54 protein-coding genes and 1 tRNA gene (1 of these 55 cut by a window edge) are annotated in these 57,205 nt (G+C 58.2%); 29 read left to right on the top strand and 26 right to left on the bottom strand.

Translation table 11 applies throughout. The features are described 5' to 3' along the window. The 5 genes from ACRZ95_RS04080 to ACRZ95_RS04060 all read right to left on the bottom strand — a co-directional run. Positions 1-698, bottom strand: partial view of a GcvT family protein gene (locus ACRZ95_RS04080; RefSeq protein ID WP_480554559.1) — the beginning only. It extends 1,720 nt beyond the left edge of the window; the window shows 698 of its 2,418 coding nt (coding positions 1-698); its start codon is at positions 696-698; its stop codon lies beyond the left edge, outside the window. A gap of 92 nt (positions 699-790) precedes the next feature. After that, positions 791-2,098, bottom strand: coding sequence for an HlyC/CorC family transporter (locus ACRZ95_RS04075; protein WP_170376728.1), 1,308 nt, complete (start codon positions 2,096-2,098; stop codon positions 791-793). Positions 2,099-2,161: 63 nt separating this feature from the next. Further along, positions 2,162-3,115 (bottom strand): tyrosine recombinase, encoded by a 954-nt coding sequence (locus ACRZ95_RS04070; protein WP_170677764.1) that lies wholly within the window; start codon positions 3,113-3,115, stop codon positions 2,162-2,164. Further along, complete coding sequence (locus ACRZ95_RS04065) at positions 3,115-4,638, bottom strand: hypothetical protein (protein WP_170677766.1); 1,524 nt, start codon at positions 4,636-4,638, stop codon at positions 3,115-3,117. Before ACRZ95_RS04065 ends, ACRZ95_RS04070 begins: the two co-directional genes overlap by 1 nt. Beyond that, positions 4,628-4,777 carry a hypothetical protein gene (locus ACRZ95_RS04060; protein ID WP_170677768.1) on the bottom strand — a complete coding sequence of 50 codons (150 nt, stop codon included), beginning with the start codon at positions 4,775-4,777 and terminating at the stop codon, positions 4,628-4,630. The genes ACRZ95_RS04065 and ACRZ95_RS04060 overlap by 11 nt, the downstream gene beginning before the upstream one ends. Before the next feature lie 79 nt (positions 4,778-4,856). Between ACRZ95_RS04060 and ACRZ95_RS04055 the strand changes: the two genes are divergently transcribed. Together ACRZ95_RS04055 and aroB are read left to right on the top strand one after the other, a co-directional pair. Next, positions 4,857-5,444: a shikimate kinase gene (locus ACRZ95_RS04055; RefSeq protein WP_170677770.1), complete on the top strand. Its 588-nt coding sequence runs from the start codon at positions 4,857-4,859 to the stop codon at positions 5,442-5,444. Next, the gene (aroB, locus tag ACRZ95_RS04050) at positions 5,445-6,557 is read left to right on the top strand and encodes a 3-dehydroquinate synthase (RefSeq protein WP_170677773.1); all 1,113 of its coding nucleotides are present in this window, start codon (positions 5,445-5,447) and stop codon (positions 6,555-6,557) included. Positions 6,558-6,566: 9 nt separating this feature from the next. Here the strand turns inward: aroB and ACRZ95_RS04045 are convergent, their stop codons facing one another. Then, on the bottom strand, positions 6,567-7,637 hold the full coding sequence (locus ACRZ95_RS04045; RefSeq protein WP_170677775.1) for a site-2 protease family protein: 1,071 nt from the start codon (positions 7,635-7,637) through the stop codon (positions 6,567-6,569). Positions 7,638-7,655: 18 nt separating this feature from the next. Beyond that, on the bottom strand, positions 7,656-8,159 hold the full coding sequence (ssb, locus tag ACRZ95_RS04040) for a single-stranded DNA-binding protein (RefSeq protein ID WP_170677777.1): 504 nt from the start codon (positions 8,157-8,159) through the stop codon (positions 7,656-7,658). A gap of 203 nt (positions 8,160-8,362) precedes the next feature. On the opposite strand from ssb, the gene ACRZ95_RS04035 reads away from it, so the two are divergent. Next, entirely contained in the window at positions 8,363-8,941 is a 579-nt protein-coding gene (locus ACRZ95_RS04035) for a lytic transglycosylase domain-containing protein (protein ID WP_170376744.1), read from the top strand. An 81-nt stretch (positions 8,942-9,022) separates the two neighbouring features. Here the strand turns inward: ACRZ95_RS04035 and ACRZ95_RS04030 are convergent, their stop codons facing one another. The 5 genes from ACRZ95_RS04030 to miaA all read right to left on the bottom strand — a co-directional run bounded on the left by ACRZ95_RS04030 (position 9,023) and on the right by miaA (position 16,765). Further along, a complete protein-coding gene (locus ACRZ95_RS04030) occupies positions 9,023-11,110 on the bottom strand; it encodes a dipeptide ABC transporter ATP-binding protein (protein ID WP_170551194.1) in 2,088 nt (695 codons plus the stop codon). Positions 11,111-11,202: 92 nt separating this feature from the next. Then, positions 11,203-12,666 carry an ABC transporter permease gene (locus ACRZ95_RS04025; protein ID WP_170469726.1) on the bottom strand — a complete coding sequence of 488 codons (1,464 nt, stop codon included), beginning with the start codon at positions 12,664-12,666 and terminating at the stop codon, positions 11,203-11,205. A gap of 14 nt (positions 12,667-12,680) precedes the next feature. Then, positions 12,681-13,727 (bottom strand): ABC transporter permease, encoded by a 1,047-nt coding sequence (locus ACRZ95_RS04020; RefSeq protein WP_170376750.1) that lies wholly within the window; start codon positions 13,725-13,727, stop codon positions 12,681-12,683. Between the two features lie 122 nt (positions 13,728-13,849). Then, positions 13,850-15,520, bottom strand: coding sequence for an ABC transporter substrate-binding protein (locus tag ACRZ95_RS04015; RefSeq protein WP_170677778.1), 1,671 nt, complete (start codon positions 15,518-15,520; stop codon positions 13,850-13,852). A gap of 351 nt (positions 15,521-15,871) precedes the next feature. After that, positions 15,872-16,765: a tRNA (adenosine(37)-N6)-dimethylallyltransferase MiaA gene (gene miaA, locus ACRZ95_RS04010; protein ID WP_170677779.1), complete on the bottom strand. Its 894-nt coding sequence runs from the start codon at positions 16,763-16,765 to the stop codon at positions 15,872-15,874. An 85-nt stretch (positions 16,766-16,850) separates the two neighbouring features. Between miaA and pyrH the strand changes: the two genes are divergently transcribed. The 14 genes from pyrH (at position 16,851) to ACRZ95_RS03940 (ending at position 31,045) form a co-directional block, all read left to right on the top strand. Continuing rightward, positions 16,851-17,594 carry a UMP kinase gene (pyrH, locus tag ACRZ95_RS04005; RefSeq protein ID WP_170469717.1) on the top strand — a complete coding sequence of 248 codons (744 nt, stop codon included), beginning with the start codon at positions 16,851-16,853 and terminating at the stop codon, positions 17,592-17,594. Positions 17,595-17,644: 50 nt separating this feature from the next. Then, positions 17,645-18,871, top strand: a complete 1,227-nt coding sequence (locus ACRZ95_RS04000) for an aminotransferase class V-fold PLP-dependent enzyme (RefSeq protein ID WP_170677780.1) — start codon at positions 17,645-17,647, stop codon at positions 18,869-18,871. A gap of 48 nt (positions 18,872-18,919) precedes the next feature. Then, the gene (locus ACRZ95_RS03995; RefSeq protein WP_170677781.1) at positions 18,920-20,344 is read left to right on the top strand and encodes a cryptochrome/photolyase family protein; all 1,425 of its coding nucleotides are present in this window, start codon (positions 18,920-18,922) and stop codon (positions 20,342-20,344) included. A 69-nt stretch (positions 20,345-20,413) separates the two neighbouring features. Next, positions 20,414-21,622 carry an SAM-dependent methyltransferase gene (locus ACRZ95_RS03990; protein WP_170677782.1) on the top strand — a complete coding sequence of 403 codons (1,209 nt, stop codon included), beginning with the start codon at positions 20,414-20,416 and terminating at the stop codon, positions 21,620-21,622. Positions 21,623-21,638: 16 nt separating this feature from the next. Next, positions 21,639-22,079 carry a TrgA family protein gene (locus ACRZ95_RS03985; RefSeq protein WP_170469704.1) on the top strand — a complete coding sequence of 147 codons (441 nt, stop codon included), beginning with the start codon at positions 21,639-21,641 and terminating at the stop codon, positions 22,077-22,079. Positions 22,080-22,110: 31 nt separating this feature from the next. Beyond that, a complete protein-coding gene (locus ACRZ95_RS03980) occupies positions 22,111-23,226 on the top strand; it encodes an NUDIX domain-containing protein (protein WP_170677783.1) in 1,116 nt (371 codons plus the stop codon). Positions 23,227-23,294: 68 nt separating this feature from the next. Continuing rightward, positions 23,295-24,329, top strand: a complete 1,035-nt coding sequence (locus ACRZ95_RS03975; RefSeq protein ID WP_170677785.1) for a cysteine synthase A — start codon at positions 23,295-23,297, stop codon at positions 24,327-24,329. Beyond that, complete coding sequence (locus ACRZ95_RS03970; RefSeq protein WP_170677787.1) at positions 24,329-26,743, top strand: DUF3772 domain-containing protein; 2,415 nt, start codon at positions 24,329-24,331, stop codon at positions 26,741-26,743. Before ACRZ95_RS03975 ends, ACRZ95_RS03970 begins: the two co-directional genes overlap by 1 nt. 108 nt (positions 26,744-26,851) lie before the next feature. Beyond that, positions 26,852-26,941: transfer RNA gene (locus tag ACRZ95_RS03965), tRNA-Ser, on the top strand. 137 nt (positions 26,942-27,078) lie between these two features. Then, entirely contained in the window at positions 27,079-27,669 is a 591-nt protein-coding gene (locus ACRZ95_RS03960) for a YrbL family protein (RefSeq protein WP_170677789.1), read from the top strand. Between the two features lie 102 nt (positions 27,670-27,771). Beyond that, complete coding sequence (locus ACRZ95_RS03955; RefSeq protein ID WP_170677791.1) at positions 27,772-28,635, top strand: DUF1989 domain-containing protein; 864 nt, start codon at positions 27,772-27,774, stop codon at positions 28,633-28,635. A 21-nt stretch (positions 28,636-28,656) separates the two neighbouring features. After that, positions 28,657-29,496: a glycosyltransferase family 25 protein gene (locus tag ACRZ95_RS03950; RefSeq protein WP_170677793.1), complete on the top strand. Its 840-nt coding sequence runs from the start codon at positions 28,657-28,659 to the stop codon at positions 29,494-29,496. Between the two features lie 125 nt (positions 29,497-29,621). Further along, positions 29,622-29,990: a group I truncated hemoglobin gene (locus tag ACRZ95_RS03945; RefSeq protein ID WP_170677795.1), complete on the top strand. Its 369-nt coding sequence runs from the start codon at positions 29,622-29,624 to the stop codon at positions 29,988-29,990. Next, a complete protein-coding gene (locus ACRZ95_RS03940) occupies positions 29,987-31,045 on the top strand; it encodes an adenylate/guanylate cyclase domain-containing protein (protein ID WP_170677797.1) in 1,059 nt (352 codons plus the stop codon). Before ACRZ95_RS03945 ends, ACRZ95_RS03940 begins: the two co-directional genes overlap by 4 nt. 3 nt (positions 31,046-31,048) lie before the next feature. Here the strand turns inward: ACRZ95_RS03940 and ACRZ95_RS03935 are convergent, their stop codons facing one another. The 9 genes from ACRZ95_RS03935 to guaA form a co-directional block, all read right to left on the bottom strand. After that, positions 31,049-31,666 carry a TetR/AcrR family transcriptional regulator gene (locus tag ACRZ95_RS03935; protein ID WP_170487400.1) on the bottom strand — a complete coding sequence of 206 codons (618 nt, stop codon included), beginning with the start codon at positions 31,664-31,666 and terminating at the stop codon, positions 31,049-31,051. Positions 31,667-31,776: 110 nt separating this feature from the next. Beyond that, positions 31,777-32,646, bottom strand: a complete 870-nt coding sequence (gene ppk2, locus ACRZ95_RS03930) for a polyphosphate kinase 2 (protein ID WP_170638853.1) — start codon at positions 32,644-32,646, stop codon at positions 31,777-31,779. A gap of 49 nt (positions 32,647-32,695) precedes the next feature. After that, positions 32,696-33,649 (bottom strand): alpha/beta fold hydrolase, encoded by a 954-nt coding sequence (locus tag ACRZ95_RS03925; RefSeq protein ID WP_170677799.1) that lies wholly within the window; start codon positions 33,647-33,649, stop codon positions 32,696-32,698. Beyond that, on the bottom strand, positions 33,639-34,556 hold the full coding sequence (gene metA, locus ACRZ95_RS03920) for a homoserine O-acetyltransferase MetA (RefSeq protein WP_170677801.1): 918 nt from the start codon (positions 34,554-34,556) through the stop codon (positions 33,639-33,641). The genes ACRZ95_RS03925 and metA overlap by 11 nt, the downstream gene beginning before the upstream one ends. Before the next feature lie 35 nt (positions 34,557-34,591). Beyond that, a complete protein-coding gene (locus ACRZ95_RS03915) occupies positions 34,592-35,464 on the bottom strand; it encodes an ATPase (RefSeq protein WP_170677803.1) in 873 nt (290 codons plus the stop codon). A gap of 50 nt (positions 35,465-35,514) precedes the next feature. After that, positions 35,515-36,411 carry a DMT family transporter gene (locus ACRZ95_RS03910; protein ID WP_170677805.1) on the bottom strand — a complete coding sequence of 299 codons (897 nt, stop codon included), beginning with the start codon at positions 36,409-36,411 and terminating at the stop codon, positions 35,515-35,517. 106 nt (positions 36,412-36,517) lie between these two features. Continuing rightward, complete coding sequence (locus ACRZ95_RS03905) at positions 36,518-37,591, bottom strand: OmpP1/FadL family transporter (protein WP_480554550.1); 1,074 nt, start codon at positions 37,589-37,591, stop codon at positions 36,518-36,520. A 220-nt stretch (positions 37,592-37,811) separates the two neighbouring features. Beyond that, positions 37,812-38,717 (bottom strand): DMT family transporter, encoded by a 906-nt coding sequence (locus ACRZ95_RS03900; RefSeq protein ID WP_480554548.1) that lies wholly within the window; start codon positions 38,715-38,717, stop codon positions 37,812-37,814. 97 nt (positions 38,718-38,814) lie between these two features. Then, complete coding sequence (gene guaA, locus ACRZ95_RS03895; RefSeq protein ID WP_170638849.1) at positions 38,815-40,374, bottom strand: glutamine-hydrolyzing GMP synthase; 1,560 nt, start codon at positions 40,372-40,374, stop codon at positions 38,815-38,817. Between the two features lie 170 nt (positions 40,375-40,544). Between guaA and ACRZ95_RS03890 the strand changes: the two genes are divergently transcribed. Together ACRZ95_RS03890 and ACRZ95_RS03885 are read left to right on the top strand one after the other, a co-directional pair. After that, on the top strand, positions 40,545-41,243 hold the full coding sequence (locus ACRZ95_RS03890; protein ID WP_170470543.1) for an MgtC/SapB family protein: 699 nt from the start codon (positions 40,545-40,547) through the stop codon (positions 41,241-41,243). Between the two features lie 135 nt (positions 41,244-41,378). Beyond that, entirely contained in the window at positions 41,379-42,923 is a 1,545-nt protein-coding gene (locus ACRZ95_RS03885; protein ID WP_170677807.1) for a trimethylamine methyltransferase family protein, read from the top strand. Here the strand turns inward: ACRZ95_RS03885 and ACRZ95_RS03880 are convergent, their stop codons facing one another. Then, positions 42,924-43,223 carry a DUF6477 family protein gene (locus tag ACRZ95_RS03880; protein ID WP_170677809.1) on the bottom strand — a complete coding sequence of 100 codons (300 nt, stop codon included), beginning with the start codon at positions 43,221-43,223 and terminating at the stop codon, positions 42,924-42,926. A 241-nt stretch (positions 43,224-43,464) separates the two neighbouring features. Between ACRZ95_RS03880 and ACRZ95_RS03875 the strand changes: the two genes are divergently transcribed. Next, positions 43,465-44,547 carry a DUF6456 domain-containing protein gene (locus ACRZ95_RS03875; RefSeq protein ID WP_480554660.1) on the top strand — a complete coding sequence of 361 codons (1,083 nt, stop codon included), beginning with the start codon at positions 43,465-43,467 and terminating at the stop codon, positions 44,545-44,547. Between the two features lie 47 nt (positions 44,548-44,594). Further along, on the top strand, positions 44,595-45,518 hold the full coding sequence (locus ACRZ95_RS03870; RefSeq protein WP_170526544.1) for a LysR substrate-binding domain-containing protein: 924 nt from the start codon (positions 44,595-44,597) through the stop codon (positions 45,516-45,518). Positions 45,519-45,565: 47 nt separating this feature from the next. On the opposite strand, the gene ACRZ95_RS03865 is transcribed toward ACRZ95_RS03870, so the two are convergent. Further along, a complete protein-coding gene (locus ACRZ95_RS03865; RefSeq protein WP_170660320.1) occupies positions 45,566-46,114 on the bottom strand; it encodes a peroxiredoxin in 549 nt (182 codons plus the stop codon). 262 nt (positions 46,115-46,376) lie between these two features. On the opposite strand from ACRZ95_RS03865, the gene lipA reads away from it, so the two are divergent. Together lipA and ACRZ95_RS03855 are read left to right on the top strand one after the other, a co-directional pair. Continuing rightward, a complete protein-coding gene (gene lipA / locus ACRZ95_RS03860; protein WP_170551141.1) occupies positions 46,377-47,327 on the top strand; it encodes a lipoyl synthase in 951 nt (316 codons plus the stop codon). Then, positions 47,324-48,466 (top strand): amidohydrolase, encoded by a 1,143-nt coding sequence (locus tag ACRZ95_RS03855; protein ID WP_170677811.1) that lies wholly within the window; start codon positions 47,324-47,326, stop codon positions 48,464-48,466. The genes lipA and ACRZ95_RS03855 overlap by 4 nt, the downstream gene beginning before the upstream one ends. An 8-nt stretch (positions 48,467-48,474) precedes the next feature. Here ACRZ95_RS03855 and hpt read toward each other — a convergent pair whose 3' ends face one another. Next, the gene (gene hpt, locus ACRZ95_RS03850; protein ID WP_170376813.1) at positions 48,475-49,011 is read right to left on the bottom strand and encodes a hypoxanthine phosphoribosyltransferase; all 537 of its coding nucleotides are present in this window, start codon (positions 49,009-49,011) and stop codon (positions 48,475-48,477) included. A gap of 73 nt (positions 49,012-49,084) precedes the next feature. Here hpt and ACRZ95_RS03845 point away from each other — a divergent pair, with 73 nt between their 5' ends. Both ACRZ95_RS03845 and ACRZ95_RS03840 read left to right on the top strand, forming a co-directional pair. Then, positions 49,085-49,531, top strand: coding sequence for a type II toxin-antitoxin system RatA family toxin (locus ACRZ95_RS03845; protein ID WP_170376815.1), 447 nt, complete (start codon positions 49,085-49,087; stop codon positions 49,529-49,531). 38 nt (positions 49,532-49,569) lie between these two features. Beyond that, on the top strand, positions 49,570-50,865 hold the full coding sequence (locus ACRZ95_RS03840; RefSeq protein WP_170677813.1) for an MmgE/PrpD family protein: 1,296 nt from the start codon (positions 49,570-49,572) through the stop codon (positions 50,863-50,865). Here the strand turns inward: ACRZ95_RS03840 and pyrC are convergent. Next, complete coding sequence (pyrC, locus tag ACRZ95_RS03835) at positions 50,862-51,899, bottom strand: dihydroorotase (protein ID WP_170677815.1); 1,038 nt, start codon at positions 51,897-51,899, stop codon at positions 50,862-50,864. The two genes, ACRZ95_RS03840 and pyrC, sit on opposite strands and share 4 nt — an antisense overlap. A 135-nt stretch (positions 51,900-52,034) precedes the next feature. Here pyrC and ACRZ95_RS03830 point away from each other — a divergent pair, with 135 nt between their 5' ends. Both ACRZ95_RS03830 and ACRZ95_RS03825 read left to right on the top strand, forming a co-directional pair. Further along, complete coding sequence (locus ACRZ95_RS03830) at positions 52,035-52,943, top strand: AAA family ATPase (RefSeq protein ID WP_170677817.1); 909 nt, start codon at positions 52,035-52,037, stop codon at positions 52,941-52,943. Between the two features lie 58 nt (positions 52,944-53,001). After that, on the top strand, positions 53,002-54,261 hold the full coding sequence (locus ACRZ95_RS03825) for a vWA domain-containing protein (RefSeq protein WP_170677819.1): 1,260 nt from the start codon (positions 53,002-53,004) through the stop codon (positions 54,259-54,261). Between the two features lie 3 nt (positions 54,262-54,264). Here the strand turns inward: ACRZ95_RS03825 and ACRZ95_RS03820 are convergent, their stop codons facing one another. Further along, the gene (locus tag ACRZ95_RS03820; protein ID WP_480554543.1) at positions 54,265-54,765 is read right to left on the bottom strand and encodes a hypothetical protein; all 501 of its coding nucleotides are present in this window, start codon (positions 54,763-54,765) and stop codon (positions 54,265-54,267) included. 225 nt (positions 54,766-54,990) lie between these two features. Here ACRZ95_RS03820 and ACRZ95_RS03815 point away from each other — a divergent pair, with 225 nt between their 5' ends. Further along, positions 54,991-55,959 (top strand): XdhC family protein, encoded by a 969-nt coding sequence (locus ACRZ95_RS03815; protein WP_170677821.1) that lies wholly within the window; start codon positions 54,991-54,993, stop codon positions 55,957-55,959. Next, entirely contained in the window at positions 55,956-56,957 is a 1,002-nt protein-coding gene (locus ACRZ95_RS03810) for a molybdopterin-binding protein (RefSeq protein WP_170677823.1), read from the top strand. Before ACRZ95_RS03815 ends, ACRZ95_RS03810 begins: the two co-directional genes overlap by 4 nt. Positions 56,958-57,205: the final 248 nt, after the last annotated feature.

Genomic DNA, 57,205 nt, shown 5'->3' with positions numbered 1-57,205 from the left:
ATCGAGTCGGTGACCAGATATTGATGCTCCATCGGGTGCAGAGGGAAATAGATGCCCGCCATTGCACCGACCTCACGCGCCCAGAGGCCGCCTGCATTGACGATATGTTCGGCGTGGATCGTGCCCTTGTCGGTTACCACATCCCAGGTGCCATCCGCCCGCTGGTTGGTTTCGCGCACCATACAATGCGTCTCGATCGTGGCCCCACCCATCCGAGCGGCCTTGGCATAGGCATGGGTCGTGCCCGATGGGTCCAGATGCCCATCCAGCGGGTCGTAAAGCGCACCGATGATGCCGTCGGTATTGGTGATCGGTGCGATCTTCGTGATCTCATCCGGGCCGACGATTTCTGTTTCAAGCCCCATGAAGCGATGCTTGGCGCGCTCGGCCAGCAACATGTCGAACCGATCCTGATTGTCGGCCAGCGTCACCCCGCCAACATGGTGCAAGCCGCAGGACATTCCGGTGATCTCTTCCAGCTCTTTATACAGACGGATCGTATAGCCCTGCAGCGCCGCCATGTTGGTGTCACCGTTCAGCGTGTGAAACCCGCCCGCAGCGTGCCAGGTCGAGCCCGAGGTCAGCTCGGACCGTTCCAGAAGCATGACGTCGGACCACCCCAGTTTGGTCAGGTGATACAGAACCGAGCAGCCAACAACGCCGCCCCCAATGACCGCCACGCGGGTTTGCAGTTTCATGAAAGACTCCCAGATTTTCTGGAAGTCTGACCGGAGGCTCCGGGGGCGCAAGTATAAAAACGACAAAAAATGTCGTGTACGTCGCCCCGCGCTTAGAGAGGTCTGATCTTCAGCTCTGTCACCCGGTTGCCCTCGCGCGCGGTAACCTCAAACCGGAACCCGTGGAAGGAAAACACCTGACCAACCACGGGGATCATCTGCGCCTCATGTATCACAAGGCCAGCGACGGTGTTCGCCTCTTCATCCGGCAGGGACCAGTCTAAGGCACGGTTGACGTCGCGGATGGTCATGGCCCCTTCGACCAGGAACTGCCCGTCCTCGGTTCGGGTGACTGGAACCTCTTCCTCGATGTCGAACTCGTCGGCGATTTCACCAACGATTTCTTCGAGAATATCCTCGAGCGTAATCAGGCCGCGCAGCGATCCGTATTCGTCGACCACAAGGGCAAAGTGGCTGCGAATGCGCAAGAACTCTCGCATCTGGTCGTCCAGAGTGGTGGTTTCCGGCACGAAATAAGGATCGTTGGCGACTTTGGTGATGTCGAACCCGGCCAAACGGTCCGAGTTACTCTCGGATCCGCCGACCTGCGCATACATCGCGCGGAACAGATCTTTGGCGTGAACCACGCCAATGATGTTCTCGGGCTCGTCACGGAAGACGGGCAGGCGGGTGTGGCGGCTTTGCAGGCATTGCTCCAGAATGGCATCTGGCTCTGCATCGGCATCGATCATCTCGATGTTCGAGCGGTGGAGCATGATCTCTTCAACCGCACGGTCGCCCAGATCAAGCGCGCCTAGAATTCGGTCGCGGTCTTCTTTCTCGACCACGCCTTCGGAATGGCCCAGCTGCAACGCGCCGGCGATTTCCTCGCGCACGGCGAGGATGTTGCTATCGGGGTCGATCTGGACACCGAAAATGCGCAAGACGCCGCGGACCAACAGGCGTACCGCAGCCACGATGGGCGAGAACACGGTGACGACGACGCTGATGATCGGGGCCACGGCAGAGGCGGCTTTTTCCGAATTGGTGATGGCATAGGTCTTGGGCAGAACTTCGGCAAAGATCAGAACCAGTAGGGTCATGACCAGCGTCGCCAACGCCACGCCGCTTTCGCCGAACAGTCGGGTGAACAGGGCCGTCGCCAACGAGGCCGCGAGGATGTTAACCAGGTTGTTGCCTAGCAGGACCGAGCCGATCAGCCTCTCATTGTCATCGGTGATATCGAGCGCCTTTTGCGCCCCGCGAGAGCCTTTGTCGGCCTGTGCCCTCAGCTTTCCTCGGGACGATGCGGTCAGCGCTGTTTCTGAGCCTGAGAAAAAGCCCGAAAGGACAAGCAAAAGCAGGATAGCGCCAGTGGTAAACCAGAATGCGCCGTCGATCAGAGAGGATGTGGGTTCCATCGGTCCTTGGTTGTTCGTGTTTCTGCACCCGTTATGGGGATGCGGACCCTTGCAATCAAGGGGTTAGCCCTTGCTACCCTTGTCTTTCGCCAGCGGGTGATGTTCCAGCACCAGTTCTGACAGCCGTTCATCCAGCACGTGGGTGTAGATCTCGGTCGTCGCGATGTCTGCGTGACCCAATAAGGTCTGGATAGAGCGCAGGTCGGCCCCGTTTGCCAACAGATGGGTGGCGAAGGCATGGCGCAACGTATGCGGTGTGACCTTTTCGGGCGAGACACCGCCCTGAACCGCCAGTTCCTTGACCAGCAGAAAGAACCTGTGCCGGGTCAGGTGTCCGGACTTGCCACGCGACGGGAACAGGAACTTCGAACGGGAACCGCCTTTTTCAACACTTGCATCCTCGGCCTTGTCCCGTTCTTCAAGCCAAACGGCCAGTGCATCGCGGGCCGGAGGAGACAACGGAACCATCCTCTCTTTGCCGCCCTTGCCCAGCACCAGCAACATGCGGGGATCGCCGCGCGCCGACGAGACGGGCAGGGAGACCAGCTCCGTCACCCGCATACCGGTCGCGTACAGAAGCTCCATCAGGCAGGTGTTACGGATACGGTCGGCCGGGCTGCGTCCGGTCTGGCGGGCGGCCTCCAACAAGCGGTCGACCTCTGGGACGTCCAGCGTTTTGGGCAGCTGCTTTTTGCGACCCGGGCCTTTGATCTGAATGGCCGGGTTCGCTTCGCGCCAGCCTTCTTCGAACGCGAACCGGTAGAGTTGTTTGATCGCCGACAACCGCCGGGCGCGGGTCGCGCGGGACAGGCCCTGCGCATCGCAATCGATCAGATAGGCTTCAATCCTGTCACGATCGGCCTGCTCGAAACTGGTTTTTCGATGCTCCAGCCACGCGGCGAAATCCTTCAGGTCGCGACCATAGGCCAGGAGAGTATTGGTGGCCGCGCCCAATTCGGCGGCCTGCGCTTGCAGGAAAGTCGAAATCCACAGCTCATCTGATGCTGGACCGCTCATCATCCACGCTCGTTCAGGATCAGTAGGTTCAGCGCAGCGCGGCGGGCGGTTTCCTCTAGCCCGACACGACGGAAGGCCGCGATGGCTGCAGTCATGTCCACCAGATTGCCGCGCGCGCCGTGGGCAAACAGCTGCATCGCCTCCAAAATCGCCTCGCCGAGTTGGCCATTGTCCAGTAAGGCCTCGATATCCGACGGCACCGGAGCGGCCCAGGCGAACCCTTGAGCGACCGCATCTGCCAAAGGCGACGGCGAGACAGCGCGGCCCGGATCACCCTGCGCCAAGGCCGCCAGGAACTGCGTCTCAACTGCTGTGTCCGGCGCTTGCATCGCGGCGCGTTCATAGAAATCCGAGAGCATCAGGATACGCCAGCGCAGGGCTTCCACATCGGCCCCCTGCAATTCGACCCTATAGAGGCGTTCGGCGAAAAGATCTGCAAAAGGTACTTCAAGCCCGACGCTGCGCATTTGTTTCCAGACGAGGGGGAGGGTCTTGCTGATCGCCTCGATATTGCCGGTTTCAAGGGCGGTTTCGAACTGCTGCACAGCGGCCACCCGATCCCAAACGGCACCTGATGCCGCCGGAGAACGCTCGGTGTAAAGACCAAGCAACTGGTTTGGAGTCAGCGCGCCAATGCGGGTCAGGCGTTCAGCGGCTTCGATCTGCGCCTTCCAGCCTGCCACATCGCGCAGATCAGCATTGGCAAAGGCCCGCGGCAGAGGGGTTGAGGGCAAACGCTCCCCAATGGCCTCAAACAGCCTGAAGCTCAGCGGATCCGGGTCCTCGGGTTGCGGCAGGTAAGGCGCGTCCTCAAAAATGTCGGGGTTGAGGAAACGGTCGAGGAGGTCCAGTTCCTCAGGCGGCAACAGCTCTAGCGCGTGGGCGGCCTCAAGCGTCAAAGCGGCAGAAGGCCAATCCCCCCGGCGGGCCTTGCAGAAGATCTGGGCCGCATAGTCCTTGGATAGGTTGGGCTGGGCAATCAGCGCCGTGCAGCTGCGATCTTCGTCTCCAGTCAAAAGCGTTGCATCAAACCAGCGTTCGAACCGGGCCTGCGTGTCCGTTGGACCGGCGAGTTGTACCAGTGACTGCGCCGGGTCCGCCGCGCCGAGCTGCATCAGTCGGTCCAGACGCGCCAGCAATAGTGTTTCTTCCCCAGACGCACCGCCGGGCGCGCGGGCCTCGGACAGAAGAAGGGTGAACAGCAGGCGCTGCATGGCCAGGTTGTGCTTGACCGGGATGCGAGCAATCAGTTCTGAAATCCGCTCGGGGTCGCTGCCATGCCAGAGGTCGACGGGTAGCCCGGTTACACTCGACGACACCAGACCGATCGGCTGCGACAGCGCGTCCAGAGGCGTGACCTCAACCACGGGCTGGCCTCCGTTCTGTGCGACCGGAGGTTCCAGCAGCACAGTTCCCGGCAGGTTCTCGGGCGGGTCGTTCAGCCAATCAATCGCAGTCAGCGGCTGCTGCGCCTGCGCTGCTCCGGCCAGAGACAGCGCGACCAACACTTGCTTAATCGACATCCAACGTGACCGGTTCACGGATTTCGCTTTGCGGGGCCGAGAAATCGGCGCCGAAATAAGGACCCACGTAGGCGTAGGTCACCAGCCCGATGAAGGCCAGGCAAACAATATATATCAGGAACTTGATCAGACGGCCCATGGCGCCACGCTGCCTCAATTTTTGGTTTTGACCAAGTTATAACTGGCATTTTTCTTAAGATCACGTCATTCACGGTTAAATGAGCGAAATTAAGCATAACACACACGCGGCAGGCACACAGGGCCGGTTTGATCTGCACAAAACCGTTGTTCTTGTGGGCATGATGGGGGCCGGAAAGACGGCTGTGGGTCGCGCATTGGCCGTGCGGCTGGGTGTTCCTTTCCTCGATAGCGACGCCGAGATCGAATCAGCCGCCAATATGACCATCCCCGAGATTTTCCAGCGCGACGGAGAGCCGTTTTTTCGCGCCAAGGAAACCCAGGTTATCGGTCGCTTGCTGGATGAGCAGAAAGGTATTCTATCAACGGGTGGCGGCGCGTTTCTGTCCGAGGGCAACCGCGACATGATCACCGAACGGGGTGCCTCGGTTTGGTTGCGGGCCGATCTGGATGTGTTGTGGAACCGGGTGCGGCACAAGGATACCCGCCCATTGCTGAGGACGGACGATCCCTATGCGACGTTGAAGGCGCTGTACGAGGCACGTGTGCCGGTCTATGCCGAGGCTGATCTGACGGTGGCCTCGGACGGGGAGACCTCGATCGACAATATGGTAGACCGCGTGGTCGACGCCCTGTTGGCGCGACCCGATGTTTTGGAACGAAATTAGATGCATCAAACCGTACATGTGGAATTGGGCGAACGCTCGTATGATGTCGAGATTGGCCCAGATTTGCTGGCGCAATCCGGCGCGCGGATCGCACCTTTGCTGCACCGTCCGAAGGTTGCGGTTCTGACTGACGAGAACGTCGCGGCCTTGCATCTTGAGGCCCTGCGCGACGGGCTTGCGGCCGCGGGGATCGAGATGTCCTCACTGGCTTTGCCCGCAGGTGAGGCGACCAAAAGCTGGCCGCATTTTGAACGCGCGGTTGAATGGCTTCTGGCCGAAAAGGTCGAACGGCGGGACATCGTCATCGCCCTTGGTGGAGGAGTGATCGGGGACCTCGCAGGTTTCGCTGCCGCTGTGCTGCGCCGTGGCGTGCGTTTCGTTCAAATCCCGACCTCGTTGCTGGCGCAAGTCGACAGTTCGGTCGGAGGTAAAACCGGGATCAACGCGCCGCAGGGCAAGAACCTGATCGGAGCGTTTCATCAACCCTCCTTGGTGCTGGCTGACACCTCGGTTCTGGGCACGATGACCCAGCGTGATTTCCTGTCTGGCTATGGAGAGGTGGTCAAATACGGGCTGCTGGGCGACGCCGATTTCTTCGAATGGCTTGAAGGGAATGGGACCGATGTCTCCTCAGGCGATATGGCCGCGCGGGTGCGTGCCGTGACACGCTCGGTTCAGATGAAAGCTGACATTGTCGCACGCGACGAGACCGAGCAGGGCGATCGCGCGCTTTTGAACCTCGGGCACACATTCTGCCACGCGTTGGAGGCCGCGACGGGCTATTCCGACCGGCTGCTGCATGGCGAAGGCGTGGCCATCGGTTGTGCGCTGGCCTTTGAATTGTCGGCACGGCTAGGCCTGTGTTCGCAGGAAGACCCAAGCCGTGTTCGGGCGCATTTGAAGACCATGGGGATGAAAACCGATCTGGCCGATATTCCCGGTGATCTTCCCGGAGCCGAGGCCTTGGTGGACCTGATGGCGCAGGATAAAAAGGTGATCGACGGTCAGTTGCGTTTCATTTTGGCGCGAGGGATCGGTCAGGCCTTTGTCACCTCGGATGTCCCGCGTGAGGCCGTCCTATCGGTGCTGGAAGATGCGTTGGCAACCGTCTGACGAGGGCGGTCAGCGTCCTCGGATCACCATCAACTCACCGATGTTTTCGCGGGTAATATAGCCGATCATAAGCCCGGTGCGATTGATCACGGCGACCGCCGGCGCGCCTTTGTGCAACCCGTCCAAAACCTTTGCCAATCCAGCGGTCAAGCCGACCTGCGGGATGTTACGCTCCATGATCGAAACGGCGGGGTCAGAGCGTGGGTGGTCGCCGGCCAGCGCCTTGAACAGGTGGTCGCGGGTCACGAAGCCCTGAAGGTGGCCGTTGTCGTCCAGAACCGGAAACTCATGTTGCGTTGTATGGATCACGGCCTGCGCGGCAGTATTCAACGTGTCCTGAGGTGACAGCGCGTGGAATTCGGTGATCATCGCATCGCGCGCCAAAACATGCCGCGTGGCCGAGCGCAGCGCAACATCCTGACTTTCCGCATTGGCCGCGAAGAACACAAAAACCGCAATCACAACGAGGATCGGGTTGCCCGAGCTAAGCCCGTAAAACCCGAGCCCTACGGCAAGCATCTGACCGCTTAGCGCAGCGACGCGCGTGGCTGTGACCCGGTCCAGACGAAGGCAGAGGAGGGCTCGGAAAACGCGACCACCATCCATCGGGAAGGCGGGGATCATGTTGAACGCGGCAAGCAGAAGATTGATATAGGCGAGACGATCCAGCATCCCGATATTTGCGGATTCTATCTGGCTAATCGTCTCAAAGGGCATCCCCGCACCAAACCCCACCAGAACCAACCAGATCGCGACGTTCACTGCCGGACCGGCAAGAGCCACCCAGACCTCTTGCATCGGTTTTTCCGGCATACGCTCCAACCGGGCCAGACCGCCGATGGGCAACAGGGTGATGTCAGGGGTTTTGATGCCGAAGCGGCGCGCCATCAGGGCGTGACCGAACTCATGCGCCACGACACAGGCGAACAGGGCCAGCACGAAAATCAGGTTCTCGATCGCAGCGGGCCAACCTCCGCTGGAATAGGCCGCAAATCCGACCCAGGCCAACAACAGGAAAAAGGTGACATGGACCCTCAGTTCGGACCCGAGAAGTCGGCCGAGAGCGAAGGACCATGCCATGTTGTGTCTCCGTTTCGTTTAGAACGGAATCTCGTCGTCGTCGATTCCGCCGGATGCAGGGGCAGGAGAGCTGGACGGTGCGCCATAAGGATCGCCATAGCCGCCACCGGCTTGACCACCGCTATAGCCGCCCGACTGACCGCCACCATAGCCGCCGCCACTGCCTTCGCCGCGGCTGTCCAGCATCGTCAGTTCGCTGCGATAGGGACGCAGGGCAACTTCGGTCGTGTATCGATCCTGGCCCGACTGATCCTGCCACTTGCGGGTTTCAAGCTGGCCTTCGATGTAAACCTTGCTGCCTTTGCGCAGGTATTGTTCTGCCACCCGAACCAGCGGTTCAGAAAAGATGGCGACCTGATGCCATTGCGTGCGGTCCCGGCGTTCACCGGTGTTGCGATCTTTCCATGTCTCGGATGTTGCAACGCGCAGGTTGCACACTTTCCCGCCATTCTGGAACGACCGCACCTCAGGGTCGGCACCAAGATTGCCGATCAGAATGACCTTGTTAACTGAACCCGCCATGTAGTTCCCCGTTCTGTATTGATCTGCATGCGCCGAATCTGGCGCTGAATATGCCAGAGACCCTATACGGCCTGCATCAGGGTGAAAACACGTTGATGACACAGTGTCGGACAAGAATCTGCTTGCCCCGTTCTGCACGCTTTTAATTCAAGCGGCGGGACCATATACTCCGCTTGTTTTTGGATCGGGCAGGATAGGCATTTATGCGGTCTTTGGTTTTAGGTTTTGTCGGTGTGTGTCTGCTGCTGACCACGGCCCCGGTGCAGGCCCAGACACTGTCTACCAAGAATAGAAAAGACATTTTCCTCAAGCAATCCAAAGTGTTGGATTCGCGCGCGGCGACGCAATATCGCGGGTCCGAGCGGCTCAAGCCGAAAGTGGCGCAGGGGCGGTTCGACAAGCGCTATACAGGTAAATATCGGGGAGAATACCTGAAGCTTGCCCGCCAAGCCGCCCGCCAACACAACATCCCGGAAGAGCTGTTTTTGCGCCTGGTGCAGCAGGAAAGTGGCTGGAACCCCACAGCGAAATCTCACAAAGGGGCCCTTGGTCTGGCGCAGCTAATGCCGCAGACGGCCCAGCTTTTGGGTGTAAACCCGCATGACCCCAAGCAGAACTTGGAAGGCGGCGCGCGGTACCTGTCATGGCAATACCGCAAGTTCAAGTCGTGGCCCTTGGCGCTGGCGGCTTACAATGCAGGTCCAAAGGCCGTTGAGAAACACGGCGGCATTCCGCCTTACGCGGAAACCCAGAATTACGTGAAGGTGATCTGGGGCGGATAAGGCGCAGAACGCCGCAATTTGACAGTAGTATTCAACGAAAAAGGCCGGTCATTGACCGGCCTTTCAAGTTCGTACAAGCGCCTATTCCGCAGCGATTTTGATTACGGGCTCCATTCGGGCCAGAACATCCTCGGCCAGATGGCATTTGACCTGATGGCCATCGGCCAGAGTCTTCACAGGCGGGACATCGGATTCACAACGCCCGTCCGGCACCTCGGATTTCCACCGGCAACGCGTCTGAAACGGGCAACCCGGCGGTGGGTTCATGGCCGACGGAATATCGCCCTCCAGCACGATATGCTGTTTCTCGATCGAGGTATCTGCAATCGGAACCGCGCTCAGCAGCGCTTCGGTGTAGGGGTGATACGGGGGCGAGAAGACCTGATCGGTCGTTCCCAGTTCGACCACGTGGCCGAGATACATCACCATCACACGGTCGCTGAGATAGCGCACGATCGACAGATCATGGCTGATGAACAGCAAGGTGGTCTTGTGTTCGCGCTGGATCTCCATCAGCAGATCGGTCACGGCCGCCTGCACCGACACATCCAAGGCCGAGACCGGCTCATCCGCCACCACGATCCGTGCATCACCCGCAAAGGCGCGCGCGATTCCGACACGCTGTTTCTGACCGCCCGAGAGCTGTCGCGGCATCCGGTCCGCGAAAGCGCGGGGCAGTTTCACTAGATCCAGCAGTTCTAGCATGCGCTTCTTGCGCTCAGCCTCGGAATTGCCGACCCCGAAGATCTCAAGCGCGCGGATGATCTGTCGCCCGACAGTCATGGAGGGGTTCAGAGTGTCAAACGGGTTCTGGAACACCATCTGCACTTCACCCACGGTCTTGGCGTCGCGTTCCTCGATCGGCACGGCCTCGATATTGCGGTTGTCCAACAGGATTTGCCCGTCGGTCGCCGTTTCAAGCCCCATCAGAACTTTGGCGAAGGTGGACTTACCGCAACCGGATTCGCCGACGATGGCCAGGGTCTCGGATTCATGAGCCTCAAAACTCAGGGTCTCGTTGGCCTTGACCACTTTGGTTGTCCCGCCTCCGAACAGGGCATTGGCCGCCACCTCATAGTATTTCTTGAGGTTGTCCATCTTCAGAACGGTCCGCCCGATCTCGCCCTTTTCCTTTTGCTCGCCAACGGTGATCGGCGCGTTCCAGTCGATCTCTTGGAACTTCAGACAGCGCGTGTGGTGGCGATCATTGCCCGGCACCGCCTCCATGAGGATGTTCTGAGCGTCACAGCGGCCTTCTTCGAAATAGTCGCAACGCGGGCCAAAGTTACATCCCGGCGGACGTTCATGCGGCAGAGGGAAGTTCCCTGGAATAGCCACCAGCGGGCGCGCGTTCTTGTCGGCACCAGGCAGGGGGATCGACCGGAACAGCGCCTGTGTATAAGGGTGCTGCATCTCGTCGAACACATCGTGGATCGACCCGCGCTCGACCGCTTCGCCCGAATACATCACGCACAAGCGGTCGCAGGTTTCCAGAACCAGCCCAAGGTTGTGCGAGATAAACAGCATCGAGGTGCCGTATTTCTTGCCCAGATCTTTAACCAGTTCGACCACGGCCGCCTCAACGGTCACGTCGAGCGCTGTGGTGGGTTCGTCCAAAATCAAAAGGGCAGGCTTCGACATCAACGCCATCGCAATGACGATCCGCTGCTGCTGACCGCCCGACAACTGGTGCGGGAATGAGTTCAGCATCCGTTCAGGGTCTGGCAGGCGCACATCGGTGACCACCTCCAGCGCACGCGCATAAGCCTCTTCCTGACCGACGCCTTCATGGATCATCGGCACTTCCATCAACTGCTTGCCGATCTTCATTGCCGGGTTCAGGGATGCCATAGGCTCCTGATAGATCATTGCGATCTCATTGCCGCGAATGTCGCGCAGTTCCTCGGTAGTCATCTCACCGAGATCGCGCCCCTTGAACTTGATCGAGCCGCCGACGATGCGCCCGTTCTTGCCCAGATCCTGCATGACACCCAGCGCCACCGTAGACTTGCCGCAGCCGGATTCACCAACCAATCCGACAGCCTCACCAGGTTGCACACTGACCGAGAAATCCATAACGGCGGGAATTTCTCTCAGCCGGGTGAAAAACGAAATCGAAAGTTTGTCGATCTCTAGAATAGGCCCGTCATAGTCCGCCAGTTTGTTCATCTTGTTACTCCTCGCGAGAGTCCGGGGGATCCCCTTCATCTGGCTAAAAATACCTCGGGGGTCCGGGGGCAGAACCCCCGGCCTAGATCACATCAGTCCTTCAGACTTTCTTCGCGCAGACCGTCTGCCAGCAGGTTCAAACCCAGAACCAGGGACAACAGTGCCAAAGCAGGCGGAAGGGCAGGGTGCAGGTAGATCGAGAGCAGCTTGCGCCCTTCGTTGATCGTCGAGCCCCAGTCCGGGCTTTCGGGCGGCAAGCCCAGCCCGAAGAAACCCAAGGTCCCCAGAAGGATGGTTGTATAGCCAATCCGAAGACAGAAATCGACGATCAGCGGACCACGCGCGTTGGGCAGAATCTCCCAAAGCATGATGTACCACGGACCCTCACCACGCGTCTGGGCCGCAGCGACGTAGTCGCGGGTTTTGATATCCAGCGCCAACCCGCGCACGATGCGGAACACCGTGGGAGAGTTCACGAAGACCACCGAAACGAACACGACCAGAATACCGCCCGGAATGTCGAACAAATCCAGATAGGTCGGCAGACCCCAGACGCGGTAGCTGTCTGTGCTGATGATGTAGCCTCCGGTCGAAATCAGCGACAAGTAGAACCACAGCGCCACGCCTAGGACCCCGATCAGCAGAGGTGTTCGGAAATTCGGACGCGTGTAGTAGCGCGAATTCAGCAGGACACCGAGGAAGATGATCGGGAAGACAAACAGTATTGCCGCCATATAATTCGGCACACCGGTGGCCACGATCTCGGGTGTCACCAACAGGTAGAACAGCAGGATCACAGGGAAGGCGAGGATCAGGTTTGCAAGGAACGACAACAGCGTATCCAGGCGACCACCATAGTACCCGGCAGGCAGGCCAAGTGTGATCCCAACCATAAAGGCAAACATCGTGGCAAGCGGAGCGATCTGCACCACGATCCACGCTCCCTTGACCATCCGGCTGAATACGTCGCGGGCCAGATTGTCTCCGCCCAAAAGGTACCAGGCGTATTGGCCGTCCTCCAGATTGGGCAACGGCGTACCGGGCACCTTGTTTTTCATCCCCGAGATCTGTGCCAGCGGGTCATGTGTCACGATCAGATCAAGCGCGCCGAAGATGCCGGTAAAGACCCAGAACATCACAAGGCCAAAGCCGATCATGCCGATTGGGCTGTCGAAAAGCTTGCCGTAAAGACCCAGCTTGCGTTTGAACGCGATTGACATCGCATACAGGATGATAAGCGACAGCCAGACTGGTAGAAATTGCTGCGAAATCGCACCAATGATCCCGGCGCTGGTACCCATCAGGATGCCCAGCACGACATAGGCGACCGCGATCGCAACGCTGGCCATAAAGCTATAGCGCAGCGCGGCTTGGATCATGTTTCGCAGGCCCGAGCTTGACGTCAATGTTCCGTCAGGGTTCACCGTCATCTGATCCTCGGGCAGCACAATGCTGGCCAGCATCCAGACGACGATGGACAGGGCCATGACACCCAGTGCCAGCGCGAGTAACGGGTTGAGGAAGGCGATAGAGCCGGTCCAGGTAAGTGGTTCCATGATCTGACCCTCCCTTAAGAAATGCGAATGCGCGGGTTGAGGTAGACATAGCCGATATCCGAGATCAGCTGCGTCACCAGAACCACGAAGACCGACACGACCGAGATCGCCAGCAAGAGCTGGATGTCATTGTTCCCCGCCGCCTGCACCAGTGCCCAGCCAAAGCCCTTGTAGTTGAACAGGGTCTCGACGATCACCACGCCATTCAGCAGCCATGGGAACTGCAACATGATGACGGTGAACGGCGCGATCAGAGCGTTCCGCAGCGCGTGTTTCATGACGATATTCGGGAACGAGACACCTTTGAGGCGCGCGGTGCGGATATATTGCGCCGTCATCACCTCGGTCATCGAGGCGCGGGTCATGCGGGCGATATAGCCCATCCCGTAAAGCGCGATCGTTAGCACCGGTAAGAAGAAGTTCTCGAACGTCGGGTTCTCCATCGCTTGCGTCGCCGTGCCCTTGAACCATTTCAGGCCCACAGCGGATGACGTGAAGATCGCGATGAAGATCACACCCGAGACATATTCCGGCGTCGCGGTCGTTGTAATGGCAAAGGTAGACAACGTCCGGTCCGTGGCCGACCCTTCTTTCATCCCAGCCAGAATGCCAAGGATCAGCGCCGAGGGAACCATCAACAGCATCACCCAGAACATCAGTCGGCCTGTCAAAGCCAGCCGGGTGCCGACGACTGTCCCGACTTCTTCTTTGAAGACCGTCGAATACCCCCAGTAGCCCTGAAGGATGCCGCAGAAATTAGGAGACTCTTCGGCGGTTTTGCCGGGTAGAATGCATCGGCCCTGAACAGTGCCGTCTTCATTCGTGTGCCGGTATGAGGGCAGAACGCCCAGCCATTCACCGTATTTTATGGGCGTCGACTGAAGATATCCGCCTTTTTCCAAAAAGCTCTCGACCTGTTCATCCGACATCCGGAAATTGCCCTGCGTTTTCGCTAGCTTTTCCAGGTTCGGGTAGAGATTGGTGAGGAAAAAAACCAGGAATGTCAGGCACAATGCTGTCAGCAGCATAATCCCCACACGCCTTAAAATGAAAAGTCCCATGTTAGCCCCTGTTGGTCGGCTGGCGTGGACGGCATTCCGCCTCACGCGTTGCTATTCTTATGGTCGCCGTATTGAGGACGAAGGGCCGCGCCAGTGCGGCGCGGCCCTTTTTGTGTTTTGGGTCAGGAGGTCAGGCCGAACTTGTAAAGCTGCGGCAGGTCCGCGATGTGCTTTTCGACACCGACCATGTTGTCGCGATGGTGGCGCATTGCAGTCCGCCAATAAGGCTGAATGACAACACCTTCTTCGATCATGATCGCCTGCAGTTTCGCCATCACCTCGCGGCGCATGTCGACATCAGCGAGCGAGTTCGCCTCGGCCAGCAGCGTGTCGAACTCTTCGTTGGAGAAACCGGACTCGTTCCAAGCGACGCCAGATTTGTAGGCCAGCGCCAGGATTTGCGTACCCAGCGGGCGGTGGTTCCAGTTGGTCGAGGAATATGGGTACTTGGTCCAGTCGTTCCAGAAGGTCGAGCCCGGCAGAACAGTGTGTTTGGCCTTGATGCCCGCGTCGTTCAATTGAGCCACAACTGCCGCAGTGGTATTTCGGCGCCAGTCATCGTCGATGGACTGCACTTCGTGCTCGAAGTCAGCCATGCCTGCTTCTTCCATCAGGGCCTTTGCTCCGGCCGGATCGTAGGGGATGCGGGTGATCGACGAGTCATATTCCGGATGCATCGGGCCGACATGGCTGTTTTCTGCCGGAATGCCGTAACCGGACATGCCGAGTTCAAGGCAAACCTCGTTATCCACCGCCATGGCGAGGGCCTGACGGACCCGCTTGTCGCCGTAGATCTTGTTGCCGTCCGCATCTTCTGCCAGCTGGTTCGGGCGGATCACGATGGTAAAGCCCGACGGGATTTCCGAGCGGACAAGACCGATGCCGTCGAAGATGTCGACGAATTCACCGACCGACTCCCAGTTCATGTCGATCTCTTCGGCCTCATAAGCGGCCAGGAAGGCGGCAGGGTCGGTGCCATAGTCGATGAATTCGATCCGATCTATGTAGCCGCCTTTGCCCGCTTCGTAGCCCCACCAGTCGAAGCCTTCGTTGCGGACCAGAACGCCCTTCACGCCGACCTCGTGGCTTTCGGGAATCATGAAGCCTGTGCCAACCGGGTTCGACAGCATGTCATTCGGGTCAAAGCTGCTGTGGACGATAGCACCCGGATAGTCTGCCATGCCGGGGATGATGGTGATGTCCGGCGTGTTGCACTTCAGTTTAACGGTGTGCGAATCGATAACGGTAATGGCGCCATCAGAGGCTTTCTGGGTGCTCTCATCGACCAGCGACGCCATGCGCGAGGCCATCGAGTTGCCTTCCAGCGACGCATCGCACCAGCCTTCGATGTTGCGAGCCACGTCTTCGGCAGTGAAATCGTCACCGTTGTTCCACTTGACGCCCTTGCGGACGTTCAGCGTGTATTCAGTGGCGTCGTCATTGGCTTCCCAGCTTTCCAGCAACATGGGCTTGAACGTACCGTCGTTGTTGTACTCGACAAGATACTCCAACCAGCCCGCCGTGAAGGTCGCAATCTGCGTCCAGTCATAGGTGCGCGGGTCTTTGAGTGCGCGGACTTCCATCTGATATCGGATGGTGCCGCCTTGCTGCGGCTCAGCTGCGGCTGCGGGTGATTGCAGACCGATCATGCCGTAGGCAACCGGAGCGGCAACACCCAGTGCGGTGACGCGGGCCAGAAACTCGCGGCGGCTCAGATTGCCGTCGCGGTATTCCTGGGCGTGCATCTCTGCGGCCCAGTGCACCGACGTTCCCTTTGTTGTATGGTTAGTCATGAATGTCTCTCCCTGTGACATATTTGTTTTTTTGCATGGAATAAACGAACCTAGCCGGCGTTTTTCAGGCCAAGGCGAAGGTCGAAGGGTTCGGTTTTTTGAACGTTGGAATTCCCCATGTCGGTATTCGGCAACAGAATCCGAAGGACGTCAATGTTCGAATGCGGCATGAAGAGCAAAAAAACGACATGTCTGGGCGGTTGTTGCGCATCACGTGCCCTGTGCTTCTTACCCATTCCCAACGCGGGGCATGACGCCAACTCATGGAAGCCGAGCGCCGTAAGTACTGGAAATATTGGTTCATTCCGACTGGCAGCCAGATTGGTTACGGGGAATCAACCGCGTTTCGTATCAGTTTGATAAATCGAGGTGATTCCACGCCTTCATGCGCGCCCGGAACCATGTGCGCTGGCGTTTGGCAAACTGACGGGTCGAGATCGTGGCCCGTTCGCGTGCTTGCTCCAATGTCATTGAGCCATCAAGATAGGCCATGAGTTCCGGCACGCCGATGGCCTTGCAGGCGGGTAGCGACGGATCATAGCGGTCCCGCATGGCCGCAACCTCGTCCAGAGCGCCGCTCTCTAACATTTGATCGAACCGACGGGTGATGCGGTCCAGCAGCCATGATTTGTCGACGTCAAAGACGATGGGCACCGCGTCCTGCAGGGGCAGCACAGGCGGCGGAGTGTCGTCCTGCCAGGAGGCAAGGCTGCGTCCGGTTGCCTGCTGAACCTCCCACGCGCGCTGAACGCGGGCGCGGTTTTGGGTGTCCAGCCGGGTCAGGGTCTCGGCATCCACGCCAGCCATCAGCTGAGCCAAGTCCATCTGATCGGCATCCTGACGCACATGCTGAGGGGGCGGTGGTATCTCTGCCATTCCTTCCGTCAGAGCAGTGAAATACAGCCCGGTTCCACCAACGATGATCGGGCGCTGGCTGCCCGTCAGCAGCGGTGTGACCTCACGCAGCCAGTGGCCGGTGGAATAATCCTGATCAAATGCGACGTGACCATAAAGGCGATGCGGCGCGCGGGCTTCCTCGTCCGGTGAGGGGCGGGCCGAAATCACCTGCCAGCAGTCGTAAACCTGACTAGCGTCGGCGTTGACGATCACCCCTCCGAACCTTTCAGCGATGCGCAGCGCCAGCTCGGACTTGCCCGAGGCTGTCGGGCCAGCGATCAGAACCGGCTTGTCATCCGGTATCTCGGGGAGCCGGTCCCAAATCGATGCGGTGGGGTGATTGGTCATGGTCCCTCAGTATCCGCATTGAACCTGCGGTCGTTTTGCTTCATTTTGCGCCGGAAAATAAACCCGTGCCAGCCCGGAGCGCAATATGAGCCTAACCTCGTCCCCCAACACCCAAAAGCCCAAGTATGATCGCGTGATGCTGAAGATTTCCGGCGAGGCGTTGATGGGTGATCAGGGATTCGGCCTGCATCCGCCGACCGTCCAGCGCATCGCGCAGGAGGTGAAATCGGTCCATGATCTGGGCGTCGAGATTTGCATGGTGATTGGGGGCGGCAATATCTTCCGCGGCCTCAGCGGCTCGGCCCAGGGGATGGAGCGGACCACGGCCGACTATATGGGGATGCTGGCGACCGTGATGAACGCGCTCGGGATGCAGTCGGCGTTGGAAGAGATCGGGGTATTTACCCGCGTGATCTCGGCCATCCGTATGGATGAGGTCTGCGAGCCGTATATCCGCCGCCGCGCCGTGCGCCACCTTGAAAAGAAACGGGTTTGTATCTTTGCCGCTGGTACGGGCAACCCGTATTTTACCACTGATACGGCCGCGACCCTGCGCGCGAATGAGATGGCCTGTCAGGCGATCTTCATGGGCAAAAACGGCGTGGACGGGGTGTATGACAAGGACCCGAAAGAACATGCCGATGCAAAGAGGTACGACACGGTTTCTTACGACGACGTACTGGCCAAACGGCTGCGGGTCATGGATGCTTCGGCCATTGCGCTGGCGCGTGACAACAACCTGCCGCTGATCGTGTTCGGTCTGGATGAGCCGGGCGGCTTCCGGGGCATTCTAGCCGGTGAGGGGACCTATACCAAGGTTGAAGGCTGAGGCGCGCGCTCAGCAATTACCGTTCACTCTACTCATCGAAAGGCTTGGCCATGACAGCGTTGGATATTGATTTCGTTCGGGCTCAGTTCCCGGCCTTTGCCGAACCCAGCCTTCAGGGTCAGGCCTTTTTCGAGAACGCAGGTGGCTCCTACTCCTGCCAGCCAGTGATCGACCGGCTGACGCGGTTTTACACTCAGCGAAAGGTGCAGCCATACGCGCCCTACGAGGCCAGCCGTCTTGCGGGTGCCGAGATGGATGAAGCCCGCGCCCGGATGGCCGCTATTCTGGGGGTTGAGACTGACGAACTGAGTTTTGGTCCCTCGACCACCCAGAACACCTATGTTCTTGCGCAGGCTTTCCGTCAATGGATGAGCCCCGGCGAAGCGATCATTGTCACCAATCAGGATCATGAGGCCAATTCCGGCCCGTGGAGACGCCTTGTCGAGGCCGGGATCGAAGTGCGCGAGTGGAAGATTGATCCCGAAACGGGATCTCTGAACCCGCAGGATCTGGAAAACCTGCTGGATGAAAAAACTCGGCTGGTCTGCTTCCCGCATTGCTCGAACGTGGTGGGTGAGATCAACCCGGTGACCGAGATCACCGCCATTGCCCATGCTGCTGGCGCTTTTGTGTGCGTGGACGGCGTATCCTACGCGCCGCACGGGTTTCCGAATGTGGGTGATCTGGGGCCGGATATCTATCTTTTCTCGGCCTACAAGACCTACGGCCCACATCAGGGTTGCATGGTCATCCGGCGTGCTCTGGGTGAGTTGCTGCCCAATCAGGCGCATTATTTCAATGGCGATACTCTGTACAAACGGTTCACCCCGGCAGGGCCGGACCATGCGCAAATCGCTGCCAGCGCGGGAATGGCGGATTACATCTCGCTGCTCAGCACCCACCATGGCGGCCCAACTGAGGGTGCCGCGGCGCAAGGCGCTTTCGCCCATGACCTGATGCGCAATCACGAGGTTGCGCTGCTGCAACCGGTGCTTGATGCTGTCAAAAGCCGAAACGCGGTGCGACTGCTTGGCCCGTCTGATGCCACTCGACGCGCGCCCACCGTCGCCTTGGCTTTGAGGCGACCGGCCGAAGCTGTGGCGGCTGAACTGGCGGAGCATGGCGTGATGGCCGGCGGTGGTGACTTCTATGCTGTACGTGCCTTGCAGGCGATGGGGGTCGATCCGGATCAAGGCGTTTTGCGGGTCAGCTTTACGCATTACACGTCCCAACAGGAAATTGATCAGTTATTGAATGCACTTGACCGGGTTTTGTGATCCAGTTTTCGATATGCTCCGTAGTGGAAAGAAAACTGCGGGGCGAATATGGAAGATGGGCAACCTCCGATCATTTTGTGGTTCAGGCGTGACCTGCGGCTAAGCGATCATCCGGCGCTTGCCGCGGCGGCCGCGACCGGTCGCCCTGTGGTGCCGGTTTTTCTGTGCGATGATCTGGTGCAAACCCTTGGCGCGGCCCCGAAATGGCGGCTTGGGCTGGGGCTTGAGGTCTTTAGCCGCGCACTGAACGACATTGGCAGCCGTCTAATCTTGCGACGGGGCGATGCGTTGGCACGGTTGCAGCGGCTTATCGCGGAAACCGGCGCGACGGACGTGTATTGGTCGCGCGCCTACGATCCCGCCTCAATTGCGCGGGACACAAAGATCAAATCGGCGCTGAAAGGGAAGGGGATCGAGGCCAAATCCTTTGCCGGTCACCTTCTGTTCGAACCCTGGACTGTTGCGACCAAGGCCGGTCAGCCGTTTCGCGTCTTCACCCCGATGTGGCGCGCTGTGCAGGGGCGCGAGGTCCCTCCGCCCGAGGCAGCCCCGACCCGGTTGACCGCCCCCGAGCACTGGCCTGCCTCTGACGATCTGGCGACTTGGCACTTTGGCGCGGCGATGAACCGAGGGGCGGCGGTCGTAAGACATTATGTGCAACCCGGCGAACAAGCAGCGCTTGATCAGCTGGAGGTGTTCCTGAACCGGATCGCGAATTACGGCGCTGACCGTGATAGGCTGGATTTGGACGGGACATCGAACCTGTCCGAATACCTCTCATTGGGTGAAATCGGTCCGCGTACCGCTTGGCATCGCGTGCAACGCGCGGCTTTCGAAGGGACCCAAGGCACTGGTTCATTTCTGCGACAGCTTATCTGGCGCGAGTTCGCCTATCATCTTATGTACCACACGCCTCAGCTGGTGTCGGGCAACTGGAAGCCAGAATGGGACGCTTTTCCGTGGAACGAGGCCCGAGATGCGCCCGAGGTGCAAGCTTGGCTGCAAGCCAGAACCGGCATCCCGGTTGTGGATGCGGGTCTGCGGCAGATGTATGTGACCGGGCGGATGCACAATCGTGCCCGGATGATCGTGGCAAGTTATCTGACCAAGCATCTGATGACCCATTGGAAAATCGGTATGGAGTGGTTCGAGGATTGCCTGATCGACTGGGACCCGGCCTGCAATGCGATGGGCTGGCAATGGGTCGCGGGGTCCGGCCCGGATGCGTCTCCATTCTTCCGCATTTTCAATCCCGTTACACAGCAGGAAAAATTCGACCCCAAGGGTGCCTACTTAAAACAGTGGATTGCCGAGGGCAGGCCAAACCCGTCTGAGACGGCGTTGTCCTACTTTGAAGCCACACCCCGTTCTTGGGGTTTGAACCCCAAGGCGGATTACCCACCTCCGGTGGTCGATCTGCCAACAGGGCGCGCCCGCGCGCTGGCCGCGTATGAACGCCGAAAAAACCAGTAAGGAACTGAAAACTTGCCACAAACACAATTGCGTCCTAGCCTGCAGCAACCACCGCAGAGGGGAGAGCGGATGATCTTGACAACGACCGAAGGCCAAAAAGGTCTGCCCAGATATTTCGCGCAGGTTTTCAAGATGCTGAGCAAAATGGAGGCCGGGCGCTTGGATATTACTTTGTCTGACGGACGGACCTTCCGTGTTGAGGGCTCAAAGCCAGGACCGGTTGCCGAGGTCGAAATTCACGATCCCGACGTGTTTGCCCGCTTGATCCGGGAAGGTGAGCTTGGCTTTTCCGACGCTTATCTGGAAGGCCATTGGAGCACGCCCGATTTGCGCGCCTTTATGGATTTGGTCCATATGGGCAGTGAAACGGCCTACGATGGGTTCACTGGCAAGTTTCTCGTGCAGGCCTATGAGCGTCTGAGGTTTTGGTTGCATCGGAACAATCGCAAACAGGCCAAGAAGAATATCTCGTATCACTACGATCTGGGGAACGATTTTTATGCACTCTGGCTTGACGATACGATGACTTATTCCAGCGCCATTTTCGAGACAGGGCAGGAGAGCCTCGAGAAGGCGCAGACCGCCAAATACGCCAGCATGGTCGATGAGATGGGCGTCAAACCAGGCGATCATGTGCTTGAGATCGGCTGTGGCTGGGGCGGCTTCGCCGAATATGCCGCGAAAGAGCGTGGCCTGCGCGTAACGGGCCTGACGATCAGCCAAGAGCAGTTGAAGTTCGCTCAGGAACGCATTGAGAAGGCTGGTATATCGGATCTGGTTGATCTGAAGTTGCAAGACTATCGCGACGAACAAGGGCAATATGACGGCATTGCCTCGATCGAGATGTTTGAGGCCGTGGGTCAGAAATACTGGCCGGTCTATTTCGATACTGTGCGGGATCGGTTGAAGCCGGGTGCACAAGCCACCTTGCAGATCATCACCGTGGGCGATCATCGCTGGGACTACTACAAGAACGGCGTTGATTTCATTCAGAAATACATCTTTCCGGGGGGAATGCTGCCATCGCCTACGATCTTGCGACAGCAGATTGATCAGGCGGGGCTGAATGTCGTGCGCTCGAAGGAGTTCGGCAAGAGCTATGACCTGACCCTGCGTCGTTGGTTTGATACGTTCAACGACAAGTGGGACCAGATCTCGGAAATGGGATTTGATGAGCGTTTCCGCCGCATGTGGAATTATTATTTGACGGCCTGCGGCGCAGCCTTTGACACGGGCAATTGCGATGTGACACAGATCACCATAGCAAAGCCTAGTTAACGAACGGAATTCATACATGCCCACCGCCAGTCGCCTTGTCGCCGCCGCTTGTCTTGTGGTGTTGGCGTTCATCGTGTCCAGCATGGTTATCGCAAACGGAGAAGAGGGGAAGGACTACGGGTATTTTACCGTGGTCAATATCGCCTTGGGTTGGATTTGCGGTTGGAAAATCATGGGCAAGCGCGCTGGCCGGGGCTGGACGGCCGGAATCAACAACGGCCTGACCGGCGTGGCCTCACTGGTGTTTTGGGGCCTTTTCGTTCAGGGCACCTATGAAATGTTCCGACTGGCCATGCGCCACCGCTATGACGGCCCTTTCGAGGCGCTGATTGCCATCTTCAAGATTGGCGTCGAATTCGGTGAACAGTTGCTCGCGCCGGAAATCCTGATCACCTTGGGTGTTGGGGCCGTTGCCACCGGCTTGCTGACTGAAATAGCAAGCCGTCGCTGGCGTTGAATGTGAACACTTAGCGAAAGTCTAGCCTCTCGTGTCCGATTTGTTCTTCTATGGAACCCTGCGGCATGTGCCGCTGTTGGAGGCGGTTCTCGGGCGCTCGTCGTCTGAGTTGTCGCTGAAACCTGCCATTCTGCCAGACCACATCGTTTCTGCGGTTCAGGGGCAGGACTTCCCAATGATTCAACCCTCAAGCGGTGAGCAGGGTGTGGGATTGTTTGTGCAAGGCCTGACGCAAGCGGATCTCGATCGGCTGGCCTTCTATGAGGGCGGGTTCGACTATGATCTCAGGCCGTTGACTGTGACTCTAGAGGATGGAACCCAAGCGCAGGCTCAGGTGTTTTTTCCCGAACCTACGGCCTGGGTGCCGGATGGGCCTTGGTCTCTGGCCGCGTGGGTTGAACGCCTTGGTGACGTCACCGCGCTCGCCGCCGAGGAGGAAATGAGCTATTTCGAGCGGGTTGCGCCTTCGGATATGGCGCGCAGCATGCAGGCGATTCAGACGCGGGCCCGGGCAAAACTCTTCGCACGGCAGCGGCAAACGGGGGATGCGCGCGATGTGTCCAAGGACGTGATCGTGCATCGCCATCATCGGGCCTATGTCAACTACTTCGCGATGGAAGAGATCGACCTGCAACACCGTCAATACGATGGAGCCATGGGGCCGACGCTGAACCGAAGCGCGCTGTTGCAAGGCAGCGCGGTAATCGTTCTCCCCTATGATCCGGTGCGAGACACCGTATTACTTGTCGAGCAGTTCCGCGCCCCAGTCTATCTGATCGATGATCCCGAACCTTGGATGTGGGAGCCGGTTGCAGGCATGATCGACCCTGGTGAAACGCCAGAGCAGGCCGCACATCGTGAAGGAATGGAGGAGGCAGGCATCGCTTTCGATGCTCTGCATAGCGCAGGAGGAGGTTATTCCTCCAGCGGGTCGTCGACCGAGTACGTCTATCTCTATGTCGGGCTTGGTGATTTGACAGATCCCGCAATAACCGCAGGGCTGACCACCGAAGGTGAGGATATACGCTCTCGTGTTCTACCATTTGACATGTTTATTGCCATGGTGGATCGCGGTGAATTCAAAGACTTACCGCTGTTGACTCTGGCCCATTGGCTGGCGCGTCACCGCGACCGCCTGCGTGGGTGACTATCGCGCTTGTGGTTGGCGCAGAGCGGCTGTAAATCTGCAGTGTTACGTAATGAAATGAGGGTGCCATGCGCATTGCACGAGATCTTGCCGACGCAGTCGGAAAAACGCCGCTGATCCGGTTGAAGCGCATCAGTGAAGAAACCGGGTGCGAGATCCTCGGCAAGGCGGAATTTATGAACCCCGGCCAGTCGGTCAAGGACCGTGCTGCTCTCTACATCATCCGCGACGCAGTTGCGCGGGGTGAGTTGAAGCCCGGTGGCACCATAGTGGAAGGCACCGCAGGCAATACAGGCATCGGGCTGGCTCTGGTCGGTGCATCGATGGGGTTCAAGACGGTGATCGTTATCCCGGAAACCCAGTCAGAAGAGAAGAAAGACATGCTGCGTCTTGCAGGCGCGCAATTGGTTCAGGTTCCGGCGGCACCGTATCGCAACCCCAACAACTTCGTTCACTACTCCCGCCGTCTGGCCGATGAACTGGCGCAAACTGAACCCAATGGCGCGATCTGGGCAAACCAGTTCGACAATGTTGCCAACCGTCAGGCCCATGTGGAAACCACCGGCCCCGAGATCTGGGAACAGACCGACGGCAAGGTCGATGGCTTTGTCTGCGCGGTCGGCTCTGGCGGAACGCTGGCGGGCGTGGCCGATGCGCTGCAGCCAAAAGGCGTGAAGATAGGCCTGGTCGACCCGATGGGCGCGGGGCTGTATTCCTATTACACAACTGGCGAAATCGCGATGGAGGGCGGCTCGATCGCAGAAGGTATCGGACAGGTGCGGATCACCAAGAACCTCGAAGGGTTCAAGCCGGACTACACCTATCAGGCGACCGACAACGAAGCCCTGCCGTACATCTTTGACCTGCTTCGTGAAGAAGGTCTGGTCATGGGTGGTTCGACCGCGATCAACATGGCTGGTGCGGTGCGTTTGGCCAAGGACCTTGGGCCGGGGCATACGATTGTGACCATCCTGTGTGACTATGGCACACGCTATCAGTCCAAACTGTTCAATCCCGAGTTCCTGCGCGAAAAAGAACTGCCGGTACCGGATTGGATGACAGACGCCCCGCGCAAGATACCGGGCGTATTCGAGGACGTCTGATGCTGCGACAGGTCCGCCTGTTTCTGACACTCGCTGCGCTGATCTTTGTCGGATTGGCGGGGGCGGCCTCGGCCCAGCTGACCGACCGGCAAAGCGAGTTCTACAAAGGCTGGCTTAGCACTGCGGACCGTGCCGAAAGCGTTGTTGAAGCCGACAGGGCGTCGGACGCCGCGATGGAGCAGTTGCGTACCGAGATCGACGGCTATCGCAATACGTTCAATACGGCCCGCAATGCCAATGCCGACCGCATCCAGACACTGGAAAGCCAGGTAAATGCGCTGGGTCCTAAACCTGAAGAAGGGGTCACGGAGCCGGAGGATATCGCGCAACTTCGCGAGCATCTGGACGAACAGCTCAACGCCTTGCGGGTGCCGCGGATTATCTCTGAGGAGGCCTTTAGCCGCGCCAACGGTCTGATCAGCGAAATTGACCGTATCCTGCGAGAACGTCAGAGAAAGCAGTTTCTGGAACGCGGTCCATCGCCGCTGAACCTGTCGACATGGCCCGCCGCGTGGTCCGATATCCGCGAGGCTCTGTTCGGACTGTTCAACGAGACGACGGCCAGTCTGACATCCGACGTAACTAAAGAACGCGTTCAGAATCAGGCACCTGCGATACTGGCCTTGGTGGCACTAGCCGTCATCTTACTGGTTTACGGACGCCGTTGGTCTGAACGCGGAGGCGACTATCTGCGTCGTTTCGGTGGGCGCGGAACCGGCGCGTGGACCTTTGTGATTTCCCTTCTACGCATCATCCTTCCCTGGATTGGCGTGGTGGCTCTGACAGCTGCGATTGACCTGACCGGAGTACTTGGTCTGCGCGGTACGCTTTTGCTGCAGCAGGTGCCGTATTGGGCGGCAATCGTGCTTGTTTTCGACTGGGTCGGACGGCAGGTCTACCTGATGGCCGCGGCACAGAATTTCCGAAGATTCTCGGCGGGGCAGATCACCGAAATACGTATCTATGTCGATATTCTGGCAGTGATGCTGATCCTGCACGACATGGTTGGCCTGTTCGAGAGGATTGAGAACATAGCGGAGTCCACCCGCGCTGTTGTGATCTTTCCGGTCATTGTCGTCACCTCACTTCTTCTGCTGCGCATTCGTCAGATCAGACAATCAGATCCAGCGACCGAGGGCGGCGAGATCCCACGTGCCAGTGGATTTTCGCAGGTTGTCGAGGTTGTCCGGCGCATCGTGCTTTTGCTTGGTGTCAGCGCGCCTGTTCTGGCCTTGTTGGGCTACACCAACGCGGCCGAAGCGATTGTGTTTCCTGCAGTCAATACGCTGATCCTGATCGCCATTCTTGTGATCGTGCAGCGCTTTATCAGCTCGCTTTACGGCTGGTTTACGGGACAGGGGGACAACGCCCGTGATTCTCTGTTCGCGGTTCTGGTGGGTTTCTTCTTGGCCTTGGTTTCGATCCCTATCCTGGCCCTTTTCTGGGGCGCGCGCGAAGCGGATCTTAGCGAGATCTGGTCGCAGATCCTGCAAGGGTTCAGCTTGGGCGGGGTTACGATCTCTCCGTCCAATTTCCTGACTTTTGTTGCCGTGTTTGCCATCGGATATGGCTTGACGAGGTTGTTGCAGGGGGGCTTGCGCAATTCGCTGCTGCCCAAGACGAGCATCGATCCGGGTGGGCAGAATGCGATCGTTTCGGGCACTGGCTACGTCGGTATTTTCCTCGCCTCGCTGGTTGCAATCACGGTCGCCGGCTTTGATCTCTCATCGCTCGCGATTGTCGCCGGTGCCTTGTCTGTTGGTATTGGTTTTGGCCTTCAGACCATCGTTTCGAACTTCGTTTCGGGGATCATCCTGCTGGTTGAGCGGCCGATCTCGAAAGGGGATTGGATCGATGTGAACGGGATGATGGGCTATGTCCGCGATATCTCGGTCCGATCCACGCGGATTGAGACTTTTGACCGGACGGATGTCATCGTTCCGAACTCGGATCTGATCAGCGGCGTGGTCACCAACTATACGCGTGGCAATACGATTGGCCGGGTGATCGTGCCTGTGGGCGTGGCCTACGGAACTGACACGCGCAAGGTCGAGACCATTCTGGGCGAGATTGCGAATTCTCATCCCATGGTCTTGGCAAACCCAGCCCCTAGTGTGGTGTTTCAGGGGTTCGGTGCGGATTCGCTGGACTTTGAAATCCGGGGTATTCTGCGCGACGTGAATTGGGTTCTGTCGGTAAAATCCGATATGAACCACGAAATCAATCGCCGGTTCGTGGAAGAGGGTATCGAGATCCCGTTTGCACAACGCGACGTTTGGCTTCGTAACCCCGAAGCCTTGCGCGTTGAAGCACAAGACCCAACCGCGCCAGCCCCGGAGCAACGAGCACCCAGCACCGAACCCGCAGCCATGACCGAGGGAGATCTGGACGGCGATGCTGGGGACGAAGTCTGACCATTGCTCGCGTTGGGAATGGTCCGCAAACTAATGTGCAAACGGGCGTGAATTCACGGAATTGGGGCCTTGCAAATCCTTTTGCATTGCGTCACATATCGCGCTCACGGAGAGGTGGCCGAGTGGTCGAAGGCGCACGCCTGGAAAGTGTGTAGGCGGGAAACCGTCTCCAGGGTTCGAATCCCTGTCTCTCCGCCACAATCCCCCTGATCAGTGTATGTCGCACCTAGATATGAGCGTTTTGTGTGGCGAGATCTGGTTGCATTGTATCAGTTCCATGACAGCCATATAGTGCCGTTCGACGCGAATTTTCTGCACAGGACAGACGGACGAACATGATTGACCTGACGGGGCGGGTGCCTCTGCGTACAAGCCAGAATTATGAAATCTTCCAGCATCCAGAAATGGATGGCGCCCTGTTGAAAGTCCGCGTGGATGAGCCGAAGCGAAACCACCTTATCCCGCGTTATGCGGAATGGCGTTATGGCAATTTGCGACAGTGGAACCGCGAAGCGAACGAATACCTTGCCGCGCTGCATCGCGGCTGCCCCGAGATTGAGCGTCTGGCGAAATTCATGGGCTATGCACCAACTTCGCGGGGGCCTGCAATCGTTGTGGAAAAGATGACCGGCCCGGATGGGGATCTCGCCCCGTCCCTGCATGCAGAGATGATGGCTGCGAATGGAGATCCCGATGTGCTTCAGAAGCTGCGGGCCGACTTGCTGGAGTTGCTGGATGATCTGGAGCGCGGACGCATCATCGTCGGTGACATGGGGATAGGAAACATCGTGCGCGCGCAAGAGCGCGGTGGCAAACTCGTCGTCATTGACGGGCTGGGTGAGAGGGTCCTGTTGCCTCTGACACTGTTCAGCGATTGGGCGTTTCGCAAATCCATGGCGCGGCGGCGTGCGCGCATGGCGGGTTAGTTACGTCAGAATGGACCTATTTGAGCATTGGCCGCTGTCCTGTATTTGCTTTATGTCTGGCGATGTTAGGTGCAAGACAGCCCAAATTGGCGGAGGTGCTAAGTGAAACTCTCAACCCCAAATTTCCCGGCCCCAACTGATGCTGAAGGTCGCAAGGCTATCCGCCCTGTCATCTGTTATCCACCTGAAACTCTGCCCAGCCCTGATCTAGATGGGCTGACCCGCTTGCGGGACACATCCGAGAAAACTGCCGAGGTCACCGCCGCACCGCGCGATGCCGCCTGTATCGACGTGCCAGCTGGTGCTTTTTTCCGCATCACATCCGTCGAAGGCGCGCAGGTTGGCGATCTGAACCTGTGGAACAAACACAATCTGACCGAACGGTTCTACTCCGGTAAAACCCGCGCCCTACACGGTACGCATCTTTCGACCGGAGACCGCATGTGGTCGACCTTCCCAAATATGCGGCCCATGGCGACGATCACGGCTGATACGCTGGACTGGTACGGCTTTGACGCTTTTGGGGGCTCCGTTCATGACGTGATCGGCACCCGCTGCGACCCGTATACCGGTCGGTTGCTGTCGGGGGATGACTACCACTATTGCTGTCATTCGAACCTGACCCGGGCCTTGGCGCAGCATTGCGATCTGCCTCTGCATGAGGCGGAGACCTATGTGCATGACGTTCTGAATGTCTTCATGTGTACCGGTTTCACGCGCGATACCGGCCAGTACTTCATGAAGGCCAGCCCGGTGCGTCCAGGTGACTATCTTGAATTCCATGCCGAGATCGACCTGATCGTCGGCCTCTCAGCCTGTCCTGGTGGGGATTGTTCCTCAGAGCATTCCTCGGACACCGCTGCGTGCTATCCGTTGCTGATCGAGGTCTTCGATCCGGGTGAAGCCGCGCGGCAGTCGCATGTGCAGCCCAGTGTCTCGGCCTATGACCGGACGCATGGCGTATAGAAGACAGCGAAAGGAAAGCGCGTGACGCAAGCGGATGAGCAGCTGGAGACGGCTGTGTTCTACATAAACCTTGACCGGGTTCCCGAACGCCGCGCGTTTATGGAGGCGCAGTTCGCAAAAGCTGGCGTGATCGAACCGATCCGCTTCAGCGCGGTTGACGCACGTCAGGCGGATGCTCTGGAGGGGAATGGGTATGTGCCGGGCGTTGGTTCTCGCTGGGGTTTGAAGCAAAGCGAGATCGCCTGTTTTGAAAGCCATCGCACCGTCTGGCAGCAAGCAGTGGATCAAAATCTGAAGGCGGCCGCAATTTTCGAGGATGATGTCGAGATGTCGTCCCGACTGGGGCAGGTGATCGACAGCCTCGTCGAGAACGCGGACAGGTTCGATTTCGCAAAGTTGGACTACTCGCCGCGCAGCCTGCGTTTTGGAGCAGAGGAAGAGATAGGCAGAGTTACAGTTCGCCCAATGCTGGAAATGGCCCCAAGTGCTGCGGCCTATGTTCTGTCGCAGGAGGGGTGTCGCAAACTGCTGGCTTGGTCTCAGCAGTACTCGGACCATCTGGACGATTTCGTATCGATCCCCCGGCCAGATTGGCGGATGTATCAGGTGTTCCCGGCTGTGGGTGTGCAGATGATCTGGTCGAAGCAGCAGCAGGATCTTAAACAGGTCAAGACCAGCGAGCGGGAAGGGGATCAATCCACCAATACCGGCTTGGACAAAGGCCCGTTCTGGTTCCGGGCTCGGCGCGAGCTATTCGCGGCAAAACGCAAGCTTGGTTGGCGCTTTGGAGGGCAAAAAAAATTGCTCGACCAGGGTGGGTTTGTTGGGTTCATTCCAACTGATACAGACCTTCTTGTCTGAAGCCTGTTTCGAGCACCCTGGTGGAAAACCGAGGCTGAAGAACTCAAGTTTTCAAAAGCATTAACAAAAATACCAATTTGATATAAGGTTGTGGCGTTATTTCTAGTTATTGACTGGGTGTTGGGGTGTCACAAACGCTTTACGAGAAATACGGCGGCTTCAAAACCATCAGCCGTGTGGTGATGAGTTTCTACGAAATAGCGCTGGAGTCCGACGACATCGGGCATTTCTTCGAAGATATCGACATGCCGCGCCTGATTGACCATCAGACCAAGTTCGTCTCTTCCCTGGTCGGTGGTCCTGCTGCGTTCAGCGACGATAGGATCGAGGCTGTGCATCGCCACCTTGGCATTTCTCATGACCATTTTGATGTCATGGCGGAGCTATTCGGCGAAGCGCTTGAGATGCATGGCATGTCCGAGCGCGATATCAAAACGGCCCTTGGCGCGATTGAAGGCAAACGCTCGATCATCGTCAGCCGTGACGCGGCATGAGCATCCTTGCCATCAACGAACAGCTGCTGCGTGCCATCGGCGTTGGTGTTGCCGTTGTGCGGGCGTCGGATCTGAAATTCGTCTTTCATAACAGCCCCTTCGCCGAATGGTTTGGCAAGCCCGAGAAAAAGCAGTCTCTGTTAGATATTCTGCCGGACCTCGATGCGAGAGAGCTGGAAGACGTCAAGCAATCCGGCCTCCGGTATTCGGTCGAGCTTCAGATCAAACCCAAGCGCCGGACTCTGATCTTTGCAGTCACTGTCTCACTGGCCAGTGGGTTGTCGGAACAGGTGCTGATCGTGGAATGCCAGAACATCACGCGCATTCGCGAGCTTGAGAGCATGATCGACAGCTACTCTACCATGGTCGAGCGCAACACGCGTGAATTGGAGCGCGAGAAGGAGAGGGTTGAACGCCTCTTGCTGAACGTGATGCCCCGCGCGGTGTATGAAGAGTTCAAGACTTTTGGCGTCGTGACCCCTCAGTTGTTCGATCAAGTCTCGGTGGTGATGTTGGATTTCGTCGGGTTCACGGATTTTGCTGCCAAAACCGACCCGACGGTCACGTTGAGCGAGTTGAATGATATCTTCACGGCCTTCGACCGGATCGTCGAGCAATACGGTTGCGAGCGGATCAAAACGATAGGGGACGCCTATCTGGCCGTCTCTGGCATGCCGGATGCGACGCCCGACCATGCCACCGCTGTTGCCCATTGCGCGGTGCGCTTCTTGCGGTATTTGGAACGTCGAAACGAAAGCCATCCGCATAAATGGCAGGCCCGGATCGGTCTAGGTATGGGGCCTGCTGTTGGGTCGGTCGTGGGCATTCAGAAATATGTCTATGACGTGTTTGGCCCAGCGGTAAACATCGCTGCTCGCCTACAAGTCTTTGCAAACCCGATGAATATCGTGGCGCCAGAGGCGATGAAATACGCGTTGATCGATGAGTTTCAGGTCTCAGATCTGGGGCGGGTCGAGATCAAGGGGATGGGAGAGATGGACCTGATCAACGTCTCATCGGGCCTCAGTGCCAATCAAGGAAGCCGATTGTTCTGAGGGTCAGTCGTCCTGCGGCACCAGACCCAGCCCGCGCAGGTAAATCCCAATCCCGCTTTCCAGAAGGTCCTCGGGCGAAAAGGGGGAGGTCGCACCTGTCGCGTTGCGCGCATAGAGTTCGACCACACCGTGACTCATCGCCCAGATATGGGCCGAGAACATGGACGCGGGAGGCCGCTTTTCAGGTGGGATATGTTGAGACAGGTCCGCAGCGGCCTTCTCCAGAACCGTTTTGGCCCGGTTTGACGCTAACGACAGCTCGGGCGTGCGGTTCGGGGAAATCCCACTTTCGAACATGGCGATGTAGTGGCCGGGATGCTTGCGGGCAAAGGCCAGATAGGCGCGCCCGGTGGCCTCAAACGCGGCCAGAGCGGATGGCTGGCCCTCGTCATAGGCATATTGCATCAGGTCGGCGAACATCTCGAACCCTTGCCGGGCGGCTTCGGCAATCAGGTCCTCACGCCCGTGATAGTGCCGGTAGACGGCAGCAGGAGTGACCCCGGCGGTCTTGGCGGCCTCGGACAGGGTGAAACCGGTGGGGCCTTTTTCTTCGATCAACGACAGCGCGGCCTCAATTAGGGCTTGCTTCAGGTTTCCGTGGTGATACCCGCGCTTCGTCATTCCGGCCTCAGGTTATTGGTTTTTCACGTGTTCGGGTGCCAAGAGATAGTCCAATTTCAGCGAATGGTCCAACGTCCAAGCAATCAATTCTTGCCCAGACCTTTTTTATGTCAGGACTCCCAAACATCCGGCCCGCCGCAGATATTCGGATCATTCTCGCCGATGGCTTTTTCGTCTTTTTCATCGTAATCCAAAGCCAGCAGCACCGTTCGGATCGCTGCAAGGCGCGCGCGTTTCTTGTCGTCAGACCGCACGATGGTCCAAGGACAGTTTTCCGAATGTGATCGGGTCAGAGTTTCAGAAATCGACTGAGTATATTCATCCCATTTTTCCAAACCGGCGATATCAATCGGGCTGAGTTTCCACTGTTTCAGCGGATCCGTTTCACGCGCCAAGAAGCGGTTCAGCTGTTCAGCACGGCCGACGTTCAGCCAGAATTTGAACAGGCTTATCCCGTCGTTCACGAACCCGGTTTCCAGCGGTAACACCTGACGGAAGAACCGTTCGCGCTCCTCCTGATTACAGAACCCAAAGACGTTTTCCACGACGCCTCGGTTGTACCAGCTGCGGTCGAAAAAAACGATCTCACCGGCCGAGGGCAAGTGCTGGATATAGCGTTGGAAATACCATTGGCTGCGCTCGGAATCCGAGGGTTTGCTGAGCGCAACATTCCGCGCCCCGCGTGGGTTCAGGTTCTCGCGGAACCGCTTGATGGTGCCACCTTTTCCCGCCGCATCTCTGCCTTCAAAGATGATCGCGACCCGTTGGCCGGTTTCTTTGACCCAGGATTGCATTTTAACCAGTTCGATTTGCAGCGCCTCGATCTGCTGCTCGTAGTCCTTGGTCTTCATTTTTTCGGCGTAAGGATAGCTTGGATTCAGGATGTCGCCCTTGTTAGCCTTTTCGATCATTTTGCGCACGTCACCGGGCGCTTTCTTGCGGTAATACTTCTCGATTGCACCTTTTTCTGACCGGGCCATGAGCTACCTCGCGATAAAATCCATATCTTACTATGGATTAGGTGCTGGCCTAACGCAAACCTGCCCGTTGTGCGGCGCGGTCTATGGCGGCGGCGACCTCATCGGCTGCGACGACCTGAGGCATATGGCCGATGCCCGGCAGCTCGATCAGCTCGGCACCGGGGATTTGTTCGATCAAGCGGGTTGAGTGCCAATCCAGCTTGACCGTCGTATCTGCCGTGCCGTGAATGATTTCGGTAGGCACAGAGATTTCACCGTATCGGGGCTGCAGACGCTCAATCTCTTCCAGCAGCCGGACCCGTTGTTTTGCGTTGGCATGCATTGAGGCGCGGCGCATCGTCAGGGCGGGGCCGAAATGCTCGGCATAGCCTTCGGGTGCAGTTTGCGGAGCAAACACTTTGTCGAGGGCCGTTTCGACATAAGACTCCGGCACATAAGAGGTGATGAGGGGCAGGGCAAGCGCGCTTCCTAGGTTGGTTGCTGCCAATCGGTTGAAATTGTCCAGCGGCGTCTCCCACGGGATCGCGGCCGGGGCGATCAGCACGAGGCCCGAGAGATTGTCAGGCCGGGTCACTGCCCAAGCAAGCGCCACTGACCCTCCTAGACTCTGTCCGGCGACGATGGGTTTCTCTGCGCCAAGTTGGGCAGCGGCGCGTTGCAGGATATCCGCCTGTTCCTGGATGGTTTCGCCTTGGGGATTGAAACTGTCCGAATAGCCAAGGCCGGGACGGTCAAACACGATCACGCGGTAGTCTTTGGCCAGAATCGGGGCCAAGGCGAAGGTCATGTCGCGGGTATTTCCGCTGGAGCCGTGGATCAAGACCACATCAGGGCCATCCCCCATGACAACCGCATGCACGGCAATTCCATCCACGTCGAGTATCTGGCCTTCGGGTGGAAACGCCTCCGCAGCGCGGGCCTCGCTCTGGGCGGCGCGCCACAAGGTAAACGCTGAGAAGCCGATCAGGCCCAGCGTCAGGAGTATCCAGATCTTAGCTGCCAATTTCACTCATATCGAATGGTGTGGACTGATATATTTCATTGATCCAGTTACCATAGAGCAGATGCGCATGGCTGCGCCACCGGTTCTGCGGCGCTTTCGTCGGATCATCATCCGGATAGTAGTTCATCGGCACGTTGATCGGTGTGCCATTGGCGATGTCCCGATCATATTCCTGCTTCAACGTATCGCTGTCATATTCGAAATGGTTGAAGATATAGAGCGCACGATGCGCCGGATCTTCGACAAGGCAAGGACCTGCTTCATCGCTGCCCAGCAACGTGACGAGACCGTTCGCGGCGTCGATCTCAGCCTGTTTCATCTCGGTCCAGCGACTGACGGGAATAACGCAATCATCCGAGAATCCTCGCAAAAATGGAGAGGATGGGAGTAGGTTCCGATGCCGGAAACAGCCAAAGGCCTTGGCGTCCAGCATGTGTTTTTTCACGCCGTGGAAATGGTTGATCATCGCCATACCACCCCAGCACACCCCGAACGTGGAATGGACGTTGGTCTGGGTCCACTCAAACACCTCGCGGAGTTCTTCCCAATAGGTGACATCAACGAATTCCAGATGCTCGATCGGCGCACCGGTGATGATCAGGCCGTCAAACTTCTGGTCCTTCACGTCCTTGAACGGCTTATAGAACTCGGCCATATGCGCAGCGGCGGTGTTCTTGGTCCGATGCTCGGTCATGCGGATCAGAGACAGGTCAATCTGCAGTGGAGTGGCCCCGATCAGACGCGCGAACTGGTTCTCGGTCTGGATCTTCTTGGGCATCAGATTCAGCAGCCCGATCCGCAGTGGGCGAATGTCTTGCCGCATTGCCTGATCCGCGGCCATGACCATGACGCCTTCCTGGGTCAGGACGTCAAAGGCGGGCAATTCGGATGGGATTTTGATCGGCATCGGGTCAGACTTTTGAATAGGTTAAGAGGAGGTAGTTAGGCGTGATCGCGCCCGGTCTCAAGGGTGCGTTCGATCAACTCATCGAAATCAGCCGCATCGCGCACCTTTCCGATATCCTTGGCCGTTATCGTAACGCCCCAGTTTTTCGCCATCGCCTCGTACCGGGGCTGACGATGGGCAAGCGCCTGAGCGTAGGTCCACCGGATGAACGCGTCCGGGTCCACGTCAGACTCGGAGCAGCCGTTTTGATCCAGATATTCGGTCCAGACGCGGGTCAGGAATTCAGCCTGATAGGACATCGGCTTAGGGGCCTTGTCGAAGCGTCGGACCAGCTCGGCCGTGTGGTCTTCGTCACCCTTCAGCCAGATCATCAGCGCCTGTTTTGACAACTCGGACATCAGTTGATCCGCTGAATCATCCGGGTCGACCCACTCGCAAATCGACCCGCCGGTGTCGCAGATGAAATGCGGATATCCATAAAGACGCTCTGCCCGATCCACGAAATATTCGGTGTCCAGAAGGGCGTGAATTTCGGCCAATCGGAATTGCTCCTGTCGGCGGCGGTATTCGGACATCTCCAAACCCCCAAGCGCCGGATTGCCGGGTTTTCCGAGGTAGGATGCAACGGGGGTCAGGTTCTCGAACGAGATGTTCGAGCCGATATAGATCGAATCCGACAGCAGAAGATCCCTCAGGAACGGGACTTTCATCGCCTCAGCTTTGGCGTTATCGGCGATGTATTCGCCCATGTAGCGGGTGCCGATCCGGTAGTCGACCGAGTAGTGAAACCAGCCACCGCTGTCCCGCAGGATGTTGGATACATAGGTCTTGCCCAGCCCCGACATGCCGAAAAACAGCACCTTCTTGCGTGCAGCCCCACGCCAATCTCTTGCCGAGCTGTAGATCATCTTGCGCTGTCCCTTGTTTTTGCCTTTGCTAAATCGGGCAGGCGGCGGCGTCAATCGCGAGGGACGGCTCGGTTGAGGATCAATAGTCCCGCAGCCAGCACGGCAAAGCCAATATAGGCGCGCGGATCCAGTGCCTCGTCGCGCAGCAAGGCCCCCAAAACGATCGCGACAGGTGGGATGATGAGGGTCACGAGTAACAGATTGCCACTGCCCGCCATTGCAAGAACCCGGTAGTAGAGAAGATATGCACCTGCCGTCGCGATCAGGGAATAATACGCGATTGCTGCCCATGTAACCGCAGGCAGGCTGAGACTTGGGATGCCGTCTGTCATGAGGGCAATAGGGATCATGAACAGGGTCGAGCCGGTTAGCATCCCTGCAGCCGCAACAATAGGGGGCAGGGAGCCTAGGTGTTTGCGCGCCCAAACGCCGGCAAACGCGTAGGAGATAGTGCCCGCGAGGATGGCAAGTTGAGCTGTGTTTTGTAGGCTAAAGCTGGTGAGGTTGCCGATACCGATTGCGATTGAGACGCCAAAAAAGCCCAGTCCAGCGCCGAGAAGCCGCGGTGGTGTCAACCGCTCGTCGGAAAAGAAGAGGGCAGCAACGAGAACACCAAAGATAGCCGTCGCCGCGTTCAAAATCGCCGTGAGGCCGGTGTCAATGTACAACTGCCCCCACGCCATCAGCGAGAACGGAATCACGTTGTTGAGCAGTCCCATGACCAGAAAACCCAACCAGAGGCGCGGTGAGGTCGGGACGCTTAGACCCCTAAGCCAAACCACCAACCACAGGGCAAGCATTGCCCAGAATGTTCGATGCAGCACCGAGGTCATCACTGGTATCGTGTCCAGCGCAATCCGAATTGAAACGAATGAAGCGCCCCAGATGATACCCAGCAGCGAAAGCTCAGCCCATGCGCGGGGGGATAGGTGTTTTTGCTGTTCCATGAACAGGTTGTGGCAGCTTTGAGTTCATGCGGCGACCCGAAAGATGCGGAAACAAAAAGACCCCACCAAAAACGGCGGGGTCTGATTGGTTTTTATGTGGGGGCGATTAGTCCAGAGCGTAGGTGATCTGGAAGCCGACACTCCAAGCGCTATTGCCTGAGAAGTCAGCTGTTTGACCAAACCCACCGTCAGCCGTTGCATCACCAATATCAGTGTAGCGAACGCCCGCCGAGATTTTGGCTTTTTCCAGAGAGTAGGTGCCGCCAAGACCGATGCTCCAGAAACCGTCTGTGGGACCCAGGTTGGTCACCGGTTCTCCTTCGTCGGTTTCATAGCCCAACGTCACAGCGCCCGAAAACTCTTCAGAGAACTGGTATCCCAAACCTAGAGTGTAAGTGTAGGTGGCATTGCCATAGCTAACCAGTGCAGTGGTCGGCGGATAGTTTGGCGGATCATACTCCAATTGCGGCCAATCAACCCACCTGATCGAGCCGAATAGCAGTGTTTTGGGTGCTACGCCGGTTTGGAAATCCAGATTGATCGACTGTGGCGTTTCGACCTCAGAATCCGTATCAAAGGTCGCTACTGTTCCAGGTGGAATACCAGCGCCCGGAATTGGATTTACCGACTCTGTTTGAGACAAATCGTGGCTGATCTTGGAGTTGTAGGTAAGCGCAACCCTCGCTGCAATTTCCGGTTTTTCCCAAGCGACGCCTACGACATACCCAAAGGCCACGTCTGCATCAGTACTAACTTCGTAGCCTGCGGCGGCCGGGACCGTGACGCTGGCGCTCACTCGCTGGGCCCTGACCCCGCCGATCGCACTAAAGCCGCCATCAAACTTGTAGCGAAGCAAAGCCGTAATTGCTTCGGTATCCGCTTTCGCTTCTAGTACGCCTGTTCGTCCACCCGGGATTGGGTTGATAGAAAGAGGATAGTTGGGGCCATACGCGATATCGGCACCGAAGGGCTCGTCATACATAATCGCAAAGTCGAGCTTCTCGGTTAGAGAAGTTTTGTAGCCGAGATGTGGCGTGAAGAAGTCGTTTGCTACGTTTCCAGAGTCGATAACCTGCCCCTGCGTTGGGCTGCCGGGGTTCGCATCAAGTAGTGAGCCGCTCACCCTAGGCTTCGTATATCCCAACCGGAACTGCACTACCGATCCTTCTTCGAAAATCAAGTTTATGCCCTGACCGCTTCGGTCCAGGCCGCCAGCGTGGCCAGCCGTTGTCCCCACGCAAAGCGCGCACGCTGATAGTAGCGCCTTTCTCATGTATTCCTCCCTTACTGTCCCTTGAAGGCCTGTATGGCATCGTGTGAGTGTACGGATGCCGACCCGCTCGATTTGAATGCCCGATACTGTCTCGGTGTCTATTTTATCGTCAACTAGTGACCGTGCGTTACTTCTTATGAGTGTCGGCACGAACTGTTGCTAAACTGTTACGATTTTCGGACCAAACATTCAGAAAGATACCTGAAAAGATCACGGCTGCTCCGAGCAGCGTCCAGTGATCCAGTGGTTCATGATAAAGAAGCATACCGACAACCGCGATTGTCGGCAGGCGGGCAAAGTCGAACGGCACCACCACGGTCGCCGGGGCGATTGCAAGCGCGTTTGTGATACAGAAATGCGCCAAAAGACCGGCCAGACCAACCAGCAACAAAAAGGGTGCAGTCTGCAGCGTTGGCAATGCGATTTGCTGGTCTATCCCTGCCGCAATCGTGCCCAGAACCGCCTGCATCACAGTCAGCCAAAACACGATACATCCGATACTTGCATGGCGGGTGAGTTGTTTCGTCGTGATTGTTGTAAACGCGAAGAAAATCGCGCTTCCAGCAGCCATGAGAATGCCCGGAGAAAGGCTTGAGGTTCCGGGTCTTGTCACCATCAGGACGCCAGCAAACGCGATCAGTGCCGATGTCATGCGGATCGCGGTCAGGCGCTCTTTCAAAAGAAGCGGAGAAAGCAGGATAACCCAGATCGGTTGGGTGAATTCAAGCGCGAAAACCTGCGCCAGAGGGGCCACTCCGACGGCGTAGAACCAAAGGTTTTGGCCGGTGAAATGGAACGTGTTGCGAAGGGCGTGCAAACCAAGACGCTCGGTTGTGACCTGATGCCATTTGCGGGTCGCCGTCAGTACTAGCGCTACGATGAGCACGCCGACAAAACTGCGATACATCATGATCTCGAAAGTATCGTGATGCAGGCTCAGTTCTCGACCAGCGACGGCCATTGAGGAGAACGAGGCAATGGCGCCGGTCATCCACAGAGCGGCCTTACCAAACTGCGTTTTGTCGCCCTGCACGCTGCGCCTCTTAACGATTGGTTTAGATGTCTGACTTTAAATCACTTTTCTCAGTGTCGGAGAAACAAAAAAGCCGGGTCAGAACCCGGCTTTTTTCTCATTCCCACTCAATCGTTCCCGGAGGTTTCGAGGTGATGTCATAGGTGCATCGGTTGATGCCCTTGACCTCATTTATGATCCGAGTGGCGGTTTCGCCCAGGAATTCGTGGCTGAAAGGGTAATAGTCGGCCGTCATGCCATCAACTGACGTCACGGCACGCAGCGCGCAGGCGTAGTCATATGTGCGGCCATCGCCCATGACGCCGACGGTGCGGACGGGAAGAATCGCTACAAAGGCCTGCCAGATTTCATCATAGAGCCCGTGTTTGCGAATCTGGTCGATGTAGACTGCATCGGCTTCCCGCAGGATTTCCAGCTTCTCTCGGGTAATCTCTCCGGGGCAGCGAATAGCCAGACCCGGTCCGGGGAATGGGTGGCGGCCGATGAAGCTGTCCGGTAGACCTAGCTCGCGACCCAGCGCGCGGACCTCATCTTTGAACAGCTCACGCAGGGGTTCGACCAGCTTCAGACCCATCTTCTCGGGCAGGCCACCAACATTGTGGTGCGACTTGATCGTGACCGAAGGGCCTCCGCTGAACGAGACGGACTCGATGACGTCAGGGTAGAGCGTGCCTTGGGCCAGGAACTCGGCGCCGTCGATTGTGTCGGCGTGTTTCTGGAACACGTCGATGAACAGCTTGCCGATGATCTTGCGCTTGGTCTCGGGGTCGCTTTGACCGTCCAACTCGCCCAGGAACAGATCGCTTTCATCCGCATGGATCAGCTGAATGTTGTAGTTGTCGCGGAACATGCCGACGACTTCCTGCGCCTCGTTCTTGCGAAGCAGCCCGTGGTCAACAAAGACGCAGGTGAGTTGATCACCGATCGCTTCGTGGATCAGGATCGCGGCCACCGAGCTGTCGACGCCGCCGGACAAGCCACAGATGACTTTCTTGTCGCCGACCTGCTCGCGAATCTTCTCGATCATCTGTTCGCGATAGGCACCCATCGTCCAGTCGCCGCTGAACCCGGCGAGCTTCACAAAATTTTTGTATAGTTTCGCGCCCTTGGGCGTGTGATGCACCTCGGGGTGGAACTGCACAGCGTAGAAATGGCGCTTGCTGTCTGCCGTGATGGCAAACGGCGCGTTGGGGGAGGTGCCGTAAACCTCAAACCCGGGAGCGATTTCGCTGACATGGTCGCCGTGGCTCATCCAGACTTGTTCATCACCATCCGCGAACCAGTCTTTCAGGATATCCAGCTGACCTTTCGGAGTGACAAAGGCGCGGCCAAACTCGGCAGTGCCATGGCCGCTTTCGACCTTGCCGCCCAGTTGGTGCATCATCACCTGCTGGCCATAACAGATGCCCAGGATCGGAACGCCATAGTCGAAAATCTCTTGCGGCGCGCGCGGAGAGCCCTCACGCGTGACACTGTCCGGCCCACCCGAAAAGATCACCGCCTTGGGCGCCATTTCGCGCACAAATTCCATGGTGACGTTCTGGTAGGGATGGATTTCGCAATAGACATTCAGCTCGCGCAGACGGCGTGCAATCAGCTGCGTTACCTGGCTGCCGAAGTCGATGATCAGAAGGCGGTCGTGGGATGTATCACTCATGTGCGGGCCATAGGCCAAGCGTGACGAATTCGCAAGAGAAAGGTCTTTGCTGAAGGGCGGATACCCGCATTTCAGGGAAACTGCGTTTCGGCTATTGTAAAAGTTTTGTAACAAAAATATGACGATTTTTCCGTCTGCGTCATGCGGACACCCGAATAGGAGAGATGCGTTTGCCCATAGCTGTTGAACTTGCCGCTTTGAATCTGGCTTTGGCCATGTTCTGCGGGGCGTTGATCGGGTCCGAGCGTCAGGTGCGCCAACGTATGGCAGGTTTGCGCACAAATGCGCTGGTGGCCCTAAGCGCCGCGGCTTTTGTGGTGTTCTCGGCGCTCTACCCAGATGAGGTGAGTCCGACACGCGTGGCCGCGCAGGTCGTATCGGGGATCGGGTTTCTTGGTGCTGGCATCATCTTTCGGCACGGGTTCACCATTCACGGCTTGAACACGGCGGCGACCTTGTGGTGTTCAGCGGCTGTTGGGATGATGGCTGGCAGTGGTGCCTGGATCTTTGCGATCATGATGACGGGTTTTGTCATTTTTGTGAATCTGGGGCTGCGGCCTTTGGTGAAATGGTTGAAAAAAACGACACGTGCCGGGGTTCCCTTGACGCAAGAGTTCCGCATCCTCGTGCAGTGCGCGGCAGATGCGCAGGCAGAGGTCCGTGCCGCGGCGCTGCAGGCTTTGGCGCAAAACGGGGTGCGCATTGTCGGGTTTCAAAAGGGAGATGCAGACGACAAAGGTTTGCAAACACTGGAAATTCTCGTTTCCACCGAAGATCATCCCGAAAACGTGCAACACAAAATCGCAGCGCCACTTATTCTTGAACCGGGGATTCTGAGTGTTGAGTGGGAAGACGCGAACGAGACCTGAAACCGTTATTTTAAAGGGTCACGTCGCGGCGTAATGTCGCTTTTATGTGCCAATAGCCGTTATCTTCCAATAGTAGCGAGTGTTGGCGGGCTAGATAGAACCCCAATCAACACATCCAAAGTATGGTGAGGAAAAATGGCTGAAGCATCAGCACGTCGTCGAGGTCGCGGTGGTGGCGGAGCCGCCCGCCGGGCAGAACGCACTGCGGTTCGGATCGACACCGCAAAGTACATTGAGCGGAACATTCCGAACTTTGAGGTCCTCAACGAAGAAGCGTTGGAGATCATCGAGCACAACGCCGAAACGATTCTGGAAGAGGTTGGCGTCAACTTTGTCGACAATCCCGCCGCGCTGGAGCGTTGGCGCAATGCGGGTGCGGATGTTGATGGCGAACGCGTGCGCATCCCGCGTGGTCTGGCGCGCCAGCTGATCAAAACGGCCCCGAGCCAGTTCACTCAGCACGCCCGCAACCACGAGAAATCGGTTGTGATCGGCGGCCGCAACATGGTTCTGGCGCCTGTCTACGGCCCTCCGTTCGTGCGTGATGCGCAGGGTGGTCGTCGCTATGCGACCATGGATGATTTCAACAAGTTTGTGAAACTGGCCTACATGTCCAAGTGGCTGCACCACTCGGGTGGTACCGTTTGCGAACCGACCGATATTCCGGTGAACAAACGCCACCTCGATATGCTGATGGCGCACATGACACTGTCGGACAAACCCTTCATGGGTTCCGTGACCGACCCTAGCCGCGCACAGGATTCGGTTGAGATGTGCGAGATTCTGTTTGGCAAGGAATTCGTTCAGAACAACACCGTGATGACCTCGCTGACCAACATCAACTCGCCGATGACCTTTGACGATGTGATGATGGGGTCGCTAGAGGTTTACGCGAAGAACAATCAGGCTTGCATCGTCTCGCCTTTCATCGTCGGTGGTGCGATGGCGCCGGTGTCGGTTGCAGGGACGCTGACGCAGGTTCTGGCCGAGGTGCTGGCAGGTATCGCTTATAGCCAGATCATCCGTCCGGGAGCACCCGTGATCTTTGGTGCGTTCGTGACTTCGATTGACATGAACTCGGGCGCGCCGACCTTTGGTACACCCGAGGCCGCGCATATCACCTATGGTGCAGGTCAGCTGGCCCGCCGCCTCAACTTGCCCTACCGCTCTGCGGGGTCGTTCTGTGGCTCGAAACTGCCTGATGCGCAGGCGGCATATGAGACCGCGAACTCTCTGAACATGGGTTTGATGTCGGGCGTGAACTTCATGCTGCACTCGTGCGGCTGGCTCGAAGGCGGTCTGGTTGCAGACTTTGAGAAGTTCGTGATGGATGCCGATCAACTTGGTGTTCTGCACGGTCTGGCCAAAGGTGTCGCCTATGACGAGAACGCACAGGCGATGGGTGCGATCCGCGAAGTGGGACCGGGCGGTCACTATCTTGGCTGCGAGCACACGCAGGCCAACTTCAAGGAAGCCTTCTGGAAAACCGAGGTGCTGGACTACAAACCGTTCGAGACCTGGCAGGATGAAGGTTCACGCGATACGCGTCAGCTGGCCTCGGCCCGGGTCGAGCATCTGCTGGCCAACTACCAGCAGCCGCAGATGGACCCGGCCACCAAAGAGGCGCTGGAGGCTTATATCGCAGACAAGAAAGCCTCGATGCCGGACGCATTTACCTGATCACTCGAACTGTGTGGCGCGGCTGGCTTGGTACAGCTGCGCCTCACCCAAAAGCGCAATCAGAAGATCAAGATGCCTGACCAGAGAATAGGCGGCGTCCTCTTCTTTTCGAAGCGTATCTTGCTCTCTCTCCATATCCATAAGCCGCATCAGAGCGGCCCCGTTCCCCGGCAGTCGACCATAGCCCAGGATGCGCTGAAGATGCCGATCACGGTTGTAATCCTGCGCCCCGAATTTTGCAGCGCGCGCCAATAGACGAGGGCGGCGCAGGGTCGTGATCATGGTCATCAGGTCTCGCATTTCAGGTGCCTCTTGTTCGGAAAATTGACGCCCTGTTTGTCACACAACCTAAGCGGGTGTTGCGCCCTTACGGGTCGCCCCGAACGTTGGTTTCACGACTGTTTATCTTTTTGAATCAAATCTGGTTGCTGCGCTCCGGGGTTAACGAACGAGTAACGAAACCACCTCTAGTTAGATTTGGTTAACTTTAATTTCGGGGGGCAAAAGTGGCAGTCTGTTTTGTCGACGAGGGCAAATGAATATGGAAAACAACGTGGCATTCACTATTCCGGCATGGGTTCCCGAGGGGGCACAGCGTTACCTTGCGCACACGGAAACCGGTCAGTCGATCCGGGATATCGCAAGATCGGCCGGGTGCCATGCCTCGACCATTCTCAGACAAATCCGACGGGTCGAAATGCGCCGCGATGATCCTTTGGTCGATGCGGCGCTGCAATCGCTGGCCGAGACGCATTTCTCGGTCTCTGATCGGACGCGCCGCTTAGACGCAGGCGGACAGGACAACCAGGAAGACGACTCATTCGAGGGCGAAGCGCTGCGTGTGCTGAGACGCCTATGTGAGACGGGATCGGTTTTGGCGGTGGCCGAGGATATGGAGAAGGCCGTGGTCGTGCGTGACACCGGTGAGGCCGGAACCACTAGGACGGCCGTTGTTGACTGCAAGATCGCACAGGCGCTTGCCTTGCAGGACTGGATTTCCTGTGACAATCCGGGCCGTATTTCCCGATACCGGATCTCAACATCGGGGCGCGCGGCGCTCAACCGTTTGGTGGCCAAGGTGGAAAACAAGGCTCGGTCGCGAAATGAGTTCAGCATGGCCGAAGCACAGGCAGCGTTCCAACCGAAGTCAAACGGAGACGCCCCTGAACGCGCCCAACGCATGCGTTATAGTGCTGCGGAAAGCCCGTTGATCGCCTTGGCGCGGCGGCGGGACCGGGACGGTAAACCCTTTCTCGATGAAACGCTGGTCCGTGCCGGGGAGCGTTTGCGCGAAGACTTTGAACTGGCGCAGATCGGCCCGCAGGTTGCGCAGAACTGGGATCGCTTTCTGACTGGGGGCGGGCGCGGCAATTTCGACAGTGAATCTCACGGTGGGCGAGGGGCGTCGGACGCGAAAGACCGTGTGGCGCGCGCGTTGTCGGACCTTGGTCCGGGGCTAAGTGACGTCGCGCTGCGCTGTTGTTGTTATCTTGAGGGGCTGGAGCTGGCCGAAAAGCGCATGGGCTGGTCGGCGCGTTCGGGCAAGATCGTTCTGCGCATCGCGTTGCAGCGCCTGAAACGACACTATGAAGATCTCTCTGGCCAAGATCGCATGATCGGCTAGAGATAACTCTCTCTTGTGGTTTTGGTCCTTGGTGATAGTCAAGGGCTATGAATTTTACGCTGAAACAGTTGCAGTACTTTCAAGCCGTGGCCGAGCAGCGCAATTTTGGCCGCGCTGCGCAGGTCTGCAATGTGTCGCAACCTGCGCTGTCCGTTCAGATCAAATCGCTTGAGGAAACGCTGGGTGGTGTACTGTTCGAGCGTCAGGCGCGGGACATCCTGCTGACGCCACTGGGGCGAGACGTTCTGGAACATGCGCGTCAGGTGCTGGGGGCAGCTGTGCGGCTGGACCAGTTCGCGCGGGATCATTCTGGCGGCCATCGGTCGTTGTCGATCGGGATCATCCCGACAATTGCGCCGTATCTTCTGCCCGGCGTTCTGGGTGGTCTACGCGCCGCAGATGTTTCGCTGCGCGTGCAGATCCGCGAGGCGAGGACCGAACGGTTGCTGTCTTTGCTCCGCGAAGGCGAGATCGACGCTGCGGTTCTGGCCCTGCCAGCCGGTGGCTCGGAATTCCGCGAAACGCCGTTGTTCCAGGATCACTTCCTGCTGGCAGGCAGCGCAGCGCGGCTGCAACGTGTGAACACCAGCCCCGAGATGCTGCGCCCTCTGGATTTGCAATCAGCACAATTGATGCTGTTGGAGGATGGCCATTGCTTGACGGATCAAGCGCTTGAGGTCTGCGGTCAGGATCGGGGTAGTGGACAGATCAACATGGGGGCCTCTTCGCTTGCGACGCTTTCCCGATTGGTTGCTGAGGGGTTCGGCCTGACCCTGATGCCCGAATTGGCCGCAAAATCGGAATCAGAAGCTGTTCCGGGCATGAAGCTATTGCGTTTCGGCGCCCCGCAACCGGCGCGCACGGTGGGGCTTGTTCGGCGTGCATCAACAACTGACGACGGATGGGTGGATCGTTTGGCCCAGGTAATCCGGGATGTGGGGGAACAGATCGTTTCGGCCACGCGGATATGAAAAGGCCCGCTAGAAGCGGGCCTGTATTCAGCTCTTAAGTTCCAGATTTACGCCAGCGCGGGTTCGGCGGCTGCTTCCAAATGCTGGATCAGAGTCTCTGGCGAGGACACGCCATACGGGTCTTCGGGGCAGTTATCCATCAGACCGGGCTCTTCGAACCATGCTTCGACGACGCCGTCATTGATGATGGCAGCATAGCGCCACGAGCGCATGCCAAAACCAAGGTTGTCCTTGTCGACCAGCATCCCCATCTTGCGGGTGAACTCACCCGAACCATCAGGGATGACCTTGACGTTCTGCAGGCCTTGATCCTGCGCCCATTTGTTCATGACAAAGCTGTCATTGACGGACATGCAGTAGATCTCGTCGATACCCTTGGCGGTGAAATCGGCGTAACCGTTTTCAAATCCGGGCAGCTGGTAGGTCGAACATGTGGGGGTGAAAGCGCCGGGCAGCGAGAACAGGATCACTCGTTTGCCAGCGAAATAATCGGCGGTTGTCTTGTCTTCCCAGCGGAACGGGTTGGGGCCTTCGACGGCCTCGTCGCGGACGCGCGTATGGAAGGTCACATCGGGCAGTTTTGCGCCGGTCTTCATGTTCAAGTTCCTGTGATTCAGTTGTGACTTTCTGGCGATTTAAATCAGTTCTAAATTGCATGCAATCCATGAAATGCTGTATCTGCAAGAAAGGTTTGATTGGCTTATCCATTGATTTTACGTGCGAAAAATATAGTTTAAGTTTGAACTAATTTGACGCTCGCGAGATATGTGCATAGCGGCTATGCGTCGCTGGTGTAACAGGCGCGAGTGTTTTATGTTATGGGTACACAAAGTTGACCCAAAGTTAGGAAAACTGCCCGTGCGCGATCTGAAAATCCCAGAACAACGTCACCCCGAAAAGGCGCATCGCCCGGACAATGCCCAGCCTAAGAAGCCGAAATGGATCAGGGTCAAGGCGCCAGGCGGCAAGGGCTATGCCGAGACGCATAAGATCATGCGTGAAAACAATCTGGTGACGGTTTGCGAAGAGGCCGGATGCCCCAATGTGGGTGAGTGCTGGAGCCAGGGTCACGCCACCATGATGATCATGGGCGAGATCTGTACCCGCGGGTGTACCTTCTGCAACATCGCCACGGGACGTCCGGACTCGCTGGACGCGTTTGAGCCGGGTCGTGTGGCGCATGCGGTGCAAAAATTGGGTCTGAACCACGTCGTGATCACCTCGGTTGACCGGGACGATTTGAAAGATGGGGGAGCAGATCATTTCGCACAGACCATTCGCGCCGTCCGCCACCGCTCGCCCAAGACCACGATCGAGATTCTGACGCCCGATTTCCTGAAATGTGAGCCCGAAGTGCTTGAGACCGTGGTCGAGGCCAAGCCGGATGTGTTCAACCACAACCTCGAAACCGTACCGGGCCTCTATCCCGAGGTGCGCCCCGGCGCGCGGTATTTCCATTCGCTGCGCCTGTTGCAGCGAGTGAAGGAACTGGACCCGTCGATCTTCACCAAATCCGGCATCATGGTCGGTCTGGGTGAGGACAAGCAGCAAGTCGGTCAGGTCATGGATGACATGCGCGCTGCGGACATAGATTTCCTGACCATTGGTCAGTATCTGCAACCGACGCCTAAGCATCACGCTGTGGACCGTTTCGTGACGCCTGAAGAGTTCGCCTCCTATGAAAAAGCCGCGTATGGCAAGGGTTTCCTGATGGTCTCTGCCACTCCGCTGACGCGTTCGTCCTACCACGCGGGGGATGATTTCGCGCGCTTGCGTGCGGCACGGCAGGCGAAGCTGGGGCAAGCGTGACGCCTGATAGATTGGCGCAGCTGACAGCGCTTCGCCATAGTTTGCATCAACATCCCGAACTTTCTGGGCAAGAGCGTGAAACTGCCGCGCGCATAGCTGATGAGCTGCGTCGCGCAGGGGCGGATACCGTGCTGACCGACCTCGGCGGGCACGGAGTTGCGGCGGTCTTCGACAGCGGTACAACCGGTCCCACCGTCGCCATTCGGTGTGAGCTGGATGGGTTGCCGATCAAGGAACTCTCGGAGCAGCCGTATGTCTCGACGGTGCCGGGTAAAGGGCATCTGTGCGGGCATGACGGCCATATGTCGATGGTTCTCGGTGTGGCGCTTGCGTTGCAGGAACAGCGCCCGACGCGCGGACGGGTGGTTCTGATTTTCCAACCCGCTGAAGAAACCGGGCAGGGGGCCAAGGCGTTCCGAGACGATCCTGCATTCGCTAAGCTTGCGCCGGATTACGTGTTTTCTCTTCATAACTTGCCGGGGCTGAAACTGGGCGAGGTTGAGCTGTGTCAGGGGCCAACCAACTGCGCTTCTCGCGGTATGCGGATTGCATTAACCGGAAAGACCTCGCATGCCGCCGCGCCGCAGGACGGGGTTTCTCCGGCGGGCGCGTTGTCCGCATTGATCCCAGAACTCACACGGCTTGGCACGGCAGGCGCCCTGAACGCTGACTACGCGCTGACCACGATCACGCATGCCAGCCTCGGAGCGCAGACCTTTGGCGTCGCTCCCGGTCAAGCTGAGCTGTGGGTGACATTGCGTACCGTGTCAGACGACCGGATGGCAAAGCTCATTGCCGATTCTGAGGCTTTGGTTCAGCAGGTCGCCAAGTCCGAGAACTTGAGTGCCGAGATCACCTATGAGGATGTCTTCGAGGCCTGCACCAACAATTCCGAGGCGGTGACTATTTTGGCCGAGGCCTGTGCGGATCAATCTGTTGCGTGCAAGCTGAGCGACGAGCCGCAAAGGTTCTCGGAAGATTTTGGCCAGTTCGGCAAAGGCGCAAAATCGGCGATGTTTTGGTTGGGAGCAGGGCGAGATCACCCCCAGTTGCACAATCCCGACTATGATTTCCCGGACGCGCTGATCCCAATTGGTACGGGCGTCTTTTTAGCGGCGATCCGGCAGGTGCTGGGCTGAGGTCGCGTTCAGGTAAACCGAACCTTGCCGATGAACGGCAAGTTGCGATTGCGCTGCGCGTAGTCGATTCCGTAGCCCACCACGAACTCATCAGGGATTTCGAACCCGATCCAATCTGAACGAAAATCAACCTCACGCCGGCTGGGTTTGTCCAGCAGGGCAATGGACTTCAGTCGTTTCGGCTTACGACTGCGTAGCAGGTTGGTAACGTGGTTCAGCGTATGGCCCGTGTCAACGATGTCTTCGACCACCAGCACATCGCGACCCTCAATCGCGCCGCGCAAGTCCTTGAGAATTCGCACTTCTCTGCTGCTCTCCATCGCGTCTCCGTAAGAGGAGGCCTCAAGGAAATCCACCTCGATCGGCAGGTCCAACTCACGGACCAGATCAGCGATGAACACGAAAGAGCCACGCAGCAGGCCGACGACGACTAGCTTGTCGGTATTGCCGAATTCTTCGGTAATTTCGCGGCAAAGCTCTTCGATTCTGGCTGCAATTGCCTTGGCCGAGATCATCTCATCTATCACATAAGCGCGGTCAGTCATCACAGCCCCCTTGATCTTTGGCGCGCAACATACGACATGACGCGCCATTGTCACCTTCTAATGCCGGATTGCCATGCCTATCCACTCGGAAACGCGTCACCTGCCTTACACGGCCCAGCAGATGTATGATCTGGTTGCTGACGTGGCGAGCTATCCCAAGTTCCTGCCTTGGTGTGCCGCCGCGCGTATCCGCAAGACCTATGCGGCTGGCGAGGCCGAGGTGATGGAGGCGGATTTGGTGATCTCGTTCAAGGTGTTTCGCGAAAGGTTTGGCAGTCGGGTGACCTTGTTTGCCGGTCAAAAGAAGATAGACACCGAATATCTGGACGGCCCGTTCAAATACATGAAATCGGACTGGCAGTTTGAAGACGCCCCTGAAGGTGGGTGCAACGTTTCGTTCCATGTAGATTTCGAGTTCAAGAACGCCATCCTGCAAGGGATCATTGGTGTTGTCTTCAACGAGGCCATGCAGCGCATCGTGCGCGCGTTCGAGGCGCGTGCCGCCGAGCTTTACAGCTAAGGCTTTACCAACGACCGACGCGCGCTAGACTGCGCGCTATGTCTGGACTTACCTCAACGCTCGCGAGTTTTGCCGCTGGCCCCGTCAACACAACCGCGCGGGCGCGGGCTGTTACGTCTCTGTCCGTTCTCGACTGGATCGCCGTGGGTCGTGCCGGTGTACCCGAGCCCGTGTCAGTCGCCGTTCGGGACATGGTGCAGGAGGAGGGCGGCGTAGCACAGGCCCATCTGTTCGGCGGCGGGGCAGCACCTCTACGTGCGGCGGCACTGGTCAATGGAACGGTGTCCCACGCGCTGGACTATGACGACACCCATTTCGCCCATATCGGCCATCCGTCGGTTGCTATACTACCAGCGGCCTTGGCGGTTTCGGAATGGGATGACCGTATCCTCGTTGATCTGTTGGAAGCGGCCCTGATCGGGATGGAGGTTTCGATCCGTATCGGCCTCTGGCTCGGTCGAGACCACTATCAGGCCGGGTTTCACCAAACGGCGACTGCGGGGGCCTTTGGGGCGGCGGTTGCGTCGGGTCGGGTTCTTGGGTTTGATGCCAACCAGATTCAGGAAGTTCTGGGCCTTACGGCCACGCGCGCGGCCGGTCTGAAAGCTCAATTCGGCACCATGGGCAAACCCTACAACGCAGGATTGGGCGCATCGGCCGGGATCGAGGCCGCGTTGCTGATTAAACGGGGCTTTGAGCCCAATGCGAGTGCGCTAGAGGGCCAGTACGGATTTGGCGCCACCCATCAGGGCGCAGCGGATGCGTCGGCGGCGCTGGACGGGTTAGGAGAGGAATGGCTGTTCGAATCGGTCAGCCACAAGTTCCACGCCTGCTGCCACGGTTTACACGCCGCGCTTGAGGCTGCTCTGCGTCTGGATATTGCCGAACCCGAAGTGGCTGAAATCAAGGTCAAAACCCATCCGCGTTGGATGAGCGTGTGCAACCAGATGTCTCCGACCACGGGGTTGGGGGCGAAGTTTTCCTATCGCACGGTGATCGCTATGCAGGCGCTTGGCTACGACACCGCTTTGCCAAGCAGTTACACCGAAAAGGTCTGCGCCGATCCTCGAATTCGCTCTTTGCGAGACCGTATCACGGTCGAGGCGGATGAGACCCTGACCGAGACCCAGGCCCATCTGAAGCTGCTGCGGCGCGACGGCGTGCGACGCGAGGTTACCCATGATCTGATGGCTCCGATGTCTCTGGCGGATCGGGAAGACCGTGTCCGGGCCAAAGCGTCGAAACTGATTGGAGGGGACGAGGCGGACGCGATCTGGTCGATGCTGCGCACCGGAGGTCGCGCCCGCGATCTGGCTGCAAAACTGGCGGGTTAAACCACGCGCCAGTGCAACGGGAAGCCAGGGTCGAATACGGTGACAGGGCCATCGCCGCTTTCGATCTTCGACGGGTATTCGACCGGGTCTCCCTTGGTCAACGTGATTGAGCTTTCGTTCACCGGCAAGCCATAGAAGGCCGGACCATTCAACGACACAAACCCTTCCAGCTTGTCCAAGGCACCTTCGCGGTCGAACATCTCGGCCACCAAGGACATGGTGTTGGTTGCCGTGAAACAGCCCGCACAGCCACAAGCCATTTCCTTGTTGTCATCCGTATGCGGTGCGCTGTCCGTGCCCAGGAAATAGCGCGGATCGCCCGAGGTCGCGGCCTTCAGCAGCTCCAGCCGGTGTTCTTCACGTTTGGCGACGGGCAGGCAGTAGTAGTGAGGTTTGATCCCGCCCACCAGAATGTGGTTGCGGTTAATGATCAGGTGGTGCGCCGTGATCGTCGCTCCTAGATCGGCCTCGTTGGCGGCAACATACTGAACCCCGTCGCGGGTCGTAATATGCTCCATCACAACGCGCAGGCCCGGCGTGGCCTTGCGGATTGGATCCAGAACGCGGTCGATGAACACAGCCTCACGATCGAAAATGTCGATCTCGGAATCGGTGACCTCGCCATGAACACAAAGGGGCAGGCCGATCTCGGCCATCCTCTCCAGCACCGGACGCACATTGTCGAAATTCCGAACACCCGAATGCGAATTGGTCGTTGCACCTGCCGGGTATAGCTTGACCGCCTTGACCAACCCGCTTGCATGTGCAGCGGCGAGGTCTTCTGGATCCGTATCTTCGGTCAGATACAGAGTCATAAGCGGCTCGAACGTCATCCCTTCGGGCAGCGCAGCCATGATACGTTCGCGATAGGCGGCGGCGTGCGCGCCGGTCACCACCGGAGGCACCAGATTGGGCATGATGATCGCACGGCCAAAATGGCGGGCGGTTTCGGGCAGGACGGCCTGCAACATCGCGCCATCGCGCAGGTGCAGATGCCAATCGTCGGGGCGGCGGATCGTGATGCTATCGGTCATGCGCCCCCGCTAGCACAGAGGCCGCCGCCGGAAAAGCCCTTGTCAACTCGTTCGAACGTCGTAGCTCAGAAATGGGTGATGGCCTTGACGCACAGGCGCGGCCATGACCTTTTGTGGCAAGGGAGAATTCAGCACATGACACAGTCAGATTCCATAGACGCGGTTCAAACCATGCTAAGCGCACAGGGCTATGTTTGCGGCCGTGCACTGGCAACGGTCGTCTTCCTGTCGCTCAAACTCGGCCGGCCGCTGTTTCTGGAAGGCGAGGCCGGTGTCGGTAAGACCGAGATCGCCAAGGCGCTGGCCGCCGGGCTTGGTCGCCGGCTGATCCGCCTGCAATGCTACGAAGGGCTGGACGCGTCCTCTGCCGTCTATGAATGGAACTTTCCTGCGCAAATGGTCGCCATCCGAACCGCCGAAGCTGCGGGCGGCGCAGACCGTTCTGCCCTGCAGACCGAGCTGTTCTCGGATGACTACCTCGTCGAACGCCCTTTGCTACAAGCCATGAGGCCCGATGAAAACGGCGCGCCGGTGCTGCTGATCGACGAGCTTGACCGCACGGATGAACCATTCGAGGCCTTTCTGCTGGAGGCGCTCAGTGATTTTCAGGTCACAATCCCGGAACTCGGCACCGTAAAAGCTCCCGAACCGCCAGTGGTGATTGTCACCTCCAACCGCACGCGTGAGGTACATGACGCCCTCAAACGCCGCTGCCTTTACCACTGGGTCGACTACCCGGATTTCGATCGGGAGATTGAAATCCTGAACGCCCGCGCGCCCGAAGCGGCCCAATCGCTTAGTCGCGAGGTCGTGGCCTTCGTGCAGCGCCTGCGCACCGAAGACCTGTTCAAGAAACCCGGCGTGGCCGAAACCATAGACTGGGCCAAATGCCTGCTTGCGCTGGACGTGATCAACCTCAGCCCCGAAGTGATCGGAGATACCCTCGGTGCGATCCTGAAATACCAGGACGATATCCAGAAACTGCAAGGGTCCGAGGCCAAACGCATTCTTGACGAAGCCAAGGCCGATTTAGAACCGGCCTGATGTTTCTTCTGTTTGAAAATACCTCGGGGGTATGGGGGCAGAGCCCCCATGAACGCTGATGGCCGAACAGATCCCGCTCGACATTCCCGAAAACCCGAAGCTGGCGCAGAACATCACACATTTCGCCCGCGCCCTTCGAAAAGCCGGGCTGCCGATCGGCACCGGTCGTGTGGTGGATGCCATTCGGGCCGTTGAGGCCGCAGGCTTCACCGAAAAGCAGGATTTTTACTGGACCCTGCACGCCTGTTTCGTGAACCGCCCCGAACATCGCACCGTCTTCGCGCAGGTCTTTCGCCTCTATTGGCGCGACCCAAGGTATCTAGAACACATGATGTCCATGATGCTGCCCGCCATTCGTGGGGTGCAGGAAGAACGCAAAGCCGACGCAGGTGAAAAACGCGCGGCTGAGGCCTTGCTTGACGGGGTTGAACGCGATCAGCCTGAAACCTCCGAGGAGCAGCTGGGCGAGACCGAGCTTGAGATTGACGCTTCGCAAACCGCCTCGGCCGAGGAACGTCTGCGCAGTCTGGATTTTGAACAGATGAGTACTGATGAGATAGCGCAGGCCAAGCGCCTCCTGTCGCGCCTCAGCCTGCCGGTGAAACCAATCGAAAGCCGCCGCAGCCAGGCCAGCCATATCGGCCACCGGATCGACCGGGCGAGAACCCTGCGCGCCGCCATGCGTCAGGGCGGAGAGCTGCACGATATCGCGAAACAAAAACCCCGGCCGCGCTGGCCCAATCTGGTCGTGCTCTGCGATATCTCCGGTTCGATGAGCCAGTATAGCCGCCTGATCCTGCATTTTCTGCACACGGTTTCGAACGCCAAGGGGGCTGGCTGGGCCAAGGTCTATGCCTTCACCTTCGGCACCCAACTGACCAATATCACCCGTCACCTGCACCAGCGCGATGTAGATGCCGCCCTAGCTGCCGCTGGGGCCGAGGCGCAGGATTGGGAAGGGGGCACGCGGATCGGAGACTGCTTGCACGCCTTCAACCGGGACTGGTCGCGGCGCGTCATGGGGCAGGGTGCGGTGGTTCTGCTGATCTCGGACGGGTTGGATCGCGGTGCGCCCGAAGCCTTGGCGAAAGAGACTGAGCGTCTGCACCTTTCGGCCCGGCGTCTGATCTGGCTGAACCCGCTGCTGCGCTGGGATGGGTTCGCCCCCAAGGCGCAAGGCGTGGCCGCCATGCTGCCCCATGTCGACAGCTTCCGCGCAGGCCATTCGATTGCGTCACTCGAAGACCTCGCCACTGTCATCTCTGCTCAGGACGACGTCGGAGAGAAAGCGCGGCTCATGTCCGCGCTTTCTGGGTAGGGTTTAGCCCAGCTGCTTTTCGTTGCACTCACGCGCCATTTCCATGGCCTTGTAGGTGCCGGTCAGATCGACGGTGAACGCAAATTCCTTTTCGGGGAAGACGATCATGACCTGTTTCTTGGCCAGATCATCCGCAAACTGTGGGTCGTCGGACAGGACATAGCCACCGGAATAACCCTTGGTGATATTGCCCTTCATGCCCGTGGCCTCACCCACATAAAGGTTGTCACCCAGCAGGATTGCCACGGCTTCTTTTTCACCGCGTTTGATATTTGTTTCCGCCTTGGTGAAAACGCCAACGTAACCCACACCGCGATCCTCGGTCAGGCCCATCTGAACAACGTTTTCTGCGTCATCCACGGCCTCAATCAGACAGGATTTCTTTTCATTGTCGATGAAGACTTTCCAGCCTTCAACCTCACCGTAGCGTTCGAATGTATCAGCCCATGCAGCGGTCGAGGCCATCAGGCCGAGCGCCGTTCCCAGTGTAAGAATGCGTTTCAACTCTTCGTCTCCGTTGAGAAATTTATTGAGAGCGCCCAATCCAAATTCAGGCACGGTTTCAACTTAAGACGTGGGGTATTCGCAATCAATCCTTTGAGAGTGTGAATATCAAATCGGCCTTTTACTGCCCACATAATGGCGAATTGACCGGCGTCTCCGACTAACGTTCGCTTTTCATTGGTCCAAGGCTGCCTATGTTGGTTTGCAACAAGCCAGGAGGATTCGATGGATCGATTCGACAGCAGCCCGGAACGCGCTTTGGAATGGCATCGCAGTGGTCGCGGTGCCGCGCTGGCCACAGTTGTCGAAACCTGGGGCAGCGCACCGCGCCGTGTGGGGTCACAGCTTGTGATTGGTGGGGATGGGCGGATCGAAGGGTCCGTCTCGGGCGGTTGCGTCGAAGGCGCCGTGATCGTCGAAGCCATTGAGGCCATTGATGAGGGTGAGGCGCGCCTGCTTGAATTCGGTGTCAGCGATGAAGACGCTTTTGCCGTCGGTCTGGCCTGCGGCGGCACGATCCGGGTTTTGGTCGAGCCGGTCGGATCTGTCCTGCCTGAGCCGATGCTGGCCGAGTTGGTCGCCGCCCGTGCGCGCCGCGAACCGCTGGCCTATGAAGTGAATACAGACAGCGGACACAGGGCCTTGCGCCGGAATGCCTATGCGGATCGGCTGCGCATGGATCAGTCTGGGTTCGAAGAAGACGGCAAGACCTTCGTCGCCGTTCACAACCCGCCTTTGCGGTTGATCATCGTCGGTGCGGTTCACATCGCGCAGGCCTTGGTGCCGATGGCGCGGATTGCGGGTTACGACCCGGCCATCATCGACCCGCGTGAGGCATTTGCCTCAGACAGCCGCTTTCCCGGAGAGACCCTGTTGACCGATTGGCCGGATGAAGCAGTCGCCAATTTGGGTCTGGATCAGCGCACGGCCATTGTCCTGTTGACCCACGATCCAAAGCTGGATGATCCGGCCCTGCAGGCCGCGTTGGATGCGGATGTGTTCTACATTGGCGCCCTCGGGTCGACCCGCACCCATGCCAAAAGGGTTGAGCGGATGACTGAGGCGGGGTTCACCCAAATTCAGATTGAGCGCATTCACGGGCCGATTGGCCTTGATATCGGCGCGGCAGGCCCCTCCGAAATTGCCGTGGCCATTCTGGCTCAGATGACCGCCGTTCTGCGAGGTAAGGCATGAAATTCGGCCCTGTGCCCGTGACCGAAGCCGCCGGAGCTATTCTTGCGCATTCCGTCAAAGTCTCGGACCAAAAGCTGCGCAAAGGGCTCATGCTAACTGCCGAGCATGTCTCGCAATTGTCTAGCGCGGAGTTTGACGAGGTCATCGTCGCCCGTCTGGAGCCGGGCGATTGTCATGAGGACGAGGCCGCCGAGATGTTGGCCCGCGCTCTGGTCCCTGACCCCTCCGGCGCCAATTTGCGTCTGACCGAGGCGTTCACCGGCCGTGTGAACCTTCTGGCTGAGGGACCTGGCGTGGTGGTGCTGGATGTGGCCGCGCTCGAGCAATTCAACCGCATCAATCCAATGATCACCGTCGCAACGGTCCCGCAGCATCAACAGATGACAGCGGGCGGTATGGTCGCGACAATCAAGGTGATCTCATACGCCGTTCCCAAAGCCGATGTCCAACGCGCGGCGGGTTTGGCGCAGGCCTCGGTGCGCCTTGTCGCGCCGGTCTATCGCAGCGCGGGATTGATCGTAACGGACATCGCCGGAGGGCCGCCCAATGAGAAGGGAATCGCGGCCATGCGCGGGCGTGTCGAAGCTCTGGGCATGGACCTGTGCGATGTGCAGATCGTCCCGCATAAAACCGATCAACTTGCATCGGCCATTGATCGTGCCGAAGGCGATGTGCTGATGATCCTGACGGCCTCGGCCACGTCGGATGTGAACGACGTGGCCCCGTCCGCCGTGCGCGCCGCGGGTGGGGATGTTGACCGGTTCGGCATGCCGGTCGATCCGGGCAATTTGCTGTTTCTGGGGGCGCTGAACACACGCCCTGTGATCGGCCTGCCAGGATGCGCGCGCTCTCCGGCGTTGAATGGCGCCGATTGGGTTTTGTCGCGGGTCGCCTGCGGGGTTGAGACCACTGGTGCTGATATTGCTGCGATGGGTGTGGGTGGTCTGCTCAAGGAAATCCCGACCCGGCCGCAACCTCGCGCGCAACGGAAGAAATAGTTCAGAGGCCCACAGGTGGCGCCGATGAGTTTATGGCATCGGCCTTTTGCGTCCCTCTGGTGTCAAAAAGCGACAAATTCCTGTTCTCAAGTCAGACCTCCCGTGTTTAACTCGCCCCAAGCGAATGAGCTAAAGAAGGGGAGGTCTTATGCCAAATATATCGCTGACTGTGAATGGCATGTCTGTGAGCGGTGAAGTTGAGGGTCGGACGTTATTGTCTGGTTTTTTGCGGGATCATTTGTCTTTGA

This window comes from Ruegeria sp. AI3, from assembly GCF_056541245.1.
This window is presented reverse-complemented; position numbering and strand designations above follow the sequence as displayed.

Excerpts from the sequence above, each read along its gene's own strand:
- ACRZ95_RS03970 (WP_170677787.1), top strand. The coding sequence starts at position 24,329 with ATGCTGCGACAGGTCCGCCTGTTTCTGACACTCGCTGCGCTGATCTTT.
- ssb (WP_170677777.1), bottom strand. The coding sequence starts at position 8,159 with ATGGCGGGTTCAGTTAACAAGGTCATTCTGATCGGCAATCTTGGTGCC.
- ACRZ95_RS04065 (WP_170677766.1), bottom strand. The coding sequence starts at position 4,638 with ATGTCGATTAAGCAAGTGTTGGTCGCGCTGTCTCTGGCCGGAGCAGCG.
- ACRZ95_RS03910 (WP_170677805.1), bottom strand. The coding sequence starts at position 36,411 with ATGGAACAGCAAAAACACCTATCCCCCCGCGCATGGGCTGAGCTTTCG.
- ACRZ95_RS04075 (WP_170376728.1), bottom strand. The coding sequence starts at position 2,098 with ATGGAACCCACATCCTCTCTGATCGACGGCGCATTCTGGTTTACCACT.
- ACRZ95_RS03880 (WP_170677809.1), bottom strand. The coding sequence starts at position 43,223 with ATGCGAGACCTGATGACCATGATCACGACCCTGCGCCGCCCTCGTCTA.
- ACRZ95_RS04035 (WP_170376744.1), top strand. The coding sequence starts at position 8,363 with ATGCGGTCTTTGGTTTTAGGTTTTGTCGGTGTGTGTCTGCTGCTGACC.
- ACRZ95_RS04055 (WP_170677770.1), top strand. The coding sequence starts at position 4,857 with ATGAGCGAAATTAAGCATAACACACACGCGGCAGGCACACAGGGCCGG.
- guaA (WP_170638849.1), bottom strand. The coding sequence starts at position 40,374 with ATGAGTGATACATCCCACGACCGCCTTCTGATCATCGACTTCGGCAGC.
- ACRZ95_RS04060 (WP_170677768.1), bottom strand. The coding sequence starts at position 4,777 with ATGGGCCGTCTGATCAAGTTCCTGATATATATTGTTTGCCTGGCCTTC.
- ppk2 (WP_170638853.1), bottom strand. The coding sequence starts at position 32,646 with ATGGCCCGGTCAGAAAAAGGTGCAATCGAGAAGTATTACCGCAAGAAA.
- ACRZ95_RS03885 (WP_170677807.1), top strand. The coding sequence starts at position 41,379 with ATGGCTGAAGCATCAGCACGTCGTCGAGGTCGCGGTGGTGGCGGAGCC.
- aroB (WP_170677773.1), top strand. The coding sequence starts at position 5,445 with ATGCATCAAACCGTACATGTGGAATTGGGCGAACGCTCGTATGATGTC.
- ACRZ95_RS04025 (WP_170469726.1), bottom strand. The coding sequence starts at position 12,666 with ATGGAACCACTTACCTGGACCGGCTCTATCGCCTTCCTCAACCCGTTA.
- ACRZ95_RS03840 (WP_170677813.1), top strand. The coding sequence starts at position 49,570 with ATGTCTGGACTTACCTCAACGCTCGCGAGTTTTGCCGCTGGCCCCGTC.
- ACRZ95_RS03865 (WP_170660320.1), bottom strand. The coding sequence starts at position 46,114 with ATGAAGACCGGCGCAAAACTGCCCGATGTGACCTTCCATACGCGCGTC.
- hpt (WP_170376813.1), bottom strand. The coding sequence starts at position 49,011 with ATGACTGACCGCGCTTATGTGATAGATGAGATGATCTCGGCCAAGGCA.
- ACRZ95_RS03845 (WP_170376815.1), top strand. The coding sequence starts at position 49,085 with ATGCCTATCCACTCGGAAACGCGTCACCTGCCTTACACGGCCCAGCAG.
- ACRZ95_RS03810 (WP_170677823.1), top strand. The coding sequence starts at position 55,956 with ATGAAATTCGGCCCTGTGCCCGTGACCGAAGCCGCCGGAGCTATTCTT.
- ACRZ95_RS04015 (WP_170677778.1), bottom strand. The coding sequence starts at position 15,520 with ATGACTAACCATACAACAAAGGGAACGTCGGTGCACTGGGCCGCAGAG.
- ACRZ95_RS03825 (WP_170677819.1), top strand. The coding sequence starts at position 53,002 with ATGGCCGAACAGATCCCGCTCGACATTCCCGAAAACCCGAAGCTGGCG.
- ACRZ95_RS03975 (WP_170677785.1), top strand. The coding sequence starts at position 23,295 with ATGCGCATTGCACGAGATCTTGCCGACGCAGTCGGAAAAACGCCGCTG.
- ACRZ95_RS03985 (WP_170469704.1), top strand. The coding sequence starts at position 21,639 with ATGCCCACCGCCAGTCGCCTTGTCGCCGCCGCTTGTCTTGTGGTGTTG.
- ACRZ95_RS04045 (WP_170677775.1), bottom strand. The coding sequence starts at position 7,637 with ATGGCATGGTCCTTCGCTCTCGGCCGACTTCTCGGGTCCGAACTGAGG.
- ACRZ95_RS03875 (WP_480554660.1), top strand. The coding sequence starts at position 43,465 with ATGGAAAACAACGTGGCATTCACTATTCCGGCATGGGTTCCCGAGGGG.
- ACRZ95_RS03815 (WP_170677821.1), top strand. The coding sequence starts at position 54,991 with ATGGATCGATTCGACAGCAGCCCGGAACGCGCTTTGGAATGGCATCGC.
- ACRZ95_RS04020 (WP_170376750.1), bottom strand. The coding sequence starts at position 13,727 with ATGGGACTTTTCATTTTAAGGCGTGTGGGGATTATGCTGCTGACAGCA.
- ACRZ95_RS04000 (WP_170677780.1), top strand. The coding sequence starts at position 17,645 with ATGACAGCGTTGGATATTGATTTCGTTCGGGCTCAGTTCCCGGCCTTT.
- miaA (WP_170677779.1), bottom strand. The coding sequence starts at position 16,765 with ATGACCAATCACCCCACCGCATCGATTTGGGACCGGCTCCCCGAGATA.
- ACRZ95_RS03995 (WP_170677781.1), top strand. The coding sequence starts at position 18,920 with ATGGAAGATGGGCAACCTCCGATCATTTTGTGGTTCAGGCGTGACCTG.
- ACRZ95_RS03915 (WP_170677803.1), bottom strand. The coding sequence starts at position 35,464 with ATGATCTACAGCTCGGCAAGAGATTGGCGTGGGGCTGCACGCAAGAAG.
- ACRZ95_RS03870 (WP_170526544.1), top strand. The coding sequence starts at position 44,595 with ATGAATTTTACGCTGAAACAGTTGCAGTACTTTCAAGCCGTGGCCGAG.
- ACRZ95_RS03960 (WP_170677789.1), top strand. The coding sequence starts at position 27,079 with ATGATTGACCTGACGGGGCGGGTGCCTCTGCGTACAAGCCAGAATTAT.
- ACRZ95_RS03990 (WP_170677782.1), top strand. The coding sequence starts at position 20,414 with ATGATCTTGACAACGACCGAAGGCCAAAAAGGTCTGCCCAGATATTTC.
- ACRZ95_RS03935 (WP_170487400.1), bottom strand. The coding sequence starts at position 31,666 with ATGACGAAGCGCGGGTATCACCACGGAAACCTGAAGCAAGCCCTAATT.
- ACRZ95_RS04070 (WP_170677764.1), bottom strand. The coding sequence starts at position 3,115 with ATGAGCGGTCCAGCATCAGATGAGCTGTGGATTTCGACTTTCCTGCAA.
- metA (WP_170677801.1), bottom strand. The coding sequence starts at position 34,556 with ATGCCGATCAAAATCCCATCCGAATTGCCCGCCTTTGACGTCCTGACC.
- ACRZ95_RS03830 (WP_170677817.1), top strand. The coding sequence starts at position 52,035 with ATGACACAGTCAGATTCCATAGACGCGGTTCAAACCATGCTAAGCGCA.
- pyrC (WP_170677815.1), bottom strand. The coding sequence starts at position 51,899 with ATGACCGATAGCATCACGATCCGCCGCCCCGACGATTGGCATCTGCAC.
- ACRZ95_RS04030 (WP_170551194.1), bottom strand. The coding sequence starts at position 11,110 with ATGAACAAACTGGCGGACTATGACGGGCCTATTCTAGAGATCGACAAA.
- ACRZ95_RS03940 (WP_170677797.1), top strand. The coding sequence starts at position 29,987 with ATGAGCATCCTTGCCATCAACGAACAGCTGCTGCGTGCCATCGGCGTT.
- pyrH (WP_170469717.1), top strand. The coding sequence starts at position 16,851 with ATGAGCCTAACCTCGTCCCCCAACACCCAAAAGCCCAAGTATGATCGC.